Raw genomic sequence first — 57,671 nt, forward strand, 5'->3', positions numbered from 1 at the left:
GCGGGAGGCGTTTCTTTTACATTGGCTGCAATGGGTGAACTATTTACGAATGTACTCGATATCTCATTGTTGTATCCAGAGAATAAGCGCCATCCAATGATGGCCATGCTAAGTGGTACTATGACCAAAATCATAATCGATGTTAATGTGATGCCTGTGCCTGCACTTCAGCAACACTCTACGTTGAGTGAACCTGAGTTTCGTACCACTTTTCAAGATTGGCTAAATGCCATGTGGAAAAATAAAGATAGCCGTATCAAACGTCTTTTGGAGTCGTAATTGTGGAAGTAAGCTCAACTGTACGTGATAACTTCATGCATCTAGTGAAGGATTTTTTTCCATCACTGACCATGCACGACCCGCTATATAATGCGCTAGCGTTAGGCACCATATTAACGATAGCGATTGTTATTTACGTCTTTGCAAGATTGATTGTTCGCCCTGAAATAGCAAGATGGGTATCAAAAACCACCAACATTTGGGATAACGCATTGCAAGAGCATGGCTTCTTCCGCCGTCTTATGCATTTATTCCCTGCCCTGTTCATTTTCCTTGCTACCCCAGTGCTTATTGAAGAAGCCTCTGTGTTGTATGGCTTATTAATAAAAAGTGCGTTGTTGTACATGCTCTACAGTGGGCTGTTGGGTATTTACGCCATTTTGAGTACGGTGGAAGATGTTTACAACGCCTCTGCGCTGTCTAAACGTGCACCTATTACTGGCTTTATTCAAGTCACCAAACTCGGTTTTGCCATTCTTACCATTTTGTTCAGCATCTCGTTAATTGTTGATAAAAGCCCCTTACTCTTGGTGTCTGGCTTAACCGCTATTGCCGCAGTTCTGTTACTCATTTTCCGCGATACCATATTAGGTTTTGTGGCAGGTATTCAAATTGCTGCTAACCGCATGTTTAACACCGGTGATTGGATCACCATGCAGAAATACGAAGTAGATGGTGAAATTAAAGAAATAGGTTTAACCAACGTAAAAGTGCAGAACTGGGATAAAACTATTTCGACGCTGCCTACCTACAATTTAACCACCGAAGCGGTTAAAAACTGGCGAGGCATGCAAGAATCTGGAGGACGCAGGATAAAGCGCTCTGTGTATATCGATGTTCATTCTATTAAATTATGTGACAACGAGATGTTAGAGCGCTTCTCTAAAATTCGCTATATAAGTGAGTACATAGAGAAGAAGACAAATGAATTACGAGCATACAATAGAGACTACTCTATAGATGAGTCTGATTTATTAAATAGCCGCAAGCTAACCAACATTGGTACCTTCAGAGCTTATCTAGAATCCTATCTGCGCAAACACCCAAGTGTGAACCAAGAAATGACCTTGATGGTGCGCCAACTGCCCCCTAACGAAATTGGCCTGCCGCTGGAGCTATACTGTTTTAGTATTGAAAAAGACTGGGTGAAATATGAAAAGGTTCAAGCGGATATATTTGACCATGTCATGGCCATGCTGTCTTTGTTTGACCTAGTTGCTTACCAACGTGACGGCCATTTGGGGTATTTATCCAATGCTATGGAAATAAGCCAGAGTGAACAAGACTAGCGCTTGCTAGTGTAGCAACGAAATTTAAACGCTAGACATAAAAAAACCGGCCTAAGCCGGTTTTTTTATGGAAATCATTACTTAAGCTAACGCATAACCCATTAGCAAGCAAACCACTAGCCCAGACACACCAAAGAAACCATACTCGATTTTTTCTTGCATGCCTTTTGCGCCAGTTTCAGCTGTCATGAAACCCATTACGATGCTGCTAAGCCCCAGAGTGAAGGCAATTAGCGCAACACCAAATACAATTGCGTTAATCCAATCAGTCATTCTCTAAACCCTTTAATTTTTCTGACGTTATTATGCATGAAATCAATCTAGATGAACATGCCTCAAAAAGCATTAAATACGAGTAATGTGCTCTTTTTCTTACCACTTTGATCTTAGTCAAAAATGCCAAATAGTTAAGCTAAATGCTAAATTGTGGTAAATAGTTAGTGCCACCGCCTATCTGAAAAACCATAAGATACTGAAATTAAGAGAATTATTGAAATGGCACTGAGGTTGCAATACTTAGGTTACAACACCTAGGTTACAACTGAGCTTGTAATAGCAGGTTATAAAAACAGAGTGAGCGCATTGCGCTAAAGGGTCTTCGCGACAGCATCATGGTTAATAGGATTTCAAAAAATGAAAATTAAACAATTATTTCCACTTGCCTTAGTAACTTCATCTTTACTTAGCGTGCCAGCGTTTGCTTTTGAGACTAGCTGCGATATCGAATTGGATGGCCATCTTCAATATTACCAAGGCCTAATTACTGTCGACATGCAAAATGGTTCTACCATGTCGATTGATGACACTTACCATTTAGTGATTAACGGTGAGAGTGTGTCGTTGAACAACGAACAGCAACAATGGGTAAATACCTATTACGACCGTATCGATACTGCTATCCCCATGACCCTTAATATCGCAAGTGAAGGGTTAGAGATTGCGAGTGTCGCCGTTTCAGAAGTATTCGGTGAACTGCTTGGCGGCGATAATAAGCTTACTGAAGATTTTGATACGATGTTTACATCGCTTAACGAAAAGTTGGCAACGTCTTTTTATGATGACAGCGGCAATATCAAAGTGGATACGGCTAAGTTTGACGAGCCAGGCTTTTTCGACGAAAGCTGGGAAGACGAATTTGAAGCGCAATTCGAGTCGCTAATTAGTGAATCAATGGGCCGAATCCTCATTGCTGTTGGTACGCAAATGCTATGGAACGGTGGCGATATGGAAGCGTTCGAGGAAAAAATGGAGCGCTTTGGGGAAACTATTGAACACCGTGTTGAATCACAAGCTGCAGCACTTGAAGAAAAAGGCGATGCGCTATGTGAAGTGTTGCAAGAAGCTAATTATGCAGAAAACAAAATGCAAACCAGCATTCCTGGGTTAGGTGGCTTAGACTTAATCGATATGCGAAGTGGCGAAATGAAAATGTAATTGTGGCTTTATTGGTGTGGTAACTCCCCCACTGCATTCAAACCACGTTTAATTTACGTTTAATAACTTTAAAACGCTAGCTTTCCCGCTAGCGTTTCTTGTTTTTTAACTCATGCCATTGTAATCGTTTTTCTCCCTCATCAATTAGCACATCGGGCTTTGCACCTTATTCCTAGATAAGGTGTACCTAGCAACCAGCATTTGTGTGCTCGCATTTACTCCATAGAACCAATCCGTTTTGCGCCTTGCCGCGTATTTTTGATACTTTTACTCTCACGCCCCATTATCATGTAAGAAGACGTTATGAATAATAAGCTAGTTATATGCGGTTACGGTTGGCTTGGTCGCTACTTGGGTAAAGCCATGTCAGCTACCCATACTATTATTGCCACCACGCGAAGCGAAGAAAAAGCGTTGAAGATAAGCGACAAGCACATTAAAGGCTTGGTTTTTAGTTTGGGTGACGACACCACAACACTATGTGAAGCGCTTGGCAATGCAACGCTGGTACTAAACATTCCACCTGGCCGTCGTAATACCCAGTTAGATGATTTCACCGATAACATGCTTGCCCTTATTGATAATGCAGCGGCGGCCAGAGTAGCCCGCATTATTTTCATTAGTACCACCTCGGTATACGGCGAAAATAGAGCTGATGTGCTAAGTGAACACGCCAGCACTCAACCTGAAACCGCATCGGCAAAAGCACATGTAGCAATAGAGCAGCACTTGTTAGATTTAAAAGCGAATGCCAATGTAGACGTTAAGATAGTTCGCCTTGCTGGGTTAACAGGCACAGATCGCCACCCTGTAAATTCCTTAAGTGGAAGGACGCTAAATGCAGGTAACAAAAGAATTAACTTAGTGCATATTCATGATGTTGTTGCCGCGTTAAAGACACTGATTTTGGCAGATAGTAGTATGAACAACACTAGCAAAACCGATAGTACAGATTTATATCATCTGTGTAGTTTGCAGCACCCCAAAAGAGGCGATTACTATACTCAGGCGGCACAGAAAAAAGGGATAGCTGCTCCCACATTTAGTGAGTCAGATTTAGCCCCAACGGGCAAGGTGATTGATGCAAAAGCGAGTTGGGCTTTACTGGGAATACTTCCCGACTATGCCAACCCTGATGACATGATTTAGTGAAATTGGATGTTTTGAAGGACATTCATTTATAAAAAATGCCGTTTTATAAAAAGAGCAGGCACATAAATAAAGTACAGAGTCACAAATAGATAAGGCGCTCACATTTGAGCGCCTTATTGTTGGTATAGTTATTACAACAACTAGTTTTGTCAGTGACTCGTTTAGTCAGCAATTAACCAAACAGGCTGAAGCCGAAGTATTTAACTGCCACGGTATTGATGAAAATGACCAACAAGATGGCAGGGATAAACGTTTTAAGTGATACATCGACATACTTTTCAAACCATCCACCACGATAGCCCGAACTCCCCTCTTCAAGGGATGCGTTAAAGTTTGCACTCTTCCAACGATAGATAACGAAGATACAAATCAAGAAGCCGTTTAAGGGCAAAATAGTCTCGTAAAATACGTCAATAATAACGTCGAACAGCGACTTATCTACACCCGCGTAGCTGGCGAACTGCGTAAGTGCTTCAACCTTACCAAATGACAAGGTGCACAATATTGCTAACACCAGCATCACGCTACCAAGTGATGCTAACGCCCACTTTCTGCTTACCCCTTTCTCATCCATTAGCGCCGCTACTGGCACTTCAAAAATAGACACTAAAGACGTGATGGCAGCAAAGAACACTAATAAGAAGAACAAGCTTGCCACGATAGACGCACCCACATACCCAATAGAGCTTTGCAGCGCTAAAAATATGTTAGGTAAATAAGTAAAAATCATACTCACTGATGACTCACTAAGTTCATCAGGGTTTATATCAGGATTAAATGAGAATATCGCAGGTAGAATCATTAGGCCTGCTGTGAAGGCCACTGCGGTATCTGTTATTGCCACTAACTTTGCCGACGTAGGTACATCCGCTCTCTTGTCGATATAACTACCGTAGGTGATCAATATACCCATACCTAGCGAGAGGGAGAAAAACGCTTGTGCAAGCGCACTATTCACCACGGTTGCTGTCAGTTTTGTGAAATCAGGAACAATATAAAACTTCACGCCTGCCATGGCATTCTCGCGGGTGAGTACAAACGCCACTAAGCCAATTAACATAACGAAAAGGGCAGGCATCAGCAGCTTAGCTGCTTTTTCAATACCCTCTTTAACACCGCCTTGTAGAATGAGATAAACCACACCAACAACCACGGCCATATAAGCGAAAATAGACGATGAATTAATAAATAACCCAAAGGTATCTGGGTTAGCTAAGGTGTCTAAATTACCGCTGACGGTTTCAAAAAGATAACCGAAAATCCACACTGTGATCACCATATAGAACACCGCAATCATAAATGGCGTAGCAATGGCTAGCCAACCGGCGATTTTCCATTTTGCTGAATTGTCACTGATTGCGCTGTATGCGCCAAGTGGATCTTTTTTGGCATGACGCCCCACTGACATTTCCGCTAACATCACAGGTAAGCAAATAGCGAATACAAAAATGGCATACATTAATAAGAATGCACCACCGCCATTTTTTGCCGCGCCAACAGGAAAGCCCACTAGGTTACCAATACCTACTGCCGACCCTGCCGCTGCTAGAATAAAACCTATGCGCGATCCGAACTGTTCTCTGGCCCCGCTCATATCCCTTCCTCTTGTTGAGTTTATTTTTATGTTTTCTGGGATGGCGATAACTTATGATTATTTCATCGTGCTAATGGCGTCGACTACGTCGTATTGCTCGCCTTTTTTAAGCGAGTCAAAACACTGCACCATTCCCTAAAATGCATGGTAACAGCAGTGTAATAAAAAGTCTTGATATTGGGCTTACAGAAAGCGGCAATTGGCGTATCACCAAGTTACCACTTTACCGTCCCAGTCAATGAAGTGACAGCTTTCGTCATGGTTTGAATGGCGAGAAGCGCTTAGTGTCGACAAATGAGTAAGCAGTTGATTAGCGGTAAATTCCGGTGTGAACAGTTTTTTAGCTTTTACGTTTTTCTGAAACGGCGCTGATAAACCAGTATCGACAGTACCTGGGTGATAACACACTAAAAGTGGTTCTTTAAGCCGCCGTGTGTATTCTACCGCGGCTGTTTTTACCAACATATTAAGCGCGGCTTTTGAAGCGCGGTATCCATACCAGCCCCCCAGTTTGTTATCAGAAATGCTGCCCACCCGCGCACTAATACAGACAATTAACGGGTTTTCTTTCACCATCACAGTCACTAAGTACTTCATCCATAAAGCAGGCAGCGTACTGTTGACGGCAAAGTAAGTTGCTAACGCTTTTTCACTAATGTCTTCAAGCCGTTTTTCTGGGCGAAGCCCCAGCGTTTCATTGTGAAGTACGCCGGTCGCAACAATCGCTAACTTCACTCGTGTACCTTGCGCTTGAAGGTCTTTAACAAACGCCTCTATACTGCGTTCATTGTGTTCCGGCAAGCTAATTGCCGTCACATTATCGGTCCAAGTAGGGTCTTTAAAACCACTGCGGCTAAGGGCTATTACCTTTTTAGGATTCTCATCCTCACCGGTGTCAGCGCTTGACAATAAATGAACCAGTGCCCTCCCTATTCCGCCCGACGCCCCTATCACGAGAGACACCGTATTAGCGCTTTGCTCAGTTTTGGGGTTATCTGCCACTGTCGCCACCTTTGCCTTTTGTGTTTTCGATATTCGTAATATGTTCCGCCCCAGCGGTGCTTTTAGTAAGCGCAGCATTCGCATCACTGGGTGATGCTTGCTGAATATCACCAGGTACACATCGGTCACAAGTACGCTTTTTACCGGTCAATAAATACGAAATGGTATAACGGTGTTTAGCGAATTTGAGGTAACCCCAATCGGCAATAATACGAATACCAGGCCAGCGCAGGGGGGCGTATAGCCAACCTACACCCACAGCTTTCCACGCCTGATGGGTTACATCGAGTCCGGTAATAAGTGTGCCATCGGGTAATAACCCGTGAATTCTAGCATTGAGTGCATGCCAATCTAATTCAGGGTACTGCGCAGCAAACTCTGGTGTTTGAATATCAACAAGGGTTAATGCACCTTGCTTATCCCGTTTTTGTAAATGGCGCATTTCTGTTTTGCACAACGGGCAATAGCCATCGTAAAAAATTATCAATGTAGTCACCTCTGACCTAGCAGTAGCTTTCTGTGCTTTCTGTGTTCTGTCTTTCTGTGTTCTGGGCTTTTTATTTATTATGCTTTTATACGCTAAAAAAATGCACTTGGATGACTTGAGTTTAGGTACACTCACACCCACACTGATGTCATACGTTTTTTCTGAGGTAACACAATGGCAAATTTACAAGTAGCCACCCTAGCTGGCGGGTGTTTTTGGTGTATAGAGTCAGCATTTAATACTGTTGAAGGTGTTGAAAAAGCAGTATCTGGGTATGCGGGCGGCGAAGATGCCTCACCAACTTATGAATCAGTTTGTGGTGGCGGTACTGGTCACGCTGAAGTAGTTCAAGTTACCTATGATGCCGATAACATCAGTTATCGAGAGGTATTAGAGATTTTCTTTGCACTGCACGATCCTACGCAATTGAACCGTCAAGGTAATGATGTGGGCACACAATACCGTAGCGCGGTTTTCTATCATGACGATGCGCAAAAAGACGCTGCTGAAGCCATAATAAAGGAAATTACCACGGAAGAGATTTGGCCTGAGCCGGTTGTCACCGAAGTTGTGCCCATAGATAACTACCATCAGGCTGAAGACTACCATCAGGATTACTTTAAAAATAATCCGCAGAACCAATACTGTTCTATGGTAGTCGCACCTAAACTAGCGAAGTTTAAAAAGACATTTGCTTCACGTTTACGTAAGCAAGCATAAAAGCCTTAATTAAGGCTTGAAGACCCTAACAAAAAATGCGGTTGCAGCGTAATATCTGCAACCGCATTTTTTATTTCTGTAAATAGCCAGTGCTCTGAATCTCAGGGCTTTTGCCGTTTATGGCTACTGAAACCATGCGTCATTTAAAGGCACCGAGAACAACAAAGGTGCCATGGCTTCGTAACGTGGTGTCTCTGCTTCACATTTGATGTTCTTCAAGTAGTTTACTTTCCACGGATCGTTTATTAGCCACAAAGTATCTTCTACCACAACCAGTCCTTCAATTGAGGCGTTATCCATTACATATTCGCCGCACTCATTATCTGCACTCACATTAAACTGCATGGAGATACGCTTCGTTTCTACCTTACCAGCAACATCAATAACCCAAACCTCGTTATCATTTCGGGCTGCGGCCAATAAAAAACGATTACCGCTATCAGCAGCATTATAAAGTGCTAAGCCATTTATGGGGTGGCTACCCGTTTCAAACATAGGTAACGACAAATCAGGTTCATCTACCACAGCGAAATCCGCACTTTGCCAAAAGTCATCCGCTATGTTTAACGAGAAAATTCGCGGCTGCCCCGCTTTATCTTTTTCTAGGCCTAAGTATAAGGTGCCATCTTTTGCCATGGCCATGCCCTCAATACCGTCGTTAGGAAAGTTCCCTACTTCAAATTCGGTAAGAAACTGCAAAGGACGAACATGGGTCATTGTCACAGTGTTGTCTTCATTTCGCTCTAAACGAACCAATAAGGTGGGATAATCGGTAGAGCCCGTATTTTGATATTTCTTTTCACAGCGAGTAGAGAGCGTGCCTGTGCGGGTAGCATCTTCGGTTACAGTGTAAATCACATCCGCATTACGAGGATCGCTAGCAAGCGCTTCTAAATCTGGCGCATTGGTTAAATAGTCACTAAAACAACTTCGGCGCACGCGTGTAGCTAGCTTAAATGCATTACTTGATGTGGTCAGTATCGCCGTGTCTTTATCAATAAAGTGCAGTTTTCTTTGCTGCTCGAATGCGGCACTACCATCTGCTATGGTGACTAAGTGACCATTAATTTCAATTAGCCCTGAGGTTTGCGGGTCTTGCATTACGTCGCTGGTGTCGGTGGATATCCAGCGCCCAACAGAGGTTAAAACCGAACTTGTTGTGGCACTAGGTGCTTCTTCGCTAAATGCAGCATCTTTGTTATCGCTACAGCCTGTCGTAACACTACTTAATGCTACGACAATAAACGCGGCAACCGGCCAATTATTCAACATGTTTTTCATTTCCTTCAACGTTAAGATGCCCCTATCACTCACGCCTAGCAAAACCTGCAAGCACCAGCACGCTCATAAAAAACCGCTAGCAACAAATCAGCCCGACAACGTGTTCACAGCCTATAATTCTACTGGCTACCCCATCTACGATACCGCCTGCACTTTGACCTACATTTTGACCTGCTTTTTGACCTACATCGTAAATAGTCAGACAAAGGCAAATTTATGGGCGAAAACCGTCACGAGTAAAGCCCATTGGGGTAAAAAATGTAAGCGAGTATATCTACCATACCGTTTAAAGCCAAAAAAGAGTAAGGTACATTTTTCTTCTTGTTGCTTTTGGTAGGAGCATATTATTTCTGAGCAGTATATTCCTGCGGTGATTGCGGGCCCAATCGTTAGGCGAGTCACACAAAGTGCGTGTTATGTTTGGTTAGTAACATCTAAGGCTAATGCGCCAGCATTTGCACTAACACAACATGGTGCAACGCTTAAAGCAGAGGTGACAGGCACCTGCGTGCAAGTCGGTAAGCACGCCTTCATTCACTTATTATCTGCCACTGTTGATGAAAGCTTTACCGCCAATATACCCATTTATTACCAACTCACCTTTACAGCGACTGAATGCCAAGAAAAGTGGCAACATGAGCAAGCAGACTTACTTTATGCTAATCAAACTGCATTAAGCTTTTGCTGGACAAATAAACCAGAAACCCTATTACATGGCTCATGTCGAAAGCCTCATTTTGATGGTGATGATGCCCTTGCTCAAGTTGATAATCTACTCGATAGCGCTATTACATCAAACAGCTCTCGCCCTGATGTGCTTATGATGACAGGCGATCAGGTATACACCGATGATGTAGCCGGCCCTACTTTGCAAGCCATTCACCAAATCATTGCATTACTTGGGCTTTTTGAAGAGCCCCTAAATGGCGCGGTATTAGACAACTCGGCAGAGCTCCCTACTCACCCCCATGGTTTTTATGAACGTGAGCAATTACTGCCACAAACTGAAACGAATACCGCTCTTTCGTCACTCTTCTTTGGTGCCAAAAGAAAACCTATTTTCACCTCGGTGAATGCGCAAAACCACTTAATAAGCTGCGCCGAAGTGATGGCCATGTATTTCTTAGTGTGGTCGCCCGCACTGTGGCGAAACGTGACTTTTCATATCAATGATATTGACGAACCACACAAAGACACCTTTGAAAAAGAACAAAATGCCATTGAAGGGTTTGTTAATACGTTGCCGAAAGTCCGCCGTGCACTGGCGCATATTCCCGTTTACATGATTTTTGACGATCACGATGTCACCGACGACTGGAACTTAACCCGCGGTTGGGAACAAGAAGTTTATGGAAACCCTTTTTCTAAACGTATGATTGGTAACGCCCTAACCGGTTACTTACTTTGCCAAGGATGGGGCAATGCGCCGCAAAAATGCGCGCAGCTAATGGCTAAAGCCAGTGAAACCTTCACCGAAAATGGCATGGTCAAGCAAGATGAACTCATTGACCAATTGTTAGACTTTGAACATTGGAATTACCGCTTAGACACCACGCCCCCTATTGAGGTACTCGATACCCGAACGCGACGTTGGCGCTCAGAATCGAGTATGAAAAAGCCGTCAGGCTTGATGGACTGGGAAGCCTTATGCGACTTTCAGCATAACATTATTGGAAAGGAAGCGGTGATAGTGGTGTCGGCCGCCCCTATTTACGGGGTGAAGTTTATTGAAGCCATCCAAAAGACTTTCACCTTCTTTGGCAAAGCACTTACTGTGGATGCCGAGAACTGGATGGCGCATAAAGGCACGGCGAATGTTATGTTGAATATTTTTCGACATTACAAAACGCCCCCTGAATTTATTATTCTGTCAGGTGATGTTCACTACTCGTTTGTATACGATGTACGATTACGTTTTCAGCGCAATAGCCCTCACATCACCCAATTTACCTGTAGCGGATTAAAGAACGCGTTTCCCGAAGGCTTAATTCGCTGGTTAGATAGGCTTAACCGTGTTTTCTACGGGCCAAAATCTGTGCTTAACGTGTTCACAAGGCGCAGAAATATGTCGGTTACCGCCAGAGAACCATCATCAGGTTACGGTGAGCTCTATAACGGCTGCGCCATCGGTATATTACAAATTTCACAAAATAGTACAGTTGTTGGCTGCAAAGCTTTGTTGAGCAACGGTAAAGAGGTAGAATTCCCGCCCATAAAAGATGATTAGTGTGTACGGAAAGAGGTTTTCATGAGTGATAATGCCCTGTCGATTGGCTTATTCTACGGTTCAACAACCTGTTATACGGAAATGGCAGCGGAAAAAATTCAGGCACAATTAAATAGCTTGTTCGATGAAAACATTGTAGATGTTCACAACATTAAAGATGTGAGCTTAGGCAGAACCGCCGACTACGACGTCATTATCTTCGGAATTTCTACCTGGGACTTTGGTGAACTGCAAGAAGACTGGGAATCTCATTGGGAAGAAGCTCACCAGCTTAATTTGGAAGGTAAAACCGTAGCCTTGTATGGCATGGGCGACCAACTTGGTTACGCTGATTGGTTTCAAGATGCCTTGGGTATGCTGCACGATGCTATCGCCCCTTCCAACTGCACTATCATTGGTTATTGGCCCAATGAGGGTTATGAGTTCACAGCGTCTAAAGCGTTAACTGAAGACAAGTCACACTTTTTAGGGCTCTCACTAGACGACGAAAACCAGTACGACAAATCAGAAGAACGTATTGCTGCATGGTGTGAACAACTGCTTATATCGTTAGCGGGTTAGCTGTGACCCAAGGGCGCATACATCAAGACTTCTATCGCAATGGACCTAGCCATAGGGATGGTGCCGATGTCACTTTTCAAGATATTCGCAAACTGTTTAATTTTTCGAGTATCACCATTGGAAAATGGGTAACGGCTGATGAACAACAAATAGCGGCTAACCTTTTCTTCGACGCCTTGTATGATCTAGCCACCATTTTAAACGTTAACGAACAAGTGCTGTCCTTAAACGGCACATTGTCGTTAGCCTTTGGTAGTGGCGGTCAAAAAGGCGCTAGCGCCCATTATAATAGTGCACGAAGACAGCTCGCACTGGCTAAGAATGCCGGTGCAGGCGCATTAGCTCATGAGTGGTTTCATGCGTTTGATCATTATATTGCGCCCAAAATGTTTGCCGACGTGGGCCCTGGCAGCTTCGCTTCGCAAGCTTGGCTAGATAATGTTCCACTAAATCCCCATCCGCTCAATGAAAAACTGAGTAATTGCTTCTCTTCGTTGTTTTTAGACAACAATAATCGGCCTAACGATTATTTTGTACGATCTGTAGAGGCGGATCGCGCATTAAAAATCTATTACTATGCGATGCCCCAAGAAATGGCCGCCAGAGCCTTTGAGGCCTGCGTTCAAGACCATACGATCAAAAACGCATTCTTAGTTCAAGGAACAAAAAGATCAACAGAGGCTAGACTTGGCATTTATCCTCATGGTAATTTGCGTATAGCGCTCAATGAGTCGTTGATGTTGTATTTTTACCAATTAGGCGTCGCCATTTCCCACAAACAATCATAAGTTTGTTGTTTTACGATGGAAACTGAGCAATTTTTCAGCAACAAGTGTTAACGAGCACGCTGTTTTGTACAAAACCCTGTTTATTTTTGTTACAGGCAGTATACTAATGTGCTCGAACGTAACAGAAAAAAGAAGACGAGATGAAAAGAAAAAAGCATACCTCGGCCGAAGACGAGGCTCAGATTGATATGACCCCCATGTTGGACATCGTGTTCATCATGTTGATTTTCTTCATCGTAACGACCTCGTTCGTGAAAGAAAAAGGGTTAGATACAAACCGCCCAGAAGACAATCAGTCTAAAAATGATCAGCCTTCTAAAGCCCTATCTATTCGTATAGCTGCTGATGGCACTATCATGATGGGTGGCCGTGAAGTTGATATCCGCCGTGTTGTTGCAAACACGCAAACTTATTTAGCGGAAAACAACACTGATTCAGCAGCTATCCAAGCTGATGAAGATACTGAACACGGTACAGTGGTAGAAGTAATGAACCAGGTTAAAGTAGCTGGTATCGCTAAAGTGTCGGTACTGGTTAAGAAAGGCTAGTTCTTTCGAAAGTTTTAAAAAGCCGCCTCTAGGGCGGCTTTTTCGTATCTATCCCTATACGAAAGTATCTCTTGTGGTAATGCGCACATTTTGTTCTGATCGTACCATTCGGTGTGCCTGGAAATCCATGTTGAAAATTGATTCCAGTTGCTGATTTCACTGGAGCAAAAATATGTCAACTATGCGTAAACACACAATTTCAACGAAACTCGCCAGTTCCCTAGGCGCGCTAACCCTGGCGGTTAGTGCACAAGGTATTGTTCATGCCACTCAAATTACCTTAAGTGAAGCCTTCGACTACAATGCATTCATCTTCGAAGACTATACTGGTTACTACTCCGATGTAGAGGGTAGCCTTGCTGTTGGCGGTAACCTAGTTGTAAACGATTTTGATGTAGGCCTGCAACTTTCCACAGATTTAACCACAAGCTCATTGTTTGTGGGTGGCGATATCGCCTATACGAACGGAAAAATTCGTAACGGCCAAACCACCGTTAGCGGCAATATTGTGGCTAACAGTGTTGAGTTTGAAGGCACCGTTAATGCAGCTGACAACGCCACTATTACCGAAAGTACGGTATTAAGCGGCGATGTTAATGTGGGGGGTGTTTTTACCTCAGCTAATGCACAAATCAATGACGGCGATATCAATGCAGGCAGTGTACAGCTAACCAATACTAGCGTAGAAAACGGTGATATTCGTTCGGTTGATAGTGTTGCACTAGTTAGCTCTGAAGTGACCGATGGCAGCATTTCCGCCGGTGGCACGGTTGTCCTTGATATGCACTCTACAGCAAGCGACGGCATCATTGCAGACGCTGTCACATCTTCGGCGATAGATAATATCGACTTTGACGCTATAGAATCTGAAATCAAAGCACAGTCGTTAGCATTCGCTGACATGACTGTAAACGGCAGTACAACTTTTTATTGCCAAGGCGATACAAGCTGTGCAGATAGCACTAACGTAGACGGTATCGTGTTCTCTGGTGATGACAGCATCAATATTTACGACATCGATGCCGACTGGTTATCTGTGGCGAACAAGAGTATTACGTACGACTTCTCAACCACTAGCTATAACATCATTAACGTAACAGGTGATGCGGTTGACTTGTTTAATACCGGCTTTTTCAATATTGCGTTTGCTGGGCAGTATCAAGATAACGACCAAAATGCGAATTACCGTCACGACGGTACTTACACCAATAACATTCTATTTAACTTTGTTGACGCCACCAGCGTGACTATTCAGTCCATAGGGGTTAAGGGAAGCATATTAGCGCCTTATGCCGATATTGCTTTTTACAACGGCCATGTTGACGGGAACCTTATTGCGAGTAGCGTGTTTACCCCAGAGGTTTATCTAACCAATGATGATGGCGTTGAATATTTAGCACCCACAGGGCAAGTAAACAATTATAGTTTCGGCGTAACGCAAGTATCTGCACCGGGCTCAATACTGCTTATGCTTCCTGCTTTCGCGGTAGTGTTCATTCGCAATAAGCTAAAGCGCAAAACCTGATAACCGTGGTGACGAGCGCATTAGCTCGTCACTGGTTACGCCCTCGCCTTTTCCTGGTCGCCAACGTATTTGCATCCCCGCTTCAAAAGCCTGATATTCCACCGCAAAGGCTTTACCTACGTAGCCTGCTACTATCCAATGGTTAGACAATCTATATTGGCCTTCAAACATCATATTACCACTTAAGCCAGTACTACGATTATAAGGCAGATGTAAGCTTGATAGCGGGTTGCTGCTATCATTCGCTGTTAATAGGGGAAACCGAGGATCGCTAGGCTCTGCTAATCTAGACAGTCCTAATGAGGTACTTAACTTAAATTGCCAACGGTGCGCTTCCATCGTCAGTAGTTCAGAATAACCGCCAATACTTACCATATAATTTGGGCTGAAATACCCACCATGCCCGTAAGTAAAACCGCTTAGATTTTCATCGTACCCTAAATAACTGAAAAAAGGTCCTACGCGCCAGTAATCCAACCTAGGCGATATTTGTGGCGCAAGGTTATAGTTTACATCCGTACGAAGAGATAAATATTTATTATCGGCAACCCCATCGCCGCTTAAACTGGCCCACGTCAATGTACCCGCTATCGACCACTGCGGTTTGAAGCTGTGTGCAGCTAACACCGAAACGCCGTCGGCTATAACATAGCCCCAACGTTCGGTCTGTTCGCTATTGAAGGTACCGGACTGGCTCAATAGGCTATCGGTTTTAGGTAAATGAAATAGCGTTGTCGCCAACGTCACTTCAGGTAAAAACCACGTTGCTGAAATTTGCCCTGTTAGTTCTGCGTCAACAGGCTGGTCGAATAATTCATACTCTAGGTTAGCGTAAAAATTAAAAGCGCTTTGTTGATACATGACTTCAGCGCGCAGCCCTTTATCTTCAAAACCAGAAATGCCTGCAAAATCATCTGAAGCTTGCCCATCAGCAAACCAACTGTTTGTTGCGGGCTTACCGCTATACAATTGTTGATAATCTAGTGCAACTTGCCATTGCCAACTGTCTACCATGCCGCCAACGCCAATATAGCTAGTGAATACATCAAAATTGCCCAGCCCTTCATCACCGCTTCGAGATCGCGTCGTCAAACCCGCCACCACGGTATAAGCATCTTTAGTTTGCGCTGTTGTCGCTCTAGCATCATCAAGATTATAAGATAAGATAAATTGCTTTCTTGGCCATGCACTGGCGGCGCCTTGTTGCTTTAGAATGAGTGCAACCGAAGGGTATTTTTTAGCTAACGCAGCTTGTTCCTTCGTGTTTGCTAACCCAATAAGCGCATTGGCGATATCTAAGTTACTCGCCTCACTCGCACTACTTTGCAATGCAAGCGTTGCGGAAAAAGCATCTCTGGCAATTTGCGCATTTTCATCGTTAAGACGATTGCTTGCTTGCAACGCACTCCACCCCAACAGTGCTTGTTCATCACCGCTTAAACGCCGAATATTTCGTAATGCTAATCCAGCATCCACACTTCGCTGAAATTGCTCGTTGTTGTAATGTTCTGCCTGTTCGGAAGCTAAAAAGTCAGCACAGCGGGTGAGGAATTTTTGCGAGCTTGCTTGTTCACATGCGTAAGAGCCCGCCTGGGCATTTTTCCCCTGCCCTCGCAGACTCAGCCACACCCCTTCATGATTTTCTAACAGTTCAAATAAATCATAAGCAGCGTGATAGCGCTCGGCGTCATAGCGTTTCCAAGCCTCTCCCAATAGCGTTTCACTCACCTGCTCAGCATCTCCCCCTAACAACATCGACTTGAGCTGCGCTGCGCTTTTTTTGGTAATGCTGTCTTTGGTAATGCTGTCATCTTTATTGTTGGTATTAGCGCTGTTGCTCAAGAGTTGCTGAATTCGCGCATTCACAATGGCACGCTTACCATCAACTACGCCTTTTTTCTGCAGTACGGTTTCATGTAAGGCTTCTGCGCGCTCGAAATGATGCTGAGCATCGCTAAGCATGCCTTTGTCTAGAGCAGCCCACCCCAATAACATGTGATAATCGTAACGTGCTAGGCTGTCAGCTAACATTGATAACTGGTTAAGCTCACGTGCGCTAATAAGCACACGTTGCGCTGATGTTTTTTGCGCAAATTTTTGAAGTGGGGCGTCTTTCGTCACCGTGTTTTGCGAAGGCGCATTTGATGTTGCCGGATTCGACGCAGCCTGATTTGAAGCAGCCCGATTTGAAGCAGACTGTTCTAAAGCTTTCTGATTTGTAACAACATCAGAGGACTTGGAAGGATTGTTTAATTGATACAATGCTATTTCAATGTCGCTAGGTACTACCCATTGCGGAAACGCACTTTTAAGCCTTCCTAATTCTCGGTTTGCCAGTTGTGTTTGCTTTTGGTTGATGTGATACCACAACCCCGTAACATCAGGTTTGCCATATTCGGCTACTTGTAGCGGTTTATCTTGCTGCTCTTTATACGTAGTAGAGGCTTCTGCGCTAACTTGGGCGCTGACTTGGGCGCTGACTTGGGCGCCGCCTAACAACGAGCCCACAATACCGGCCGATAGCACCGCTAAAAAAAATGTTGTGGGGCGCTTTTTGCAATAAAATTGTGATGACATTAAGACTTGGCATCCATAACAGCAACCATAGAGAGCAAGGTTAAACTCGCCGAATAATAATCCATATTTCTGTCAATCGCTGGAAGTGACAGTGGACTACCATCAATAATATGTTTTACCGCAGACTCAACGGCTTTCATCCCTGGTGTCATCGCATATTCAGCTATTTCATTTGTGAGTAAATTGACGGTAGCCGGTGTATTTTCTATGTCCCACCAGCGTTCAAAATCAGAATAAAATGCGGCATCATCTATTCCTGCCCACGCAAGGTGAAGGGGTATACGACAGGCATTAAAACCATATTCCTGAGACACAGTATTGGTTAAAGACAAGGCTCCTTCGTTCACTCTTAACCAGTCTGGGGGCAGTTTGTGTTTAGAAAAACGTGCTTTGTAAATAAGCGCAGTGCCACTGCGGTGTAATGCTTTCCAGCGTAGTGCCCGAGACGAAACCTCAGTAATCGCATCAATGGCGGGAAACACCCAATAAGACAAATTAAGTTGTATGCCCTCATCATTACTCTCATCACTCTTAAAACCGAACTCTCCTGGCAACAGCACTAGGAACGCTTCGGTTTCAATAAACAACTTTTCTTCGATAGCCGTTATGATGACTTGAGCATCATGCCGATAGCTTTTGTCTCCCCACTTATCAGCAGCACGCAGAAGTGCCCAAGCAATAAGTAGGTCGCCATCTGAGGCGTTATTTGGGTCGTCTATACATTGCTTATTTTTACTTTCACAGGGGCGGTAGCGCCAATGAAATAGCTTATCGTCCCGCTGAAGTACAGTGTGAGTCCACAACCATATACTATCAAAAGCGGTTCTGTCGTTAGCAGCAACCGCGAACAATAGACCGTACCCTTGCCCCTCACTATGAGATACATCGCCATTACCCGTATCGATGACACGACCATTGTCGATAAACAAGGCTTTATAGGCTTGAAACGCTTCTTGTATTTCACGCTCTTCAGGGTTGCTACATGACGCCAATATACCTAGCAGCCCAAACAGGCCGACGAGTCGAATGAACCGCCAGCCCCTACCGCCGTCTACCATGAATCTTGTGCTCTTTTGTTTCGGCGTCGCAGCAACAAGTAAATCAATAAGCTTACGAAGAATACTAATACCATGAAGGTGACTAACCAATACCAAGGGTTGTTAGACAGCCACAAGCGAAGAGTGAGTAAAACATCATCCGGTTCACCCATTTCATATTTATCGTTAACCTGCATAACCAACAAGGGTGATTCGTTGTCATTCCAAACAAAGAAGTCGCCTGCCATTTGTCCCCATAGAGATAAACTAATCAGGTCATCCACTCTCGCGGCCAATTTTTCAGGTGTTTGTGCAACCAATAAAAATAGGGTGTCGGAATTCGTGCCATTGGGGTGGCGCTGCGCGACAAACACCGCATTATCGCCCAAATCACTTTCCTGTACTGTAGTGCCTTCGGTAAGCATTTGGCGGTAAGATTTATCGTTGCTGAAATCTCTCACACGGTTGTACAACATATTTTGTGCGCGGTAGGGCCAACGCTTGGTATTCCCAATGGCAGTAACAAAACTATCTTGTTCAAGATTATTTAGTGTTTCAGGGCTTCCTAATACAATTAATGATCCCTTATCTTCATATGCGTCTTTAGTGATTGATAGATTCAGCAGAGGAATTTTTGCAACTTGAGCAAGCTTGCCAGCTAGGGTCAATGCACTGTTTAAATAGTCGTTAGACGGTATAAATATTTGGCTTTTAGGCGCTGAATTAAAACGTGCTAACGGATAGCCAGTATCACCAAATAAACCTAGATCAGGCTGAACGGCTACATGGCCTGCTTGAGGAAGGTGAATGCTAGAGCTGTTGTTAAATTGGAACAATAAATGAGAGCTTTGCACATCGTTACACGCAAGCCCTGCAACAGGCGGGCGCATAGTAATGATAAAGCTAACACTGTTCGTTCCACCTTTAAAAAATCGTGCTGGGATCTTCAGCTGATAATCCCTAAAAGATTCACCATTCACGTCACCAAGATACAAGCCGTGAACGAGTTCACCGTTCACATTTACGTTCATTGAAGAGCCCGGCCCAATGCCCGCCCCATAGCCAAAATCGAGAAGGAATTCTACGCTGGCATTTTCAGGTACAAAGAAATCAGCGGGTAGCGTTAATGATACATTTTTCTCAAAGCGCCCTTCATCCACAAATTGATCGCTAGATACCCCAATATCGCTAAAGGTGTAACTTTCACCGGGTTGCAATGCAGCAGTCTGTTGCAACGCTACTGCATCCATTTGCGTTTGAGAGCGCACGATAGTACGAGCACCAGGGTTGAGCGCATCGTCCATTACCGACAAGGCTTTTGCTGCATCAAAAACCTCATCGTTATTATTTCCGCTAACAATAAGTCGGTATGATGCTGGCACCCAAGTTTTATCGACAGCGACAAATGCTTCGGTGCGTTGCACTTTTAAGAAGGGGCCGTTAATTTCATTGACAACCGCATCAGATAATACCGGAGACAATGCCTGCTTATTCCCAACCAGAACATGGACCTCCCGCGTTTTGTCTTCAGCTAAATACCATGCCGTTTTTTCATACGCGCCTATTCTATTTTCACTCCAAAACTCCTCATCTTGTTGAGTAACTTTAGGTAAAACATACCCCTGTGGAATGGGCGTATGCATGATGCTAAGAGGTTGATATTGGTTTCTAAGGGCCAGCGCCTGTGCCACTAACGGCAACGTTTTTTCGATAATCTCGCTATCGGCATCCTCAGCAGTAAGTAATTGAACACTGCGTTGCCCGCCTATACCTGCACTAAAAAATCCCGATAAATCTTTAATACCAAAATTATCCACGTCAATATCAGCATCTACTGTAAGCGAAGAAGTATAAAGGTTGACCTCGCTCCATAATTCCGGAGCGCTACCGTTTACGCATTGCATGGCGTAGTGCTGGCTAACTGCCAAGGTTAAATTATTAAATCCTTCGCGCCAAAGCTGAGAAGGAATATCAATGGTTGAGATAATAGTGGGTTGGTTTGGGGAGTAAGCTATTTGCCCAATGGTGGCATTGTTAAATCGCACATACATTTGTGAACGTTTCTCAACGAGCGCCTGTGAACTCACAATTTCTATTCTAAGAGAGGCTTTCGATATATCACTAATAGCACTTAGCGGTATTGCGATATCCACGCTACTAGATTTCCCTTCTAATCGCGCAATACTGTCACCAGCATAAAAATCACTAAGTCGAAAAGTTTGAGTTTCAGCCATGATGCTTACAGAGAAAAACAAGCTAAACATCAGTAAGAAGTAAGGTTTTATCATTATTATTCCTTCAATACCCCAGAACGCATTTTAATTCGTAGAAGCAGCTTTTTTAGTAAAAAAAACAAATGAGCAAATATAGGGCCTAGTCCTACATTTAGAACATGTCGCATACCAAACCAATATGAAATCGGGCGAGTTCGGCGTCGTTGAAACGATTGCCAGCGTCTACTGTCACATAAACAATAGGCCACAACGTTATTTCGTTCCACATCACTTTGTGGATTGAAGGTTGCACGTAACGTCTTCTTATCGCTATCAAATTCGACGACTTTCATATTTAAATCTACATTAGATTTTAGCGCTTCTGCCCAAGAAGTTAATACCACATTAGATGGAATTATCGATAAATCCCCCCTAATTTGTACCTTTACCCCGCTAGAAGACAAGTCGTTTAGCTCTCCTACCCAAGCTTGCCCTTCGTGCGTTCTAATCACCACGTTATCGGTGGCGGGTAGTCGTGATTGGCTTCTCAGTTGTTTACGCTCAAGCAATACACTCATAGCGCTGAACAAAAGTAATAAATTGAAACCATTCCATAGCAGCACAACTAGCGTGAGCTCTCGGGTAAGCGGTTCATTAATGAATTTATAAATGCCGATGATCATGGCAAACGAAAGCAATGCGGTTATCCAGTAGAACACGTTAGAAAGTGGCGAAACAAAGTTCTTATCTAAACTCTCCCCTTTCGGGGTAACCACAAATGAGGGCGCGCGAGGTTTTAAAAATACCTTGATGAGCGCCATCAGTGTGAATGCGCACTGTAAAATTTCGTATAACTCAGAAACCAGCGGCCATCGGGTTCGCCCAAATAGCATGGTGGAAATCATGTATGTTGCGATAACATGGGGCATGGTGAACGCCAGAATTTCCATCATCGAGGCATGGTAAACCTGTAGCCCAAACACCAAATAACCAAGCGGCATTAGCAGAAAGACAACCCGTGCGAAGGGAAACAGCCAAAACATTATAGAGCTCATGTAGCCAACGCGTTGATACCAAGACAATCCCTTTGCGTTATAGGGTTTTTTCAGCAATAGAATTTGGGTCATTCCCTGTGCCCAGCGCATCCGTTGCTGTATAAAAGCATCAAAGGTTTCTGGCGCTAATCCGCTTACCATCGGGCGGTCAACATACACTGATTCATAGCCCATTTTATGTAAGTCTAAGGCGGTTTCTGCATCCTCGGTAATAGACTCTCCCGAGATCCCCCCGACTAACTCTAAATGTGCCCTGCGCATTAACGCAGCCGACCCACAAAAAAACGAACTAGACCAGTAATCTAAGCCTTTTTGAATAGTGCCGTAAAACATGTCGTTTTCAGAAGGCATACGGGTAAACGCCGAGAAATAGTTTCGCTCAACGGGGTCTGGGTTCGCCATAAAGTGAGGGGTTTGTACCAAAAACACTTTTTCTTTCTTAACCATCCAAGGCACAGTTCGGCTTAAAAAGTCGCTAGTGGGCACGTGGTCTGCATCTAAAATAACAATGAGCTCACCCGAAGTATTATTAATGGCGCTGTTAACGTTACCTGCTTTTGCGTAAAGGTTCTGCGCTCGTGTATGGTAGGTTACACCCAGCCTTTCACAAAGCGCCTTCAGCTCTGCGCGGCGCTCCACGGCTAGTTGCGCTTTCTTTGCATCTGCTTGATTTATTTTTTCGTCGGTACCGCCGTCATCCAACAGGTGAATACTGACTTTGTCAGCAGGATAATCCATCACTTTGGCTGCTCGAATAGTGATTTCTAAAATATCTTGTGATTCGTTGTACGTGGGGATCATGACATCTACAGTGGGCAACTGCGTTCTATCTATATCATCAAGAGAAAGCTGGGGGCGACTAAGTGGGAACACATTGACAATACACCCCAGAATTGAAGTAATTCCAGCATAAATTTCAGCTAAAAAAAGAAGCCATATGGCAATAAATGAAAATACATCAGTGGCAGAAAGAGTATATAAGCCCCGCCAGAATAAATAGCGCAAGGTTATAGCGACGCCGAGTACCAGTGCGAGTGTTCTAAAGAAATATTGAAACCGTTGTGCGAAATTGGCTTCACGGCTACATATTGAGATGATAACCAAAATAATGGAAGAAGAGACCAGTTGACCTGCTGCGTCCATAGGGGCTAGAAGCAATAATCCTAGGAGCGTGGATGCAATAAGCAGGGCAATTAAAAGATAACGAGTGTGGTGTTTGTTAGTTAACGAATTGCCCAAGGTTACTATCCATAATATTAACGTGAGTCACGTTAGCATAGCTCGCTCTATTGATTAACGTAACCTTACCGTCTGCAATTTCGAGCTCGTGGTTACTCTGGTAAAACATTCGAGAAATGCTGTCGCGCGTTTTCTGGCTACTACGACCCAATAAGAACCAAGCAGGGTACGTTGCCACGCCCAAAGCCATTACCACTACCATACTGAAAAACACGAACGGGGTAAGAATAGGAGCCATGTACAAAGAGAAAAATAATGCTCCCATACAGGCTAAGGTAATAACCCCTGTCACTTTACGCAGTCGTTTAATTTTTAACAACTTTTTTTCTGCGCTAACATATAAGTTAAGACGCTTTTTCCACAGCTGTTCAGTCTCTTCTTTAGACTGACCACCAATCAGCTTCGCACAGGGCTCGGCTGCTTCATCAATATGACTATCGGCAAGCGATGTCACTCGATGAGCGTGCAAGTTCACTACATTCATAAAATACACCACTTCTCAGACTACGGAAGAGTTTACAAATACTCTTGCAAGGTAAAAATCTGAGGCCTGATACCCTCAGATGATTCTTTATACCCATTGAAGTGGTGTGATTAAATTCAACTTTGGCTTATTAGCATAAAGTAGAAAGCATAAAGCAATGTTTTAAAAGGCTTTTTAAAAACCTCGCTCAGCCACTTTAGACTAATGGTTTACCTTCTTTTTATCACTAATCATCTTTGTCACAATACTAAATAAGTTACTGATATTAAAAACGGTACCAAAAATACTACCTACTGAGAGGGCGTACATAAGCCCTAGTGTTTCTGCGAGCAAAAAATATCGTCTTATTTTGTCTGTTTCCTTTAAGACAATTGAGCCTATCGTAAAAATGAGGGATGACGCATAGGCGATAAAAATGTTCCAGTCATGGTGCAGAATAAACCACTCATACAGCATGAATAGGATATTGGCGGCCACGAAAATAAACAGAACCCATCGACTACGATTTTTAATAGCAATGAAATTACGTAACCCCGCTAAGCATGTACCCACGCCGGCAGCCATGGCATCAAGCATAAAGAAGTGCACGCTTAAGCTCAGCAAAGCAAAGGCAGAGATAAACAAATAGCGCTCAACTCTATTTTGTCTATAACCTATAAAATTGAGTACGACGGCAATAGCACCGAACGCTTCAGCTACAATCAACATGTCTTGCTACCTGCGTTAAAAACGTAAATAAAAATCGCGGCAAAGCGCTTTGAAAGGGCTTGAGTAATCTCCGGTTTCATCTCTAACTACCAGATTCTCAATAACGCTCTTTTTGTGTTGTTTACTCATACAAAATACCGTCACGTAAGGGGGGCGTTGGTCATTGTGCTGCACTCTTAATATACGATTTGTGACTAAACCTATTTCAGCAGCTAAGTCTGTAATTTCGCTCTCCCGAGTAAAAGGATAAAGGCAATAGAACTCACCCGTACTGGTAAGGTGCTCAATAACAAATGAAAATAGATGCGCTGGAGTAAGTGAAACCGTTTGCCTAGCCTGTTCTCTAGTGTCACTTTGCGAGTTGTAGGCATGACTATGGCCTTTTACCTGATCGAAATAGGGCGGATTAGACACGATAAAATCGAAAGTGTTATCCGCTGCTAAGTCGGACAACTTGGTGTGCTGCACCGCTATTTTTGTTGGCCAAGGCGAAGCCTCTACGTTTGCGCTTGCTTGCAGTGCTGCGCCTTCGTCAATATCGATAGCGGTGATTTTTGCCGATGCTAAAGACTGCTGCGCCATCATTAGCGCGAGAATACCCGTGCCAGTGCCTATATCAAGAATATGCGCACTTTGATTAGGCTTAGCCCAACTACCTAAAATCATACTGTCGGTATTTACCTTCATGGCACAATTGGTTTGATTAACAACAAATTGCTTGCAGCGAAACATGGTGGTTCTCTTTGTGTTTTTGTTTGTGTTTTATAGGGCATAGTGCTCTGGCGCTACCACTTTTGCCTTGTCATCATGTTTCTTGCTACATCGACAGCATGCACTGGGCGGTATTTTTTTAACGGCCCTTGCATCAGTATTTTCCAAGCAGGTGCAGTTTTTTGTGCTACATCTTCAAGAGTGCGAGATTCGCTTCGCGCACCTAATAAAAGTGAAGGACGTACTGCTGCCGCATGTGGAAGCTGAGGCATGCGCATTATCGCGTTTTCTAACTCGCCTTTCACCCGTAAATAAAAGTTACTACTTTTTGCATCTGCCCCAACCGACGAGATCCATACAAAACTGCCGGTTCGCTGTGCTCGGGTCAGTTGAGCGGCAATATGCACGTATTCAAAATCAACCCGTCTAAACGCCGATTTCGAGCCGGCTTGCTTAAGTGTGGTACCTAAACAGCAATACACGTGATCGACACCAAAATACCCTTGGTAGTCTTGTAGGTTATCAAAATCGATAACCACGGGTTTCAACCTTTTATACGGATCGCCGAATTGATTAGACTGCAGCGGCTTTCTTACCAAACAGGTCACTTCGCTATAGCGACGGTCCTGTAAAAGTATATTTACCAACGTTCGTCCCACTAATCCGGTCGCTCCTAGCACCATTGCGGTTTTCATACTTAGTACCTTGTATCCTAAGACAGTTTCTCTACAATCAACTATTCGACAGTTAAAAATATGCAGATAAAAATGAAAAAAGCCCTTTTAATAGGAGCCGCTATGCTCTCTACCGCTGTACAGGCCGAACCGCTCGATATTGAGCGTATTTTCGCTTCTCCTTCCCTTGATGGCAATGCGCCTCGTGCACTTAAAGTTTCTCCTGATGGAGAAAGAGTTACGTTTCTAAAAGGAAAACAGACCGATTATGAACGTCTCGATTTATGGGAATACCATATAGACAGTGGCGAAACCCGCCTTCTATTCGACTCTAATGACCTTCAAAGTGGCGAAGAAGTGTTAAGCGACGAAGAAAAAGCCCGTCGCGAACGTATGCGTTTATCTGGCTCGGGCATTGTAAGCTATCAGTGGTCTGCAGACGGAAAAGCGCTTCTTTTCCCGCTAGGTGGCGACGTGTATTACCACAAGCTCGGCGAAAAAGGGGCAAAGCAACTTCTTGATACCGACGTATTCGAGACTGATATTAAGCTTTCTCCTAAAGGAAATTACATTTCTTTCATTCGCGACCAAAACTTGTTTGTAAAACATATTGAGTCGGGCAAAGAAACCGCCATCACAAAAGAAGGCGGCGGTAACATTAAATTTGGTATGGCCGAATTCGTTGCTCAAGAAGAAATGGGCAGAATGACTGGTTACTGGTGGTCACCTGATGAAAGCTTTATTGCATTTACCAAAGTAGATGAAAGCCCTGTAGATGTCATTTCTCGTTCAGAAATTTATGCCGACGACATTAAAACCATTGAACAAAAATACCCAAAAGCAGGCACCAACAATGTACTTGTTGAGCTTGCTATTCAAAACATCAATAACGGTGCACGTAGATGGGTAGACTTAGGCGAAGACAAAGACATATACCTTGCCCGCGGTAAATGGATGCCTAACAGTGAAACCTTTACCTACCAATGGCAAACTCGCGACCAACAGACTCTTGAGCTGCGAGCGTATAACGTTCCAACAGAAAAGCAGGAAGTGTTGTTAAGTGAAACCAGTAATACATGGGTTAACTTACATAACGATTTATACTTTTTGTCTGACTCAGACCAGTTTATTTGGGCTTCTGAGCGAGATGGCTTCAAGCACCTTTACCTTTACGAGAACAACGGCAAGTTAGTACGTCAGTTAACTCAAGGCGATTGGGTAGTTGATAACATTGAAGCGGTTGATGCCAAGAGCAATCGAATTTACTTCGCGGGCCGTAAAGATACACCGCTTGAAAGCCACGCCTATTCGGTATCCTTAAACGGTGGTGATATTTCACGTATTACCAACGAAGGCGCTTATCACAGTGTGTCATTCAGTAAAGATGCCTCCATCTTTATCGACCGTTTCTCTACCATTAACTCACCTGCCCAAGTGAGTTTAAATGATGCTTCTGGCAAGCGTATTACATGGCTTGAAGAAAATAAGGTTGAAGAAGGCCACCCGCTATATCCCTACATGGACACGTGGACTAAACCTGAATTTGGCGACATCACCACCAAAGACGGCGCCACCTTAAAGTACCGTATTTACAAACCTGAAAACCTTGAGAAGAAACACCCTGTTATTGTGTATCTTTACGGTGGCCCACACGCGCAAGTTGTGACGAATAGCTGGGCAGGTAATCGTGGGTTACTGATGCAGCATTGGGTAGATAAAGGCTATGTGGTGTTTACCCTTGATAACAGAGGCTCTAACTACCGTGGAAAGGCATTTGAAGATCCTATCTACAAGAAAATGGGCTTTGTCGAAGTTGACGACCAAGTGGCTGGTGTTGAGTTCTTGCGAACCCTACCTTATGTCGATGCTAAGCGTATTGGTGTTCATGGCCACAGTTATGGCGGTTACATGACGCTAATGACCATGTTTAAAGCGGGCGACTACTTCCAAGCGGGTGTGTCTGGTGCTCCAGTTACCGACTGGCGCTTGTACGATACGCATTACACCGAACGCTATATGGGCAACCCTAAAACCGATGATGATGCATACACAGCCTCTTCCGTCTTCCCTTACGCGAAAGACTTAAAAGGTGACTTGCTTATTTATCATGGAATGGCTGATGATAACGTGTTGTTTACTCACTCTACGATGCTATACAAACACCTTCAAGATTTGGCAATTCCATTTGAAACCATGGATTACCCAGGTAAGAAGCACAGCATTCGTGGTAAGCAAACGGGTATTCACTTGTACAAAACCATTACTAACTTCTTCGACAGAAATTTAACGCCTGAGCAATAAGGTGTTTAATTTTAGGCGTTGAGAAAAACGGTAAATAAAAAAACGGCGGGGCTTTTAAAAGCCCCGCCGTTTTTATTTATACTTCACTTTAACTATTTCAAACCGCCGTGAAACACCAGCCGTTCATAAATATAGAATTAAGCAAACATCTGATTGGCAAGATTCTTTTGTACATCTTGCGCAGATGCTTTACTTAACTCAATTTCAATAGCGTCACTTTTACCTGATAACCATATTTTTAGTTCTGCATCGGTATCGAAGTGACCTGCCGTTTCTACCACAAACTGGGTAATCGACTTATAAGGAATAGAATGGTAGTTAACCTTTCTGCCCGTTAGCCCTTGCTTATCAATAAGAATTAGACGCTTATTGGTAAATACGCTTAAATCTCTTACTAGTTTAAATGCTGCGGTGACGGTTTCATTTTCAGCCAATATGGGGGAAAGTTCTTCATTTACCGCTTCAGCACTGGTTTCACTAGCGTTACCTAGCAAGGTGTCAAATAAGCCCATTTTATTCTCCTAAACAGACACGAGTTTTGTAAGCCACTGTACGCGATTAGCAAGGGGCTTAGGCTTGTCTAAGGCAAAACCTTGACCATAGTCTACCTGTAATGCCTTTAGTACATTCGCCGTTGCGGTATCTACCACAAACTCCGCCACCGTTTGCTTACCCATACTGTGAGCAATGTTATTTATCGCGGTAACTGTAGCATGATCAATCGGATCGTGAACAATATTTCGAACGAAGGACCCGTCAATCTTGACGTAATCAACATCCAAGTTTTTGAGGTAAGTGAACGACGACATACCCGCACCAAAATCGTCAAGCGCAAAGCTACATCCTATTTCCCGAAGAGTAGAAATAAAGTGTTTAGCCGCACTTAAGTTAGTCACTGCTGTGGTTTCTGTGATTTCAAAGCAAATTTTTTCTAACGGTACTGAGGTGCCTTGAAGCCGCTGGGTAATTTTCATTAAGGTGATTTCATCACCAAGGGTAATTCCTGACAAATTTATCGCCACTTTAGCCACATTGTCTACATGCAGCGGATTAGCCTCTAATGTCTTTAATGTATTGTCTACTACCCAGTAGTCTACTTTGTTCATCAAGCCATGACGCTCGGCAAGGGGAATAAATAAACCTGGGCTAATAAGTGTGCCATCACTTCCGGTTAACCGTAGCAAAATTTCATAGTGTTCAAGGCCGCGGTTATCGTCTTCAGTTATGCCATTAAGAGGCATAATGGCTTGGCTATATAATTCAAATCCATCGAACTGCAGCGCTTTGTGCAGGGTGTGTAATACGTCATTTTCGCTGCTATCCATGCCTAGCTGAGCATCTTGAGCGTGATAAACAAAGTATCTATTTCTTCCTAAATGCTTGGCCTTATAGCACGCATTATCAGCAGCCTTTATAAGTTCTGCCGCATTATGCTCTTGAGGATTTATTTCAATGACACCAATGCTCGCTCCAACGAAAAATAACTTATCTTCATACATAAACCGGTATGTAGAGATAGCCTTTAACAGCTTATCGAGCTTAATCTTTACCTTATCGAGAGGCTGTTCGTGATAAATAATACAAAACTCATCGCCCCCTATTCGGGCAAGTAAATCTTTGTCGCTAATGTGCTGCCGAAATATAGTAGACACTTCTTGAAGTAACTTATCGCCAGCAGGGTGACCACAGCTGTCGTTCACTAACTTAAACCTGTCCATGTCAATAAAGCACATTACGCCAGGGTTAGTGGTATTAGCCGAGATGAGTGAGGGGTATATGGTAGTGACGTTATCTCGGTCTATTTCTGCGTTAATAGCAGGTATATTAACCGCATTGGCCTCTAAAATTTCGCGTAGTTGCTTATCGAAAGCATAGCGGTTGAGTAGACCCGTTAATTGGTCGTGGTTAGCTTGATACGCCACTTCCGCTTGTAACTCTTGCTCTTTTGTCACATCCCTAGCTATACCTTCTACCGCAATAAGCGCACCAGATTCATCTAATATTGGGGTATCTGAAAACTCTAGCACCAACTCTGTACCATCAGAACTGCAGTAGTGAACCAAATAAGGCGCTGGTTTTACCCCCTGCCCCGACTTCATTCGTATATCGAAAGTCTCATCAGGTATTTTCCTTACTAGTCGAGACTCTTTTTCGATGAAATAATCTGGGGTAAACCCTAAAATAGTGCTAATTCCAGCACTCACATAAATAAACTTATGCTCAGCGGTTTTGGTATAAACGAAGTGTCTATGCATGCCATCGACAAGCCTACGATAGCGCTCTTCACTCTGCTTGAGCGCTTGCTGAGCTTTGAATCTTTCTGTGACATCTCTTGCGGTTAAAGCAATGTTATCCCCTGCTTTAACCACTTGTACCTTCAGCCATTCAGGCGCAACCTTGCTTCCCTCGATAGATATATACTCTTCAAAGGGCGTGTTGTTTGTTGCCACCTCATTGATACAATGGAACAGATCGGCTTTACCTAAAAACGCCAACTGCTCTTTGAGTGTTTTAATACTTAACTCTGAACATGCTCCACGAAATAGAAAACGGCTGTAGCGATTCGCTTCCACTAGCTCGTAATCGCTGCCGGTAGGCCGATAAATAACTAATGCATCTAACGAGGCCTCACTTGCCGTAAGGTAGCGCTTTTGACTGACCGATAGACGCACCGCTCCTTTCATTTGCTTATGAAAAATCCAGCTGGCCAACGCCGACATGAAAAGCCCTATTACCGCAACTAATACACCAGCACTATAACGCCCCACTTCGGTCTGCATAGACAGCGAAAACTGACGACCTATAAATGAAAAAGGCTCAGTAGTAATAACGGTTCCATCATCAACCAACTCACCATTGCTAAACAGGGTGTGCCCCGAGTCTCGAAGCGCAAAATTAAACTGAGGGCCTTCTAGCTCGCCTAGCATAACGCCTAAAATAGTTTGCGCATCAAAGCCCGCCAACAAATACCCGTGATTGAGTTCTTGAGGGCTAATAGTTCGGCCAACAACGATATGGTAATGACCCGTTACCACCGAATTAACCAATGTACTCGCCAACGAATCAGCAGATGAAGGAATAGTCAGCCCTACCGATGCGAGTGGCTGACCGATAAGTTCGTTCGATAAGCGGGTTTTCATTCCATGGGAGGGCGTAGCAACCCATTGAATAACGCCGTTTTGATCAGCAAACGTTAGCGAACTATAACCCCGCTGCATCCCCATCAACGACATTGCTTGCGCATTAAACCAATCAACCTGATTGGGCGCAAAGGTTGGCCAGTTTCGCATTAAATTGTGAACGGCTTGAATGCGTTCGGTAGAGAATACTTCTAAGCTAATTTTGACTTGTTCGGCAATGGATTGGGCTTTCGAAATCCGCACCCGCTTATCTTCATTATCTAGGTAGACACCCGCTGCGACAAAAAGCAGGGATAGAAAAGCGAACAGCACCAGGGGAAGCCAGTATATTCGGTGGGTAACTCTTGATTGCATTACGATTACCTCTCATTCGAGAGGCTGGGACTATAAACCTCAAATATGAATATTTTATGAATTAGCCTTTTTGTATTTAAATGGTAGGGTATACCTTTACTTATTGATGACTACGTTTAAATAAACGTGTTTCTAATGCAGATACAAGGCGTTACTCATGCACCCTAGTGAAACGGAACTGTCCTACTCGGCCATAACTCAAGCGTATGACAGAATTAAAAATCACGTAAAGCGCACACCCATTATGGAGTCGAGCCTGTTAAATAAGTGGATGGGACATCGCATTCTGTTTAAAGCCGAATGCTTGCAAACTATAGGGGCGTTTAAGCTGCGTGGTGCAATGAATTTCTTATCGCACTTAGATGAACGTGGTGAACTGCCTAAAAAAGTGGTGGCAAATAGTTCAGGCAATCACGCCCAAGCTGTGTCTTATGCGGCCGCAAAATATGGCATTCCTGCGACTATTTTTGCTAGTGAAACCATTTCTCCTATTAAAGCAGCGGCCACTGAAAGTTATGGGGCAACACTTAAGTTGTTCCCCACCCGCCAAGAAGCAGATATCGCCGTGGCCAATGCAGCCGAAGAAGAAGGGACTGTGTGGATCCCACCTTTCAACCATCCAGACATAGTAGCAGGTCAAGGCACCGCGGCCATGGAAGCGTTAGAAGATACAGGAAAGGTAGATGCTATCTTTGCCCCTTGTGGCGGTGGTGGCCTGTTATCGGGCACGTTGCTTGCGGCCCGTGCGTTACAACCCGATGCGTTAGTGATTGGAGCTGAACCACTGGCTGCCAACGATGCATCGCAGTCATTGCAGCAAGGCGAAATAGTTGCGCTTGATGCTCCGCCGGTAACCCTTGCCGACGGCGCAGCAACGCCCTCAGTTGGCAATGTGACCTTTCCGCTATTACAAGCGCTTGATGATTTTTACGAAGTAGACGAATTACAAATAGCTTATTGGACGCAATGGCTACAGCACCTATTAAAACTTCATATAGAGCCCACCTGTGCCATGAGTATGGCAGCAGTTGCGGCATGGGCTGCTAACACGCCACCAGGGCAGACCGCTTTGGTTATGCTATCTGGCGGCAATATAAGCCAAGCCTCTATGGCCGAAATTTGGCAGCGCGACTTTTTACTACAACCCCCTATTATTAACATGGAAGAATAAGCATGCTAAAAATGCACGTTAATACGACAGAAAGAGTAAGTGGAATTACCCCTAATCAAAGTAACAACCGCGCCATAAAACGTTTCATTCTTAAATTCAGTGGCGCGCTTGCTATAGCCACACTATCGGGTGTCGCGTGTGCAGCAACACTTTTTACCAACGTAAAAGGTTACACGCTGAATGATGATGCTAAGTTAGTATCGTTCACATCGATTCTTATCGACGAAGGCAAAGTGCTTTCTCTCGATATAAAAGCAGATGAGACCACTGCTCAAACGTTAAATATTACCCACACCATTGATGGTAAAGGCCGCGTAATGTTGCCGGGGCTTATAGATGCGCACGGGCATTTATTGGGCTTAGGTGCCAACCTACTTGAAGTTGATTTACGTGAAAGTACCAGTGCTGCCAATGCCGCTGATAACGTAGCAGAATATGCATTAGCCAATAGCACGCAACCATGGATTACTGGCCGAGGGTGGAACCAAGAATTATGGTCTGATAGAGCCTTTCCAACCAGTGCTGATTTAGATAAAAAAGTGTCCGACCGGCCGGTATGGCTAACTCGTGTAGATGGCCATGCGGGTTGGGCTAATACCAAAACCCTCACCTTGGCGGGTATTACCAAAGACACCCCCACGCCAGTTGGCGGTGAAATTGTAAAAGATGCCAACGGCGAGCCGACTGGGGTATTGATTGACAATGCCATGGCATTAGTCGAACCCTATTTGCCGACGCAAAGCAATGCGGTATACAAACGCCAACTCGACGCTGCAGGTAAGCACTTACTATCAAATGGTATCACCTCAATGCATGATGCAGGTATCGGCCGTGATGTGTACGACTTCTATATTAAACAAGCAGTTCAAGCTGAATTACCTATTCGAATTTACGCCATGGTGAGTGCCACCGATCCCGACTTAAGCCAACTTTTAGGAAAAGGGCCGGTACGTGATGCCAACGATTATTTGTATATTCGTTCAGTCAAAGCCTACGGTGACGGTGCCCTTGGCAGTAGAGGCGCAGCTTTATTAGCTCCCTACTCTGACGCCCCCCACCAGCATGGTTTATTACTCACTCAGCCTGAGGACATGACGCCACTATTTACGTCGGTCATTGGTGCTGGGTTTCAATTGAATTACCACGCTATTGGCGACAAAGCGAATCATGTTGCGCTTAATGAATTTGAAAAAACATTTGCTGCTATTGGCGGTAGTGATTTACGTAACCGAATAGAACATGCGCAAGTTATCGCGCCTGAAGATCTCGCTCGCTTTGCCCAGTTAGATGTATTGCCATCCATGCAACCTACACATGCCACCAGCGATAAAAATATGGCTGAAGATCGCATTGGAAAAGACAGAATGGAAGGCGCTTATGCGTGGCAAACGTTACTTGAATCAGGAATTCCTTTGCCATTAGGTTCAGATTTTCCTGTTGAACTGGCAAACCCATTTTATGGCCTGCACGCTGCGGTAACCCGTCAAGACAGAGAAAACCAACCGGTTAAAGGCTGGTATGCACACGAGGCGCTTACTATTGAGCAAGCCTTTAAAGGCTTTACGTTAGATGCAGCTTACGCGGGACATATGGAAGATACACTTGGCACCCTTACGCCGGGCAAGTGGGCTGACTTTATATTGGTTGATCGAGATATTTTCACCATTGATAAAAAAGATATTTGGAAAACCCAAGTGCAGGCTACCTACATAGCAGGCGAGAAAGTGTTTTCAAAATAGCCCTTGTTGGGAGGAAGTACATTGGAAATTGCAATTATACCGGTGACGCCATTTGCTCAAAACTGTTCGCTTATTTGGGACGCAGTGAGCAAGCAAGGAGCATTTGTTGACCCTGGCGGAGATATACAGAAACTTATCGGCGCGGCGTCGGATAATCAGGTAACTATTGAAAAAATCATTCTTACCCATGGTCATTTAGACCATGTAGGTGGCACCGTCGAACTGGCTAAACATTACGGTGTGCCGATAATAGGGCCACATCTCGGGGACAAGTTTTGGCTAGATGCCCTTATGCAGCAAAGCCAAATGTTTGGCTTTCCACCTGCCACGCCCTTTGTGCCTGACCAGTGGTTGAATGACAAAGATACCATTTCAGTAGGAGAGCTAACGCTTGAGGTGTTGCACTGTCCGGGGCATACCCCTGGCCATGTGGTTCTGGTGGAGCGAACGAGTAACAAGGTTATTGTAGGTGATGTGATTTTTGCAGGCTCGATTGGGCGCACTGATTTCCCCCAGGGAAATCATCAACAGCTAATCGATTCAATAAACGCGAATATTTTAACGCTGCCTGACGATATGGTGATTTATCCTGGTCATGGCCCCACTACCACGGTAGCAAAAGAAAAAGCCACGAACCCTTATGTTGCGGGGCAATGGGGTTAGGTGCTACTAGAAGTGCCAATAGGGTAGCTTTCCTGCCCATTAAAAAAGGCGAGTGATACACTCGCCTTTACCTATTGTGCTTTTTTATCTATTGCCTTCTTTACCTATTGATAGGCACCGCTGGCGTAATGAAGTTCATAGCTGTGGCTATAAATTTCTAAAATGTTGCCAAACGGGTCTTCCATGTAAATCATGCGGTAAGGCTTTTCGCCCGGGTAGTAGTAACGCGGGGCTTTCATGCGCTTTTTACCACCGGCTTCTACAATCTTTTCTGCCAAGCCTTCAACATCAGGGTCTTGAACACAGAAATGGAACACGCCCGTTTTCCAGTATTCGAAGTTATTTTCAGGGTTTTCCTGATTTTTAAACTCGAAAATTTCTACACCCACACGGTCGCCCGTTGAAAGGTGAGCAATACGGAATTTATCCCAACCTGCACCAAATACGTCGGTACACATCTCGCCAATGGCTGAATCATCTTCAACAATCTCAGTGGGCTTCATAATTAAGTACCAGCCTAGTACTTCAGTGTAAAATTTAACTGCGGCATCAAGGTCTGGAACCGAAATACCAATGTGTGAAAACGTACGTGGATAAGGGGTGTTAACTGCTTCAGTCATCTTTATCTCCTCGATGTAAAGTATGCACGTATATTAACTAGACAAAGCAAACACTAGAAATTATGATTAATTCTTAAATCCATAATTTAAATTTATACCATGCTAAATCCACAGTGGCTTGATACGTTCAAAGTGCTAGTAGAAACGGGGAATTTTACTCGTACCGCAGAACAACGATTTATGACGCAGCCCGGTGTGAGCCAACACATAAAAAAGTTGGAAGTAGCCTGTGGCTGTGAGTTGCTCATTCGCTTGGGTAAAGGTGTAGAGTTAACTGAACAAGGGCAACGGGTTTACGCATATGCGCAAAGCTTGAGTAAGCATGAGCAGGCACTCATAGAAAGCTTAAAGTTTGATGCGCCCTACGAAGGGCAGTGTGTAATTGGTTGCTCGGGTGCGTTGGCTCAGCGTTTGTACCCTGTACTTGTTGAGTTACAGGTTGCCCACCCGAGTTTAAGTATACATTTAGAAGTTGCGCCCAACCGAACCATCCTCAATAGCATTCACGAGTCTACCCTAGAATTAGGCATAGTCACCCAACAACCTGATGAAGAGATGTTTTCGTCTGAGAAGATCGGTAGCGAGTCTTTGGGGCTTATATTGCCCAAAGGTGCTCTTGGTAATTTAAGTACGAATAGTGCTGATGATAGTGCTGATAATGCTAGAAGTCGCGAAGAGAAAGACATTGCCGATACCCTGCTATCGCTTGGGTTAATTAACCACCCCGATGCCATGCACTACCTAAAACTTTACTTTAGCCACTCGGGCGAGCAAGCGCTAATGCAATTAGATCCTAGCCGGTTGCCAAAGCGTGGTTACATTAATCAGCTGTCTCAAATTTTATTGCCCGTAAGCAAAGGGCTGGGCTTTACCGTACTGCCCATTAAAGTACTAGATAGCTTTGCCAACGCCACTGAAAGTTTAACGATATACCCTGCCACAAACGATGTAGCTGAACCTCTTTACTTTGTGAAAACGCCCCACCGTTCGTTGCCACTACGCTATCAAAAAATTCAGTCGTTGATTGTACAAGCGCTTGGAAGCAGTTAAATCAGCGAAAAGCGATGTTAGCTCAACTTGCTTGTTACGCGCTCAATTCAGGGCTCGGGCTTGTCATGGCCACTTCAGATTTGTGTACAGGAACATCCACTTTACCGCTGGCAATCACCTCGCCCTGCTGCCATAGCTTCCATTCACCACGCTCGTAAATATCCCACTGTTCATCATGGGTTAGTGGTGCTGTGGCAATAATACTCACCACATCGTTGGGCGTGGTTTCGGCGGCAAAATCAATCTCTACTTCCACATCGCTGAGGCAGGCTGGGCCAAACGGGGCGCGGCGGGTAATGCTCGCCATTTTGGTGCTGCAAAATGAAAACAACCAGTCGCCATTGCTTAATAAACAGTTGAATACGCCCTGCTCTGCGTAGCCTTTTGCGATATTCACCAGCGTATCAGCTAATTGTTGCGGCATCGCATCACGAGGCAAGTTCTCGCGCACCTGATTCATTAAATCGCAGAACATGGCTTCGCTGTCGGTATCTCCTACCGCTTCATACATGCCTTCACGGGGTACAAAATTAGGCAGCTGCCCATTGTGGGCAAACACCCAATACTTACCCCACATTTCACGGGTGAAAGGGTGGGTGTTAGCAAGGTTTATATTGCCTACATTAGCTTGGCGAATATGACAAATAGCCGTTTCGCTTTTAATCGGCAGGTGAGATACAAACTCTGCAATTTGAGATGTGGCACAGGGCTCTGGATCGTGAAAAAGGCGAATGCCCTTGCCTTCATAAAATGCCATGCCCCAGCCATCTTTGTGCGGGCCTGTCTCGCCACCACGTCGGGTGAGACCAGTAAAGCTAAAACACAAATCAGTTGGCGTATTGGCACTCATGCCAAGCAGTTCACACACGATGCACCCTTTTTTAAAACGTTAATAGTAGCAGGCATTGAGCATAAACAAGCTTGGCGCGCTAAGCAACGCGCAATACGTCTAATTTACACCTATTTATTGTGCCTGTTTTGCAAGCTAGCTGGGCGATAAGGCGCATCTACACCAACATACGCTGGACCAAAGGTAGCTAAGCCCTTTGGGGTTAAAAACGCATCAGGCGCAGGCAAGATAATAACCACTAACGATTGGCCAATTTCATAATGCGGATTGGTCACTGGGTCACCCGTATTCTCATCAATTACACAAATGAGATCTGGAATAGTCACATCCACTTTACCATCGTAGTAGCTGACCAGGTTTTCGTTCTTAACCCCTAACTGATAGGTATGTCCTGCGTCATTCCCTTCATCATCGTCTGCGCCAGCTAAATCAACGGTTCCGACAGAAAAGCCACCTATGGTATCAAATTCAAAGGCTGTCACTTTGCCTCTAAAGCCAACAAAGCCATTGCCAACGTCAGCAATCACTTTGGCGATATCCGCACCTTCCTCTTTGGCTGCCGATACTGCTTTACCTAGCGCCCACGCTTTTGAAATCGTTCCACCAATAAGGGCATGACGGATGTCTTTTACAGGCATAGCGTGGTCGATAGCCGCAATGTCGTTGGCGCTAACTTGGCAAAGTGCACGCATAACGTGCTCGGCTCTTTGGTCATCATGCAACCCTTCACACACGAAGGTTTCGCAAAAACTATTGGCGGCAATAACAGGCGCGGCATCCAGTCCGTTTAGATAATAGGTTGAATGAGTAATTTCAGGTACAGCACGCCCTACCAGCGCGGTAACCGTACCAAAGAAAGCTAAAATTAAGCCACCTACCAGAAAAGCAGCAAGACTTTCCCAAAAGCCCAAAGCTTCGCCTATTTCTATCCCCGTGATCAGCCCAGGAACCGCAAAGGCCAACGCCCCATTAATCATACCTACGGCAATACCGCTACTCTGTGCACTTTCAGGCACAGGCTCTAGGGCGTAGTCATTAGTATCTGTTGTATTTTCAGACGTCATATTTTTGTTATCCCTGTTAAGGTCGACAAATCGCGAAATGACTAACGCATTCCAGCAATTATCGTTTGAATTTATTCACTGACGTAAAAATAACGCATACATTTAGCGTGATAAAAGTCGCTATACACGCCCAATTTTAATTCCCAATACTATTGTGCAAACTTTCCACAAAATAATATTTTGTTAATTAATTAATTTTGATAGTCTGACTAGCGAATCTAACGCTTATTGCGAACTTATTGGCATTTTAAAAAATATTATTTCACGCAAGCAAGATACTTTATCTTCTACCTGACTCCTATGAAGACCTTAGTAGAAAAGCTTTTCAGCGCGAAAGACAGGTCTATATTTAGCAACTTGTGTGTTTAAGCCAACAGAAGCCACCTTATGAAAAAGATTATTCATTTAGACAACTACAACCAAAAGATATTGGCCATATTGCATTTGCAAGCAGACCTCACCAACGTGGAATTAGCGGGCCGAGTTAACCTTTCCCCTAGTGCCTGCTTTCAGCGAGTAAAAGCATTAAAAGAAGCTGGCTACTTTCGCACCTTTCACGCTGACGTGAATATTGAAGCCATGTGCGAACATGTTTTCGCGTATGTTGAATTTACCTTGCATGACAATAGTGCTCCCTATAAGCGACGATTCATTTCCGCTATTCGGGAGATACCTGAATTTATGGATTGCATGCAAATTACAGGAAAAGTGGATTATGTGTCGTTCAGCTGTTTTGCGAATATCGCTAAACTTAACGAAGCTTGTACATCGTTAAGTGACAGAGAAGACCTTGGTATTAAGCGCATTGAAAATCGAATAGTGCTATCGCGAGAAAAGTTTTTTTTAGGCTATCCACTGGCGCAATTAAAATGGTTAGATAAAGCAGAATTTTCTATGCTTACCGATAACTAAAAAAGGAGCTGCTACTTAGCTGCTCCTCTTGTTTTTAAAAGTGGCTCTACGTGCTTCGACTAAGCGCCTTTGTATAAAGTTGCAATCCACTTCTCTTCAGAAATGAAGCTCCATGCCCACTTGTCCCATTTACTATCGAGCCCTGCTTCAGTAATTGCTTCAAGGCTCATGCCTTTTGCTTTCTGCGCTTTTACAAAGGCAAAAGTTTCTTCAATCATGGCAAGAAAGGTAGTGTACTCAGCTTTGTTGCTAAGTTCACCATGACCAGGAATGAGCACAGTATCGTCATCTATTTTCGCCAACACTTGCTTTACTGAATCAATGTAACCTTCAACACTGCCACCAGAATTTAAATCAATAAATGGAAATAACCCACTAAAGTACAAGTCACCTGTGTGCAAAACATCCGGTTGTTCAAACCACACTATGCTATCGCCGTCGGTGTGCCCTGATTCAAGATGCATAATGTGAATGGTTTCACCGTTGAAATGTAACTTAATGCCGTTTTCATAAGTGATAGCGGGAAGCGCATCTGGCGATACTTTTTCATCGTTGGCTAATCGAACGCGCACGTTATCGTGGGCGAGAATAGTCGCGCCTTTGTGGCTGTGGAAGAACGCGTTCGAGCCTGTATGGTCGCCGTGGTAATGGGTGTTAATCACATACTTTGGTTTATCGCTACCAAGCTCGCCGAGTGCCGTCGCAATTTTTTCAGCTAAAGGGGCGAATTGATCGTCAATAATTAGAATGCCATCGTCACCGGCAGAAACGCCGATATTGCCACCCATCCCCGTTAACATATGCACAGAACCTTTTAGTGCTGTTGCCTCTATTTCAACCTTTTCGAAGCGGTCTTGCGAAAAAGCGGCTGGAATGAAGGTAGTCGAGACTAAACTTGCAGCAAGTAGAAAAGTTCGGGTAAATTTGTGCGTCATTAGGGTTCCCTTAAAGAGTGCTTATTATTGAATAGATTTAAATACACTATGACCTAGTTTGCGGTTCAGATCATTTTTTCATCGTTTGGGATCTCACCAATATAAGCAAATCGAGGGACAGACTTACCTTCTACCACCACCTCTTCTTCAAACATACTTAATGGGCGCACCCACAGGGCTTTTTCGCCATAACATGGGCGATATACCACTAAGGAAGACTCGTCTTCTGAATGTGTCGCTACTTCATAAACGTCGTAATCACTGCCTTTATAATGGCGGTAGCGACCTGGGGTTTTGAGCTCTTGGGTTTTAGGTTTTGGGGTAGTCATGATGGCTCCTGCTTTTTACTTTTTGTTAATTTGAATACGGTAGAATTCGGGCTCTGTTCATAAAGCGTCTGATAAGGTTGCTAAATTTTGAAGTTATTCACTAATCTACTCGGCTATCTACTCATCTAGGTACTCACCTATCTCGCACTTTACTACTCACCCTCTAGGGGTAAAGGGAGTTGATGTATGGTTTGTGCCTCACCAAGACCAATGTGCAGACCAACTAAGCGTATACCACGGCCTTTAGCACGCTCGTAAGCTTCTTGTAGTAGGGTATCAAAGTAATGCGCATTTAACGAAGGGCATCGATGCTCAACCGTGGTTAGCTGGAAGTCTTGAAATTTAAGTTTCACCCCTTGAGTGCGAATACGAATAGGTTTGCCGGTGCGCTTTTCATGCGCCTGTATGCGTTCCTGAAGCTTTTCTAGTAAATGAGGCATAAAGTCGCGACATTCTTCCAATGAGTGAATATCGTTGCTTAGCGTGCGCTCTACGCCTATAGACTTACGCTCTCTTGATACTGACAGTTCTCGATCATCAATACCATGTGCACGCTCCCATAATACCGCGCCAAATTTACCTAATTCTTTTTGTATGCGCTCAAACGGGTAACTGCGCACATCGTTACAGGTGGCTAAGCCTAATCGTTGTAGTTTTTGCATTGTTACCTTACCTACCCCGGGAATTTTTTTAAGAGGCATGGCCCTTACAAAACTATCTAATTTATCCGGGGTAATGACACAAATACCATTAGGCTTATTCTCATCACTGGCCACTTTTGCTACGAACTTACAGGGTGCAACGCCCGCCGAGGCGGTTAACCCCAGCTCTGACTCAATTCGACTTCTAATTTCTTCAGCTATTAACGTGGCACTGCCACCGCAATATTGGCTATTGGTCACATCGAGGTAGGCTTCGTCTAACGAAAGTGGTTCGATTAAATCGGTATAGTCGGCAAATATTTCGCGAATTCGTTGGGACTCTTTTACATACGCCTCCATACGCCCTTTCACTAAGGTAAGATTTGGGCAAAGCTTGAATGCGTAAGCGGTAGCCATGGCGGAACGAACGCCATATTTACGGGCAGGGTAATTACAGGTAGAAATAACCCCTCGATGCTGAGAGCTTCCACCAATGGCAATAGGGATATTACGTAACGCGGGATTGTCACGCATTTCAACCGCAGCATAAAAGCAATCCATATCTACATGGATGATTTTTCGCATGCCGTATTGCCCCCTAAACTGCCAAACGAATTGAACAGCTCCACAAAAAACTGTATAGAAAGACAGTATTCTAAAGCATATCAATTCGCCTTACCAGCGAACAGGATGAATAGTGAGCGAATACTTATTGCACAAATAGTAAATCAAAGATAAAAAAAGCGCGGTAAGTTTTAACTTACCGCGCATCTGAATTTATACATTGTGGCGCTTTTGCGTATTTTTTATGACTTAACAAAAAGCGACAAGATCAGATTAAAGGATCTGATTCTGTTTCCATTCATTCAATTTCTTTTCTCTCGCTTCTTCTTTTTCCATACGAGATTTTTTGCGATCGCAAGGCTCTGGGCAATCACAGGCTTTCGCGATTCCTAATGCGCCTAGTCCACCGCAACTACCTGAGATAGTTTTGCGCTGCACCAAGTAGCCAACAGCCATGGCGAGTACCATAGTGAGGAAGAAACCGAATGCTAAAATAAACGTAGACATAGCCTACTCCTTAGTTATTTACTGTTACCAGTTTATCAAATTCTGGCGTGGCATACTCTTCAAATCCATCTGCTGTGCGACGAATGAGGAATACAGCAAGTTGTTCTTGCTCTGCAAGGTTAATTGCTCGTTCCCACCCCATTACATTAAACGCTGTGGCTAAACCATCAGCAATCATTGAAGATGGATTGACTACCGTAACCGACACTAAATCATGGGTTATCGGCGAGCCGGTATTCGGGTCAATTAAGTGAGAGTAGCGTTTCCCATCTTCTTCGTAATAGTTACGATAATCACCCGATGTCGCTATGGCATTAGTCCCTATAGATACCACTTTTTGTACCGCGCGTTCTGTCGTTACCGGCTTTTCAATCGCAATTAGCCATTCACTGCCATCGCCGCGTTCGCCTTTAACCCGCATTTCACCACCAATTTCTACAAGGTAATGCTGCAAGTTATGAGCATCTAAAATGGCTGCGACTTCATCAACACCATAACCCTTTGCAATTGTTGATAAATCAACGTAAAGCATAGGGTTTGCCTTCATAAGACCGGTTGGCGTAGTAGATAATTTCTCATAGCCTACATAATCTCGTACAGCATCGATATCGGCTTGGGTTGGCACTTTTTCAGGCCGTTTATTAGGTCCAAAACCCCACAAATTGACCAAAGGCCCAACCGTAACATCTAGCACGCCGTCACTCAAACGAGCCAACCGCAGAGCTTCGTTAACTACCGTTAATGTCTCTTTAGACACCTCGAAGTTATCAGAATAACGATATTGGTTAAATCGAGATAACTCAGACGTAGTGTCATAGGTAGACATTAATTTATTAATATTAACGAGCTCTGCATCAATCTCTTCCTGCAAGCCTTCAACTTCTTTTTCACCTTCCGCAAGCACATACTTAACATTATAAGTCGTGCCCATGGTCTGGCCTTGCAGATGCGCTACTGCAAGCGGTTTGTCGCTGCAACTTGCTATCATTAGAATACTGATAGCGATAATAGCTAACGCTATACGTGCAAAAAATCGAATCACGTTTATGGTCCTTTAACTAAACAAAAAGGGGGCTCTCGCCCCCTTTCTTACTTAATTGATTTCGGATTAACCACCGAAGTCATCAAGCATTATATTTTCGTCTTCAACACCTAGTTCTTTCAACATGTTGATAACGGCTGCGTTCATCATAGGTGGTCCACACATGTAGAACTCACAATCTTCTGGCGCAGGGTGGTCTTTCAAATAGTTCTCAAGAAGAACTTGGTGAATGAACCCAGTGTAACCTTCCCAGTTGTCCTCAGGTTGAGGATCTGAAAGGGCAACATGCCATTTGAAGTTGTCATTTTCTGCAGCTAACTCATCAAAGTCTTCTGTATAGAACATTTCACGAAGTGAACGTGCACCGTACCAGAAGCTCATCTTACGATCTGATTTTAAGCGACGAAGTTGGTCGAAGATATGTGAGCGCATTGGTGCCATACCAGCTCCACCACCGACGAATACCATTTCGTTCTCGGTTTCTTTAGCAAAGAACTCACCAAATGGACCAGAGATTGTCGCTTTGTCGCCTTCTTTAAGGCTCCAGATGTACGATGACATTTTACCAGCAGGTAGACTTAGGTTATTAGGTGGCGGCGTAGCGATACGCACGTTCAACATAATAATACCTTCTTCTTCCGGGTAGTTAGCCATTGAGTAAGCACGAATAGTTTCTTCATCTACCTTAGATTCGATATCGAAGAAGCCAAAGCGTTCCCAATCACCACGATACTCATCTGGGATTTCAAACTCTTTGTACTTAACATGGTGCGCAGGGGCTTCAATTTGAATATAACCACCAGCACGGAAAGGTACGCTTTCACCGTTAGGAATCTGAAGCTTAAGTTCTTTGATGAAAGTGGCTTTGTTATCGTTAGAAATAACTTCACAATCCCACTTTTTAACACCAAATACTGACTCTTCAAGTTCGATTTCCATGTCTTGCTTAATCGCAACCTGACATGACAAACGACAGCCTTCACGAGCTTCACCTTTAGTGATGTGATCAAGTTCAGTTGGAAGAATTTCACCACCACCTGAATGTACGTCTACACGACACTGACCACATGAACCACCGCCACCACATGCTGAAGATACGAAGTACCCTGCATCGGCTAGTGCACCAAGAAGCTTGCCGCCTGGCTCAGTTTTAATTGCTTTGTCTGGGTCGCCATTAATGGTGATAGTTACATCACCGCTTGGTACCAGCTTCGACTTAGCAAACATGATGATAAATACTAGCGCCAATACAATGGCAATAAACATGCCGACGCCTAGGAAAATTTCTACTTGATTCATTTATATGCTCCCGAGCTCGATTACAGCTGAATACCAGTGAATGACTGGAAGCCAAGTGCCATAAGACCCGCAATCATGAACACAGAGCCCAGACCACGAATACCATCAGGCATATCGGCATATTTAAGCTTTTCACGTACAGCGGCCAAAAGCACAATTGCGATTGCCCAACCCATACCACTTCCTACGCCGTAAACAACACTTTCGGTCAAGTTGTATTCACGTTGTACCGCGAATGCCACACCACCGAAGATAGCGCAGTTAACCGTAATTAGCGGAAGGAAGATACCAAGCGCGTTATAAAGCGCAGGGAAAAACTTGTCTAAGCTCATTTCCAAAATTTGAACCAATGCCGCGATAACGCCGATAAAGGTTAAGAAATTCAGGAAGCTTAAATCTGCATCAGGGAAACCAGCCCAAGCTAGTGCACCTGGTGCAAGAATGTTCACATAAATGATTTGGTTAACCGGTACAGAAATACCCAGCACTACGATTACCGCAACACCAAGACCCATAGCAGTTTTAACTTTCTTCGATACCGCCAAGAAGGTACACATACCTAAGAAAAGTGATAACGCCATGTTCTCAACAAAAATTGAGCGAACAAATAACGACAAATAATGTTCCATGACTTACTCCTTAGGCTCTACTTGCTCGGAACGAAGGGTACGGATAACCCAAATCATACCGCCGATTAAGAAGAATGAGCTAAATGGTAGGATTAACAAACCATTACCCTGATACCAACCACCGTTTTGAACTAAAGGAAGAATTTCGAAACCTAAAATAGTACCGAAACCAAATAGCTCTTTAATTGTACCAATAACAATCAATACGAATGAGTAACCCAAACCGTTACCAATACCATCTAAAAAGCTCATCAGAGGTGGGCTCTTCATTGCATAGGCTTCAGCACGACCCATTACGATACAGTTAGTAATAATCAAACCAACGAATACCGACAACTGCTTCGAAATTTCGTACGAATAAGCCTTCAATATTTGGTCAACTACGATTACCAACGACGCAATGATAGTCATTTGGATGATGATACGAACGCTTGATGGTATCTGGTTACGAATCATTGAAATAAACAAGTTCGAGAACGCGACAACCGTAGTTAGCGCTAAAGACATTACCAAGGCTGTTTCTAGCTTAGTGGTAATAGCCAGTGCTGAACAAATACCCAGAACCTGTAAGGCGATAGGGTTGTTGTCCATAATTGGCCCAAAGAGGGCCTTTTTCATTTCTTTAGTATCTGCCATGAGACTCCCCTTATGAACGCCATGCCTGAGTCTTCAGGAACTGGCCGAAGCCTTGCTCGCCTACCCAGTATTGAATAGTGTTTTCAACACCTTTACTGGTTAGGGTAGCACCTGAAAGCGCATCAATAGTGTGTGGATTGCTTGGGTTTGCATTTTTAACTACGCGGATAGCCACTTCGCCATCTTCAAATAGTTTCTTTCCATCCCATTTGTCCTGCCACGCTGGGTTTTGCACTTCGCCACCTAGTCCAGGTGTTTCTTTTTGTTGATAGTAAATCAACTCACGAACTGTTTCGCCATCGGCGTCAAGGGCAAGAAAACCGTACATAAGATCCCATAGACCACTACCGTGCACAGGCAAGATAATGCGAGATACATCGCCAGCTTCGTCACGTACCAAATAAACACTGGCAACATTAGGGCGACGTTGGAAGCCAACGTTGCTGCTAGTCACTTTTGTGCTGTACTCAGTTTGCTTGGCTGCTTTATACATATCGTAATCTGGCTCTGGTGCTTCAACAAACTCACCGCTTTCCAAATCAACATAGCGAGATTCAATCTTTTCGCTATATGTACTTTCGATTGCTTTACCCGTCATGCCTGTTTCGTAAAGCCCTGCTGCGTTCAAGATGTTGCTCTTTTTATCAAGCGACGCATTAGTTTGTTGTAACGAGCGCAAGCCTACAGCGGCGCCAGATACAACAATTGAACACACAAGACAAACGGCAACTACAACGCCAATCGTTTTTCCTAAAGATTCTTTTTTAGCCGACACGAGCTACCCTCCGCTTGATATTACTTTGTGCGACGAAATAGTCGAACAGTGGCGCCCAAAGGTTGGCAAAAAGAATGGCCAACATTACACCTTCTGGGAAGGCTGGGTTTAGCACACGTACAAGTACTGTCATAAAGCCGATGAAAATACCGTATGCCCACTTACCTTGGTTGGTAAACGATGCAGACACAGGGTCTGTCGCCATAAAGAACATACCAAAGGCAAGACCACCAATAACAAAGTGCCAATATGCAGGCATAGCAAACATGTAGTTGGTATCGCTACCAATCATATTCAGCAAGGTGGCAAACACGGCTACCCCGATTGCTACACCAGCAACAATTCGCCAGCTTGCAATACGCATGTACATAATGAACAAGCCACCAATTAAGATAGCTAATGCCGAAACTTCACCCGCAGAACCTGCGATAGTTCCGAAAAAGCTATCAAACCAAAGGTCCATATTGGCGTAATCAAGCGCGCCTGAAGCCGCTTGGCTTAATGATGTTGCACCTGAGTACCCATCAGCAGCAACCCAAACTTGGTCACCAGAGATTTGTGCAGGATAGGCGAAGTATAAGAACGCACGACCAGACAATGCAGGGTTAAGGAAGTTACGGCCAGTTCCACCGAAGACTTCTTTCGCGATAACCACACCAAAGGTAATACCTAATGCAACCTGCCAAAGCGGAATAGTTGCCGGTAATGTTAATGCGAAAAGTACCGAGGTAACGAAGAAACCTTCGTTAACTTCGTGCTTACGTACCGAAGCAAATAGTACTTCCCAGAAGCCACCAACAATAAAGGTAACTGCATAGATAGGTAACCAGAAACAGGCACCGTAGAAGAACATGCCTAGCAAACCAGAATTCGCTAAGTCTCCGCCTAAGGCAGTGAATAATCCTGCTTGCCATGTATCAGGCAGTGTACCGGCACCAGCAGCAATAGCTTCTTGCGCTTGGAAACCAATGTTGTACATACCGAAGAACATTGCTGGAAATGTTGCTAACCACACCAAAATCATGATGCGTTTAAGGTCAATGCTGTCACGCACGTGCGTGTTAGCTTTGTTTACTTTACCAGGAGTATAGAAAATAGTTGCCGCTGCTTCATACAGTGCATACCATTTTTCGTGCTTTCCACCTGGCTCAAAGTTCGGTTCAATCTTTTCTAAATACGCTTTTAAACCCATGACTAACCCTCTTTCTCAATCGTGGTCAAACAGTCGCGTAAAATCGGGCCGTAGTTGTATTTGCCAGGGCATACATAGGTACACAATGCCAAATCTTCTTCGTCCAACTCTAAACAACCCAATGTCTGAGCACTGTCACAATCACCAGAAATCAGATCTCTAAGCAAAAGCGTAGGGATGATATCTAGGGGCATAACGCGTTCGTAATTACCAATTGGCACCATCGAGCGCTCAGAGCCATTGGTTGTTGTTGTCATATCAAACTTCTTGCTGCCACCTAAGTGACCAAGATAAGCGCGCGTGACGGAATGCTTGTCTGAACCAGGCGTGATCCAACCAAGGAATTTCTTCTCGCGACCTTCTTTAAGCAGTGATACTTGGGTGTGGAAACGACCTAGGAAGCCGTGAACACCTTGTGCGGTTACGCCGTTTAATACGGAACCTGAAACCACACGTACGTCACCGTCTTGTTGTTCGTTTGCTAGCAACTCTTCTAAATCAGCACCGATAGTGGTACGAACTAGGCGAGGGTTTTTAGCAGATGGTCCACCAATAGCAATAACACGACGGGCATCTAGCTCACCAGTGGTAAGCAATGCGCCAAAGGCCATTACATCTTGGTAGCTAATGTGCCAAACCGTTTTATTCAAACCAGCAGAATCCAAATAATGGATATGTGTGCCTGCTAAGCCAGCTGGGTGTGGTCCACCGAATTCTTCTACGTCTACTGCGGCATCGCCAGTGGCTACTGATGAGCCTGCAGCTTTACAAACGTAAACTTTGCCGCCACTTAACTGCGTTAACGCTTTTAAGCCGTTTAAGAAGTCATCGTTGCGCTCAGCAATAATCACCGCTGGGTCCGCGGCTAGCGGATTGGTGTCCATTGCTGTAACAAAGATTGAATTTGGTACCGAGTCAAGGGCTGGAGATTTGCTAAATGGACGCGTACGTAACGCTGTCCACATACCTGACTCAACAAGGATTGATTGGAGTTGCTCCCGCTCAGTACTTGCGATTTTGTCTGCAGCAATTTTATCAAAGCTAACAGCATCACTGCCATTAACCTTAACGACTACTGATTGCAAAACACGCCTTGCACCACGGTTTACCTCTACCACTTCGCCCGCAGCTGGAGCAGTGAACTTAACGCCAGGATTCTTTTTGTCTTCAAAAAGCATCTGGCCTTTTTTCACTACATCGCCAACTTGGACGTGCATGGTAGGACGCATACCCACATATTCTTCTCCCAGAATGGCAACGCGTGAAACAGCAGACCCTTCAGCGATCTCCTGCTTCGGCGCTCCCTCTATTGGGAGGTCGAGACCTTTCTTGATTTTTATCATATGTAATCGCACTACTCTAATAGAAATACTCTTTTGCATGACCGCAGACAATCCTGCTTATCAGCATGCAAAAGCGTACTATTGTTAAGGTGTAGAACACCTTTAATATTTAGATTGACGGAATTTACTTACTGTTACGGTCAGCCTGTTATGAAGCCGTAACTTACATTCCAAATGTATAAGCGACGTTATACGTCTTTTCTTTTATAGACCAACAGTGAAAATTTACACTTATTTTTGTTGTTGTATTACTGCAATTAACGCTGTTGTTGAGTAGAAGCAGAATAGACCCCTACTTAATTTCGGGATTTTAGCATTAACCGAGCGGTTTGTGCCACGCAAATCATAGATAAAGAGCAACTTTTCTATAATTTAATGTAAACCCCATTTACGTTTAAGTGGTAAGTAAACAACGAAAAAGCCGTCTATTCGACGGCTCTACTCAATATTAGGCTTATTTAAGTATAGTAAACCTTTACCATTTCACGAGCGGGTCAATATCCTGTTCGTAATCAACACCTTCAAGATCAAAACCAAACAGTTTTAAGAATTCGTGGTGATAACCAGCGTAATCGCTTAGTTCATGAAAGTTCTCTTGGGTCACTTTGTCCCACAAAGCTTGAATTTTAGCTTGCGTAACGTCATTGGTTTCAATGCCGTCCATGCGATAGCGGTTTGCCTCATCTAATGTGGGTGTATCACCAAATAGGCAAGTTGAGAACAAACCATGTATTTGTTCAATACAGCCTTCATGGGTGCCATCGCGCTTCATCACTTCCTGCATTAACGAGATATAAAGCGGCATAACCGGAATAGCAGAACTGGCTTGTGTGACCAAGGCTTTCAACGAACTTACATTCGCTTCAACAAGTAATTCGGTATTTTTACCAATGATAGCCGCGGCAGCTCTGTCTAAGTCTTCTTTTGCTTTTCCGATGGTCGCTTGACCATAGATAGGCCAGGTTAGGGCTTTGCCGATATAAGTATACGCTGTGGTTTTGCAACCTTCAGCAAGTACGCCAGCTTCGCCAAGTTGATCCATCCAACGCTCCCAATCTTCTCCGCCCATCACTTTAATGGTGTTTAAGATTTCGTCGTCGTTTGCCGCTTCTAGCGTAACATCATGCACTTTATCTTTGTCGGTATCGTACGTTTTGGTGGTGTACTCACGCCCCACAGGTTTAAGCGTAGATTTATAGACCACGCCCGTATCTGGATCGGTTCTACGCGGTGACGCCAAGCTATAAATCACAAGGTCGACCTTGCCCATATTGGCTTTAATCTTATCGATTGTTTGCGCTTTAATTTCGTCAGAAAACGCATCACCGTTGATAGTTTCAGCGTAAAGCCCTTTTTTAGCAGCCTGCTGATGGAAGGCGGCAGTATTGTACCAACCTGCAGTGCCAGTTTTGCGTTCTGAAGGCGCTTTTTCGAAGCAAACGCCAAGGGTTTTTGCACCATAACCAAATGCAGAAGTAATACGCGATGCCAATCCGTAACCGGTTGAGCTACCAATCACTAGCACGTTTTTAGGGCCATCACCTAAGTTGCCTTTTTCTTCAATATAGGCAATTTGTTGTTCTACTGACTTTGCACAACCCACAGGATGTGCGTTTGTGCAGATGAAGCCTCTCACTTTAGGCTTGATAACCATAATCATTTTCCTTTTTTATGCGTGCGCCTATTGTAAACGTGCAAAGGCTTATAACAACTCGGAGCAGATGATATCGATATAAGCGCCGAACACCTTATCCATCAGAAAGATACACATGTACAAACGGGTAGCTTAGTTCGAAAACTGTTTTTAACGTCTATACCGAAAGAATATCTTGGAACGCTATGTGATGTATACGAAAACAAAAGTGAATAACGAGTATTACGCTAGAAGTTAATGTAAAAGCGAGGGTAAAGCGACGTTAAGAACTGAAAATAACGTAGGTAGAGACGAGACAAGTTAATTGTGAATTATGAAGTGTTACGTTGAATGAGCAATGAATAAAAGGCGAGCCCCCACAAGAGCTCACCTTCTTGAGTGAATTAACCTAAGATATCAAGTAATTCAACATCAAAAATTAACGTGCTGTAAGGTGCGATTGCTGCACCAGCACCTTGCTCACCGTACGCAAGATCGTGTGGTACGTATAAACGCAGCTTAGCACCAACTTTCATAAGCTGTAGTGCTTCAGTCCAGCCTCTGATCACGCCGCCAACTGGGAATTCAGCCGGTTGACCACGATCGTAAGAGCTGTCAAAAACGTCACCTGAAGTAAGTGTGCCGTGGTAATGAACACGAACCGTGCTATCTGCAGTTGGCGTTTCGCCATCGCCTTCAGCCAATACTTCGTATTGTAGGCCAGACTCAGTCACTTGAACTTCTTCACGCTTTGCGTTCTCTTCAAGGAACTTAACGCCTTCTTCGATAACCGCTTTGCTTGCTTCTTCTTTCTCAGCTTGCATACGCTTATGGATTTCGCCGAATGCATCACGTAGTGCGTCGTTATCAACCTGCGGAGCTTGACCCGCGAAAGCATCTTTTAAACCTGCCACTACTGCGTCAATCGCCATACCTTCGAAAGGATTAGATTGCAATTGTTGACCCATTTGAAAACCAATGCCGTAACTTGCTTGGGTTTCTACTGTGTTGAATGTATCAGTCACAAGAACTCCTGAAATTAAATTACAAATGCAGTACAAATTTCAAACAAACCGCGTTTCACGAATATGTTTCTGCATTTTCCGGTGCCAGAGTGTAGCACACCAGAATTTATCTTGCTTTGAGCATTAAATAGATAGGTGCAAATGGAACGATTTATTGTAAATTATAACGCAAAGTGGTTTTACAACTTGTTAAGTACTTAGTATGGTGAAGGCCATATAATTGGGAGGATAGCATGCACACTCATTACGATGCTGAACTAAAAGATACAGTTAGATACCTTGGCAAAACGCTAGGTGAAACCATCAAAAACCAATTAGGCCAAGAATGGCTTGATCGCATTGAGAAGATTCGAAAAGACGGCCGAGCGTCTTATCAGGGCGACACGAATTGCAGTGACGAACTGAAAGAAACTTTCAAAACGATGACCGACAGCGACTTGCTGACGGTGGGTCGTGCTTTCGCACAGTTTCTAAATCTAGGAAATATTGCTGAGCAGGAATATAACAGCGCAATGAACGTTGACGCGTCTATTGATGCACTGTTTAAGCATCTAGACAAAGCCGAACTCACGGCTGATAAAGTGCAAGAAGCTGTGGGCAAGTTAAACATCGATTTAGTGTTAACGGCCCACCCGACTGAAGTAACCCGTCGTACTCTTATTCATAAACACAAAGAACTAGCTGACTGCTTACAAGAGGTTCATCAAGAATCGCTAACTGGCGCAGACAGAAGTAAAGTTGAAACCCGCGTTGCTGATTTAATTAGTCAGGCTTGGCATACAGAAGAAATTCGCTCTGTACGCCCTACCCCTGTAGATGAAGCTCGCTGGGGATTTTCAGTTATTGAAAACTCACTGTGGGAAGCCGTTCCTGATTTCTTGCGCGAGCTAGATGGCCGCCTACAGGAAGATTACAGTGTGTCGCTTCCGCTAGATGCTTCACCGGTACAATTTAGTTCTTGGATGGGCGGTGACCGCGACGGTAACCCATTTGTAACCTCAAAAGTTACCGAGCAAGTACTATTGTTAGCGCGTAAACGTGCCGCGAAACTTTTCGCATTAGATTTAGACCGCTTGCAAGTTGAGTTGTCTATGTACGACTGCAATGACGCATTGCGCGAAAAAGTAGGTGATGCGAACGAACCTTACCGCGCTCTACTTCGCCCATTGCTTGACCGTTTTATCGCTACCCGAGATGGTATTGCTAGTTATTTAGCAGGTAAAAACCCAGATACGTCTAACTGGATTGAAAGCAACGACGAACTGTTAGAAGCACTATTGCTTTGCCACCAGTCACTTATAGACTGCGGTATGGACGTAGTCGCTAAAGGCTTATTGCTAGATTCCATTCGCCGTGCACATGTGTTCGGTATCCACTTACTTCGCTTAGATGTGCGCCAAGATTCAGAACGTCACGCCGATGTATTTAGCGAACTGACCCGCTACCTTGGCCTGGGTGATTACTCTCAGTGGAGCGAAGAAGATAAACAAGCCTTCTTGCTACGTGAACTTGGCTCGAAACGCCCCCTATTCCCTGCACAATGGGGCGCATCTGACGATGTGAAGGAAGTACTTGAGACATGCAAAGTCATTGCTAAACATAGTAAACACGGCTTTGGTATTTACATTATTTCGATGGCAAGTGAGCCATCAGACGTACTTGCGGTTCAATTGCTGCTTAAAGAAAGCGGTGTTGATTGGCCGATGCCTGTAGCACCTTTATTTGAAACGCTAGACGATTTAAACAACTCGCCAAGTGTTATGCGCAAATTGCTTTCTATCGACTGGTATCGTGGCTATGTGAAAGGCCGTCAGTTCGTGATGATTGGTTATTCAGATTCAGCCAAAGATGCCGGCGCACTAGCGGCAGGTTGGGCTCAGTATCAATCTCAAGAAGCACTAGTAGCTATTGCCGAAGAATTTAATTGTTCGCTTACTTTATTCCACGGTCGTGGCGGTACAATTGGCCGAGGCGGCTTACCTGCCCACGCAGCGATTTACTCGCAGCCTCCTGGCTCATTGGAAGGTGGATTCCGCGTTACTGAACAGGGCGAAACTATTCGTTATAAGTTTGGTATGCCTAAACTGGCTAAACGTAGCTTGGGCATTTATGCCAGCGCGATAATTGAAGCTATGTTGTTCCCACCCCCAGCACCAAAGGAAGAGTGGCGAGAGTTGATCTCTACTATGGCGGGTCAAGGGCGTGACAACTACCGTGCTACTGTGCGTCATGACGAAGATTTTGTACCCTACTTCCGCGTAGCTACACCTGAACAAGAGCTTGGTAAGTTACCGCTAGGCAGCCGACCTTCTAAGCGTAAACCACAAGGTGGTATTGAAAGCCTTCGTGCAATCCCTTGGATATTTGCATGGGCGCAAACTCGTCTAGTCTTGCCGTCATGGTTGGGTGTAATGCGCGCTATCGATAGCGTGAAGAATGCCGAAAATGAAAAAGTCGTGAATGAAATGTTCGCTGAATGGCCTTTCTATCGTTCACGTCTTTCGATGCTGGACATGGTATTCCATAAAGCGGATCCTCGTATTAGTGAAGCCTACGATGAGCGCTTGGTACCAGAAGAGCTTAAACATTTTGGTGCAGCCCTTCGTGAAGAACTCAAAGAGAGTATTGCTTCATTGCTTGAACTCACTGGCGAAAACGACATCATGAAAGCTGATCCACTCGGAAAAGAGTCGATGGAAATTCGTGCCGCGTATTTGCAGCCGCTACATTACCTACAAATCGAATTGCTAGATAGAATTCGTAAAGCAGGTGATGATGCACAAAATACCGCACTAGAGCGTGCCATGATGGTTACCATCACAGGTATTGCTACGGGTATGCGAAATACTGGTTAATACCTATCTTGACAGGTAAATAATCACGCTATTTGATTAAATAGCACAAATAAAAAAGCCCGCTTAAAGCGGGCTTTTTAATGAGATTACATTACAAACTAATTATTAAGCCTGTAATTCAAAGCGATCGGCATTCATCACTTTAGTCCAAGCACTAACAAAGTCTTTAACGAACTTCTCTTTATTATCGTCTTGCGCATAAACCTCAGCGTAAGAACGTAATATAGAGTTCGAACCGAAGACCAAGTCAACACGAGTGGCTGAATAAACTTGCTCACCGGACACTCTATCTACAATGCCGTAAGTGCTTTTACTAGTGGGCTTCCACGTGTATTGCATGTCGGTAATAGTCGTGAAAAAGTCATTCGTTAGTGAGCCAGCACTACCTGTAAACACGCCATGTGCAGTGCTTTGGTAATTCGTGCCCATTACACGCATTCCACCTACTAACACCGTCATCTCTGCAGCCGTTAACCCAAGTAACTGAGCTTTGTCTAACAACAGTTCCTCTGGTTTAACCACGTAGTCTTTCGGCAAGTAGTTCCTGAAACCATCGGCCTGCGGCTCTAACGGTGCAAAAGAATCAGCATCCGTCATATCATCAGTAGCATCACCACGACCTGCTGCAAACGGAACATCAACGCTGAACCCTGCCGCTTCTATAGCCTTCTCTACACCCACATTTCCTGCTAACACAATGGTGTCAGCTAGACTGGCACCAGCTGCTTCTGCAAGCGGTTTCAACACCGACAATACCTTAGCTAGCTTTTCCGGTTCATTAGCTTCCCAGTCTTTCTGAGGCGCTAATTGAATGCGTGCACCATTAGCACCACCACGTAAGTCAGAACCACGGAAGGTTCTAGCACTGTCCCATGCAGTCGATACCATTTCACTTACGGTAAGGTCTGACGCAGCGATACTGGCTTTCAATGCATCTACATCGTAGGACGTACTACCTGCAGGTACAGGATCTTGCCAAATAAGTGTTTCTTGTGGCACTTCAGGACCGATATAACGTACTTTTGGCCCCAAATCACGGTGAGTCAGTTTAAACCATGCTTTAGCAAATACTTCACTGAAGTAGTCTGGGTTGTTGTAAAACTTCTCAGAAATTTCACGGTAGATTGGGTCCATTTTCATGGCCATATCTGCATCAGTCATAATAGGGTTATAACGTTTTGACGGGTCTTCAACATCAACAGGTTTGTCTTCCTCTTTAATGTTAATAGGCTCCCATTGCTCTGCGCCCGCTGGTGATTTTTTCAACTCCCAGTCGTAGTTAAGTAACAATTCAAAGTAACCGTTATCCCATTGAGTAGGGTTAGTCGTCCAAGCCCCTTCAATACCACTTGATACGGTATCGCGACCTATTCCACGTGATTCGTGGTTCATCCAGCCTAACCCCTGCTCGGCAATATCAGCGCCTTCTGGATCAGGACCTAAGTTTTCCGCACGTCCGTTACCATGGCATTTACCCACGGTGTGACCACCTGCGGTAAGCGCAACGGTTTCTTCATCGTTCATCGCCATACGGGCAAAGGTTTCACGAACATGTAAGGCAGTTTTAAGCGGATCAGGTTTGCCATTCACCCCTTCAGGGTTAACGTAAATTAGCCCCATTTGAACCGCTGCTAATGGATTTTCCATTGTTTCTGGCGTTTCAACGTCGTCGTAACGCTCATCACTAGGTGCTAGCCATTCTTTCTCAGCGCCCCAGTAAGTGTCCTTTTCAGGATGCCAAATGTCTTCCCGACCAAACGCAAAGCCATAAGTTTTAAGCCCCATGCTTTCATAAGCAACGGTACCAGCAAATACTAGAAGATCGGCCCAGCTAAGCTTGTTGCCGTATTTCTTCTTAATTGGCCACAATAAGCGGCGTGCTTTATCAAGGTTAACGTTATCCGGCCATGAGTTTAGTGGCGCAAAACGTTGGTTTCCGGTAGATGCTCCACCACGACCATCAGCAATACGATACGAACCGGCAGCGTGCCACGACATTCTGATCATTAGGCCACCATAATGACCCCAATCAGCCGGCCACCAAGACTGAGAGTCAGTCATCAGCGCTATCATGTCTTTTTTCAATTCATCGAAATCAAGTGACTTTACGGCTTCGCGATAATCAAAGTCGTCGCCCATCGGATTTGTTTTGGTATCGTGCTGATGCAAAATATCTAGATTTAGTGCTTCAGGCCACCAATCCATATTAGTGCTGCCGGTCGCTGTAAGGCCACCGTGCATAACGGGACACTTTCTTTCAGACTCATTTACATCGCCAAGCTTAGCGTTACTCATATTTGTTACCTCTTGCTGTTCGACAAAGGATTTCATCAATTCTATCTATTGATTAGTATTATTTAATTCTAGTTATTAGATGATAGTTATTACAGTGAGTTTTTTCGATGCTGATGAATAGGTTTAACGATTAGAGTCAACTTAACCTAGTCAAATTGGACCAATTAATTGCAGCCTCTATTCACCAACATTACTGCTTAAACCACCTAGAAACAGCCTAGTCAAAATTCACAATTTTTCTGTAACTTTTTTCTCATTTTTTAAAATATGTAGCTGCAATAAACAAAAGGCAGGATTAGTAAGCTCGCAACAAACTGTCAGCAGCATGGATGCTGTCTTACAAAAAGAATTTTTTATTGAGTGCGATGAGTAGGTGTTGGTAGGTATACGGTTTGAAATTAAATAGTAGCCCCTCCTTTGCCAAGGATGCGGTGGCGGAGCCTACATGGATGTAGTTACGGCTGGTTATTATCCAGCAAGGCTATTTAGTGCTTGGCCATTATGCAAACGCCACAAACAAAA

48 protein-coding genes and 1 pseudogene (1 of these 49 cut by a window edge) are annotated in these 57,671 nt (G+C 44.2%); 17 read left to right on the forward strand and 32 right to left on the reverse strand.

Translation table 11 applies throughout. The features are described from left to right. Positions 1–279, forward strand: the 3' portion of a protein-coding gene (locus ALT761_RS17090; protein ID WP_129740107.1) for an acyltransferase. The gene continues 615 nt to the left of window position 1, outside the view; only the last 279 of its 894 coding nucleotides appear in the window; the start codon falls outside the window, past its left edge; its stop codon occupies positions 277–279. Positions 280–281: 2 nt separating this feature from the next. Then, positions 282–1,568, forward strand: a complete 1,287-nt coding sequence (locus ALT761_RS17095; protein ID WP_129740108.1) for a mechanosensitive ion channel family protein — start codon at positions 282–284, stop codon at positions 1,566–1,568. A gap of 81 nt (positions 1,569–1,649) precedes the next feature. On the opposite strand, the gene ALT761_RS17100 is transcribed toward ALT761_RS17095, so the two are convergent. After that, the gene (locus tag ALT761_RS17100; RefSeq protein ID WP_013782633.1) at positions 1,650–1,841 is read right to left on the reverse strand and encodes a hypothetical protein; all 192 of its coding nucleotides are present in this window, start codon (positions 1,839–1,841) and stop codon (positions 1,650–1,652) included. Between the two features lie 360 nt (positions 1,842–2,201). Between ALT761_RS17100 and ALT761_RS17105 the strand changes: the two genes are divergently transcribed. Both ALT761_RS17105 and ALT761_RS17110 read left to right on the forward strand, forming a co-directional pair. Then, a complete protein-coding gene (locus tag ALT761_RS17105) occupies positions 2,202–3,002 on the forward strand; it encodes a DUF2884 family protein (protein ID WP_013782632.1) in 801 nt (266 codons plus the stop codon). 303 nt (positions 3,003–3,305) lie between these two features. Next, positions 3,306–4,151 carry an NAD-dependent epimerase/dehydratase family protein gene (locus tag ALT761_RS17110; RefSeq protein ID WP_129740109.1) on the forward strand — a complete coding sequence of 282 codons (846 nt, stop codon included), beginning with the start codon at positions 3,306–3,308 and terminating at the stop codon, positions 4,149–4,151. Positions 4,152–4,326: 175 nt separating this feature from the next. Here ALT761_RS17110 and ALT761_RS17115 read toward each other — a convergent pair whose 3' ends face one another. The 3 genes and pseudogenes from ALT761_RS17115 to ALT761_RS17125 form a co-directional block, all read right to left on the reverse strand. Continuing rightward, complete coding sequence (locus tag ALT761_RS17115; RefSeq protein WP_129740110.1) at positions 4,327–5,748, reverse strand: sodium-dependent transporter; 1,422 nt, start codon at positions 5,746–5,748, stop codon at positions 4,327–4,329. Between the two features lie 207 nt (positions 5,749–5,955). Beyond that, positions 5,956–6,750, reverse strand: a complete 795-nt coding sequence (locus ALT761_RS17120; protein WP_129740111.1) for an SDR family NAD(P)-dependent oxidoreductase — start codon at positions 6,748–6,750, stop codon at positions 5,956–5,958. A 106-nt stretch (positions 6,751–6,856) separates the two neighbouring features. Continuing rightward, a pseudogene (locus tag ALT761_RS17125) lies at positions 6,857–7,237 on the reverse strand (thiol-disulfide oxidoreductase DCC family protein); the annotation flags it as partial. Between the two features lie 174 nt (positions 7,238–7,411). Between ALT761_RS17125 and msrA the strand changes: the two are divergent. After that, complete coding sequence (msrA, locus tag ALT761_RS17130; RefSeq protein WP_129740113.1) at positions 7,412–7,957, forward strand: peptide-methionine (S)-S-oxide reductase MsrA; 546 nt, start codon at positions 7,412–7,414, stop codon at positions 7,955–7,957. Positions 7,958–8,080: 123 nt separating this feature from the next. On the opposite strand, the gene ALT761_RS17135 is transcribed toward msrA, so the two are convergent. Then, a complete protein-coding gene (locus ALT761_RS17135) occupies positions 8,081–9,229 on the reverse strand; it encodes a hypothetical protein (protein WP_129740114.1) in 1,149 nt (382 codons plus the stop codon). Positions 9,230–9,599: 370 nt separating this feature from the next. Between ALT761_RS17135 and ALT761_RS17140 the strand changes: the two genes are divergently transcribed. The 5 genes from ALT761_RS17140 to ALT761_RS17160 all read left to right on the forward strand — a co-directional run bounded on the left by ALT761_RS17140 (position 9,600) and on the right by ALT761_RS17160 (position 14,887). Next, a complete protein-coding gene (locus ALT761_RS17140; RefSeq protein WP_129740115.1) occupies positions 9,600–11,465 on the forward strand; it encodes an alkaline phosphatase family protein in 1,866 nt (621 codons plus the stop codon). Between the two features lie 21 nt (positions 11,466–11,486). Further along, positions 11,487–12,026, forward strand: a complete 540-nt coding sequence (gene fldB, locus ALT761_RS17145) for a flavodoxin FldB (protein ID WP_013782623.1) — start codon at positions 11,487–11,489, stop codon at positions 12,024–12,026. A gap of 2 nt (positions 12,027–12,028) precedes the next feature. Beyond that, positions 12,029–12,814: a CLCA_X family protein gene (locus tag ALT761_RS17150; RefSeq protein WP_126872828.1), complete on the forward strand. Its 786-nt coding sequence runs from the start codon at positions 12,029–12,031 to the stop codon at positions 12,812–12,814. Between the two features lie 140 nt (positions 12,815–12,954). Then, entirely contained in the window at positions 12,955–13,362 is a 408-nt protein-coding gene (locus tag ALT761_RS17155; protein ID WP_057789357.1) for an ExbD/TolR family protein, read from the forward strand. Between the two features lie 172 nt (positions 13,363–13,534). Next, positions 13,535–14,887: a choice-of-anchor A family protein gene (locus tag ALT761_RS17160; protein ID WP_232043486.1), complete on the forward strand. Its 1,353-nt coding sequence runs from the start codon at positions 13,535–13,537 to the stop codon at positions 14,885–14,887. On the opposite strand, the gene ALT761_RS17165 is transcribed toward ALT761_RS17160, so the two are convergent. The 8 genes from ALT761_RS17165 to ALT761_RS17200 all read right to left on the reverse strand — a co-directional run bounded on the left by ALT761_RS17165 (position 14,870) and on the right by ALT761_RS17200 (position 25,606). Beyond that, positions 14,870–17,464 carry a cellulose synthase subunit BcsC-related outer membrane protein gene (locus tag ALT761_RS17165; protein ID WP_129740116.1) on the reverse strand — a complete coding sequence of 865 codons (2,595 nt, stop codon included), beginning with the start codon at positions 17,462–17,464 and terminating at the stop codon, positions 14,870–14,872. The genes ALT761_RS17160 and ALT761_RS17165 overlap by 18 nt on opposite strands. Then, entirely contained in the window at positions 17,464–18,522 is a 1,059-nt protein-coding gene (locus tag ALT761_RS17170) for a glycosyl hydrolase family 8 (protein ID WP_129740117.1), read from the reverse strand. The genes ALT761_RS17165 and ALT761_RS17170 overlap by 1 nt, the downstream gene beginning before the upstream one ends. Beyond that, positions 18,516–20,789, reverse strand: a complete 2,274-nt coding sequence (locus ALT761_RS17175; RefSeq protein ID WP_129740118.1) for a cellulose biosynthesis cyclic di-GMP-binding regulatory protein BcsB — start codon at positions 20,787–20,789, stop codon at positions 18,516–18,518. The genes ALT761_RS17170 and ALT761_RS17175 overlap by 7 nt, the downstream gene beginning before the upstream one ends. A 2-nt stretch (positions 20,790–20,791) precedes the next feature. Continuing rightward, on the reverse strand, positions 20,792–23,008 hold the full coding sequence (gene bcsA / locus ALT761_RS17180; protein WP_129740119.1) for a UDP-forming cellulose synthase catalytic subunit: 2,217 nt from the start codon (positions 23,006–23,008) through the stop codon (positions 20,792–20,794). Continuing rightward, positions 22,989–23,492 carry a hypothetical protein gene (locus ALT761_RS17185; protein ID WP_013782615.1) on the reverse strand — a complete coding sequence of 168 codons (504 nt, stop codon included), beginning with the start codon at positions 23,490–23,492 and terminating at the stop codon, positions 22,989–22,991. The genes bcsA and ALT761_RS17185 overlap by 20 nt, the downstream gene beginning before the upstream one ends. Before the next feature lie 201 nt (positions 23,493–23,693). Continuing rightward, entirely contained in the window at positions 23,694–24,200 is a 507-nt protein-coding gene (locus tag ALT761_RS17190) for a YgjV family protein (RefSeq protein ID WP_013782614.1), read from the reverse strand. Positions 24,201–24,215: 15 nt separating this feature from the next. Next, positions 24,216–24,932, reverse strand: a complete 717-nt coding sequence (locus tag ALT761_RS17195; RefSeq protein ID WP_129740120.1) for a tRNA1(Val) (adenine(37)-N6)-methyltransferase — start codon at positions 24,930–24,932, stop codon at positions 24,216–24,218. A 53-nt stretch (positions 24,933–24,985) separates the two neighbouring features. Next, a complete protein-coding gene (locus ALT761_RS17200) occupies positions 24,986–25,606 on the reverse strand; it encodes an NAD(P)H-binding protein (RefSeq protein WP_129740121.1) in 621 nt (206 codons plus the stop codon). Positions 25,607–25,678: 72 nt separating this feature from the next. Here ALT761_RS17200 and ALT761_RS17205 point away from each other — a divergent pair, with 72 nt between their 5' ends. Further along, the gene (locus ALT761_RS17205; protein WP_129740122.1) at positions 25,679–27,886 is read left to right on the forward strand and encodes a S9 family peptidase; all 2,208 of its coding nucleotides are present in this window, start codon (positions 25,679–25,681) and stop codon (positions 27,884–27,886) included. A 137-nt stretch (positions 27,887–28,023) separates the two neighbouring features. Here ALT761_RS17205 and ALT761_RS17210 read toward each other — a convergent pair whose 3' ends face one another. Beyond that, entirely contained in the window at positions 28,024–28,398 is a 375-nt protein-coding gene (locus tag ALT761_RS17210; RefSeq protein WP_013782610.1) for a PH domain-containing protein, read from the reverse strand. Between the two features lie 9 nt (positions 28,399–28,407). Next, on the reverse strand, positions 28,408–31,380 hold the full coding sequence (locus tag ALT761_RS17215) for a sensor domain-containing protein (protein WP_129740123.1): 2,973 nt from the start codon (positions 31,378–31,380) through the stop codon (positions 28,408–28,410). Between the two features lie 157 nt (positions 31,381–31,537). Between ALT761_RS17215 and ALT761_RS17220 the strand changes: the two genes are divergently transcribed. The 3 genes from ALT761_RS17220 to ALT761_RS17230 are packed head-to-tail and all read left to right on the forward strand — an operon-like array spanning position 31,538 to position 34,953. Beyond that, on the forward strand, positions 31,538–32,551 hold the full coding sequence (locus ALT761_RS17220; protein WP_126872839.1) for a serine/threonine dehydratase: 1,014 nt from the start codon (positions 31,538–31,540) through the stop codon (positions 32,549–32,551). Positions 32,552–32,553: 2 nt separating this feature from the next. Continuing rightward, positions 32,554–34,290, forward strand: a complete 1,737-nt coding sequence (locus tag ALT761_RS17225; RefSeq protein ID WP_129740124.1) for an amidohydrolase — start codon at positions 32,554–32,556, stop codon at positions 34,288–34,290. 21 nt (positions 34,291–34,311) lie between these two features. Further along, positions 34,312–34,953: an MBL fold metallo-hydrolase gene (locus ALT761_RS17230; RefSeq protein WP_129740125.1), complete on the forward strand. Its 642-nt coding sequence runs from the start codon at positions 34,312–34,314 to the stop codon at positions 34,951–34,953. Between the two features lie 104 nt (positions 34,954–35,057). On the opposite strand, the gene ALT761_RS17235 is transcribed toward ALT761_RS17230, so the two are convergent. Continuing rightward, the gene (locus ALT761_RS17235) at positions 35,058–35,573 is read right to left on the reverse strand and encodes a lactoylglutathione lyase family protein (protein ID WP_013782605.1); all 516 of its coding nucleotides are present in this window, start codon (positions 35,571–35,573) and stop codon (positions 35,058–35,060) included. Positions 35,574–35,672: 99 nt separating this feature from the next. On the opposite strand from ALT761_RS17235, the gene ALT761_RS17240 reads away from it, so the two are divergent. Beyond that, positions 35,673–36,623, forward strand: coding sequence for a LysR family transcriptional regulator (locus ALT761_RS17240; RefSeq protein ID WP_129740126.1), 951 nt, complete (start codon positions 35,673–35,675; stop codon positions 36,621–36,623). A gap of 34 nt (positions 36,624–36,657) precedes the next feature. Here ALT761_RS17240 and ALT761_RS17245 read toward each other — a convergent pair whose 3' ends face one another. After that, on the reverse strand, positions 36,658–37,491 hold the full coding sequence (locus ALT761_RS17245) for a class II glutamine amidotransferase (RefSeq protein ID WP_129740127.1): 834 nt from the start codon (positions 37,489–37,491) through the stop codon (positions 36,658–36,660). Between the two features lie 92 nt (positions 37,492–37,583). Further along, the gene (locus ALT761_RS17250; RefSeq protein ID WP_129740128.1) at positions 37,584–38,537 is read right to left on the reverse strand and encodes a DUF917 domain-containing protein; all 954 of its coding nucleotides are present in this window, start codon (positions 38,535–38,537) and stop codon (positions 37,584–37,586) included. 387 nt (positions 38,538–38,924) lie between these two features. Between ALT761_RS17250 and ALT761_RS17255 the strand changes: the two genes are divergently transcribed. Next, positions 38,925–39,449 carry an Lrp/AsnC family transcriptional regulator gene (locus ALT761_RS17255; protein WP_129740129.1) on the forward strand — a complete coding sequence of 175 codons (525 nt, stop codon included), beginning with the start codon at positions 38,925–38,927 and terminating at the stop codon, positions 39,447–39,449. A 59-nt stretch (positions 39,450–39,508) separates the two neighbouring features. Here the strand turns inward: ALT761_RS17255 and ALT761_RS17260 are convergent, their stop codons facing one another. The 13 genes from ALT761_RS17260 to ALT761_RS17320 form a co-directional block, all read right to left on the reverse strand. Then, positions 39,509–40,384 (reverse strand): MBL fold metallo-hydrolase, encoded by an 876-nt coding sequence (locus ALT761_RS17260; protein WP_129740130.1) that lies wholly within the window; start codon positions 40,382–40,384, stop codon positions 39,509–39,511. Between the two features lie 65 nt (positions 40,385–40,449). Then, positions 40,450–40,713 (reverse strand): DUF1653 domain-containing protein, encoded by a 264-nt coding sequence (locus ALT761_RS17265; protein WP_129740131.1) that lies wholly within the window; start codon positions 40,711–40,713, stop codon positions 40,450–40,452. Positions 40,714–40,865: 152 nt separating this feature from the next. Further along, entirely contained in the window at positions 40,866–41,939 is a 1,074-nt protein-coding gene (gene dinB / locus ALT761_RS17270) for a DNA polymerase IV (RefSeq protein ID WP_013782598.1), read from the reverse strand. Between the two features lie 252 nt (positions 41,940–42,191). Next, positions 42,192–42,425: a (Na+)-NQR maturation NqrM gene (gene nqrM / locus ALT761_RS17275; protein ID WP_013782597.1), complete on the reverse strand. Its 234-nt coding sequence runs from the start codon at positions 42,423–42,425 to the stop codon at positions 42,192–42,194. A 10-nt stretch (positions 42,426–42,435) separates the two neighbouring features. After that, positions 42,436–43,467 carry an FAD:protein FMN transferase gene (locus ALT761_RS17280; RefSeq protein ID WP_013782596.1) on the reverse strand — a complete coding sequence of 344 codons (1,032 nt, stop codon included), beginning with the start codon at positions 43,465–43,467 and terminating at the stop codon, positions 42,436–42,438. A 66-nt stretch (positions 43,468–43,533) separates the two neighbouring features. Next, positions 43,534–44,766, reverse strand: coding sequence for an NADH:ubiquinone reductase (Na(+)-transporting) subunit F (gene nqrF / locus ALT761_RS17285; RefSeq protein ID WP_013782595.1), 1,233 nt, complete (start codon positions 44,764–44,766; stop codon positions 43,534–43,536). 20 nt (positions 44,767–44,786) lie between these two features. Further along, positions 44,787–45,395 (reverse strand): NADH:ubiquinone reductase (Na(+)-transporting) subunit E, encoded by a 609-nt coding sequence (gene nqrE / locus ALT761_RS17290; protein ID WP_013782594.1) that lies wholly within the window; start codon positions 45,393–45,395, stop codon positions 44,787–44,789. A gap of 3 nt (positions 45,396–45,398) precedes the next feature. Further along, positions 45,399–46,031: an NADH:ubiquinone reductase (Na(+)-transporting) subunit D gene (locus ALT761_RS17295; protein ID WP_129740132.1), complete on the reverse strand. Its 633-nt coding sequence runs from the start codon at positions 46,029–46,031 to the stop codon at positions 45,399–45,401. Between the two features lie 10 nt (positions 46,032–46,041). Beyond that, the gene (locus ALT761_RS17300) at positions 46,042–46,806 is read right to left on the reverse strand and encodes a Na(+)-translocating NADH-quinone reductase subunit C (RefSeq protein ID WP_013782592.1); all 765 of its coding nucleotides are present in this window, start codon (positions 46,804–46,806) and stop codon (positions 46,042–46,044) included. Beyond that, positions 46,796–47,998 carry an NADH:ubiquinone reductase (Na(+)-transporting) subunit B gene (locus ALT761_RS17305; RefSeq protein ID WP_013782591.1) on the reverse strand — a complete coding sequence of 401 codons (1,203 nt, stop codon included), beginning with the start codon at positions 47,996–47,998 and terminating at the stop codon, positions 46,796–46,798. Before ALT761_RS17305 ends, ALT761_RS17300 begins: the two co-directional genes overlap by 11 nt. 2 nt (positions 47,999–48,000) lie before the next feature. Continuing rightward, the gene (locus ALT761_RS17310) at positions 48,001–49,341 is read right to left on the reverse strand and encodes a Na(+)-translocating NADH-quinone reductase subunit A (protein WP_129740690.1); all 1,341 of its coding nucleotides are present in this window, start codon (positions 49,339–49,341) and stop codon (positions 48,001–48,003) included. A gap of 475 nt (positions 49,342–49,816) precedes the next feature. Continuing rightward, entirely contained in the window at positions 49,817–50,995 is a 1,179-nt protein-coding gene (fabV, locus tag ALT761_RS17315; protein WP_129740133.1) for an enoyl-ACP reductase FabV, read from the reverse strand. Positions 50,996–51,378: 383 nt separating this feature from the next. Beyond that, entirely contained in the window at positions 51,379–51,999 is a 621-nt protein-coding gene (locus tag ALT761_RS17320) for an FKBP-type peptidyl-prolyl cis-trans isomerase (protein WP_013782588.1), read from the reverse strand. 233 nt (positions 52,000–52,232) lie between these two features. Between ALT761_RS17320 and ppc the strand changes: the two genes are divergently transcribed. After that, positions 52,233–54,854, forward strand: coding sequence for a phosphoenolpyruvate carboxylase (gene ppc, locus ALT761_RS17325; RefSeq protein ID WP_129740134.1), 2,622 nt, complete (start codon positions 52,233–52,235; stop codon positions 54,852–54,854). A gap of 105 nt (positions 54,855–54,959) precedes the next feature. On the opposite strand, the gene katG is transcribed toward ppc, so the two are convergent. Then, on the reverse strand, positions 54,960–57,149 hold the full coding sequence (gene katG / locus ALT761_RS17330) for a catalase/peroxidase HPI (protein ID WP_129740135.1): 2,190 nt from the start codon (positions 57,147–57,149) through the stop codon (positions 54,960–54,962). Positions 57,150–57,671 lie beyond the last annotated feature (522 nt).

The organism is Alteromonas sp. 76-1, from assembly GCF_900654235.1.
GTDB classification, from domain to species: domain Bacteria; phylum Pseudomonadota; class Gammaproteobacteria; order Enterobacterales; family Alteromonadaceae; genus Alteromonas; species Alteromonas naphthalenivorans.

Bases quoted from the DNA above. Each gene is read 5' to 3' on its own strand.
- ALT761_RS17100 (WP_013782633.1), bottom strand. From the start codon at position 1,841: ATGACTGATTGGATTAACGCAATTGTATTTGGTGTTGCGCTAATTGCC.
- ALT761_RS17105 (WP_013782632.1), top strand. From the start codon at position 2,202: ATGAAAATTAAACAATTATTTCCACTTGCCTTAGTAACTTCATCTTTA.
- ALT761_RS17110 (WP_129740109.1), top strand. From the start codon at position 3,306: ATGAATAATAAGCTAGTTATATGCGGTTACGGTTGGCTTGGTCGCTAC.
- ALT761_RS17115 (WP_129740110.1), bottom strand. From the start codon at position 5,748: ATGAGCGGGGCCAGAGAACAGTTCGGATCGCGCATAGGTTTTATTCTA.
- msrA (WP_129740113.1), top strand. From the start codon at position 7,412: ATGGCAAATTTACAAGTAGCCACCCTAGCTGGCGGGTGTTTTTGGTGT.
- ALT761_RS17135 (WP_129740114.1), bottom strand. From the start codon at position 9,229: ATGTTGAATAATTGGCCGGTTGCCGCGTTTATTGTCGTAGCATTAAGT.
- fldB (WP_013782623.1), top strand. From the start codon at position 11,487: ATGAGTGATAATGCCCTGTCGATTGGCTTATTCTACGGTTCAACAACC.
- ALT761_RS17155 (WP_057789357.1), top strand. From the start codon at position 12,955: ATGAAAAGAAAAAAGCATACCTCGGCCGAAGACGAGGCTCAGATTGAT.
- ALT761_RS17160 (WP_232043486.1), top strand. From the start codon at position 13,535: ATGTCAACTATGCGTAAACACACAATTTCAACGAAACTCGCCAGTTCC.
- ALT761_RS17165 (WP_129740116.1), bottom strand. From the start codon at position 17,464: ATGTCATCACAATTTTATTGCAAAAAGCGCCCCACAACATTTTTTTTA.
- ALT761_RS17170 (WP_129740117.1), bottom strand. From the start codon at position 18,522: ATGGTAGACGGCGGTAGGGGCTGGCGGTTCATTCGACTCGTCGGCCTG.
- ALT761_RS17175 (WP_129740118.1), bottom strand. From the start codon at position 20,789: ATGATAAAACCTTACTTCTTACTGATGTTTAGCTTGTTTTTCTCTGTA.
- ALT761_RS17185 (WP_013782615.1), bottom strand. From the start codon at position 23,492: ATGAATGTAGTGAACTTGCACGCTCATCGAGTGACATCGCTTGCCGAT.
- ALT761_RS17190 (WP_013782614.1), bottom strand. From the start codon at position 24,200: ATGTTGATTGTAGCTGAAGCGTTCGGTGCTATTGCCGTCGTACTCAAT.
- ALT761_RS17195 (WP_129740120.1), bottom strand. From the start codon at position 24,932: ATGTTTCGCTGCAAGCAATTTGTTGTTAATCAAACCAATTGTGCCATG.
- ALT761_RS17200 (WP_129740121.1), bottom strand. From the start codon at position 25,606: ATGAAAACCGCAATGGTGCTAGGAGCGACCGGATTAGTGGGACGAACG.
- ALT761_RS17205 (WP_129740122.1), top strand. From the start codon at position 25,679: ATGAAAAAAGCCCTTTTAATAGGAGCCGCTATGCTCTCTACCGCTGTA.
- ALT761_RS17210 (WP_013782610.1), bottom strand. From the start codon at position 28,398: ATGGGCTTATTTGACACCTTGCTAGGTAACGCTAGTGAAACCAGTGCT.
- ALT761_RS17215 (WP_129740123.1), bottom strand. From the start codon at position 31,380: ATGCAATCAAGAGTTACCCACCGAATATACTGGCTTCCCCTGGTGCTG.
- ALT761_RS17220 (WP_126872839.1), top strand. From the start codon at position 31,538: ATGCACCCTAGTGAAACGGAACTGTCCTACTCGGCCATAACTCAAGCG.
- ALT761_RS17225 (WP_129740124.1), top strand. From the start codon at position 32,554: ATGCTAAAAATGCACGTTAATACGACAGAAAGAGTAAGTGGAATTACC.
- ALT761_RS17235 (WP_013782605.1), bottom strand. From the start codon at position 35,573: ATGACTGAAGCAGTTAACACCCCTTATCCACGTACGTTTTCACACATT.
- ALT761_RS17240 (WP_129740126.1), top strand. From the start codon at position 35,673: ATGCTAAATCCACAGTGGCTTGATACGTTCAAAGTGCTAGTAGAAACG.
- ALT761_RS17250 (WP_129740128.1), bottom strand. From the start codon at position 38,537: ATGACGTCTGAAAATACAACAGATACTAATGACTACGCCCTAGAGCCT.
- ALT761_RS17255 (WP_129740129.1), top strand. From the start codon at position 38,925: ATGAAAAAGATTATTCATTTAGACAACTACAACCAAAAGATATTGGCC.
- ALT761_RS17260 (WP_129740130.1), bottom strand. From the start codon at position 40,384: ATGACGCACAAATTTACCCGAACTTTTCTACTTGCTGCAAGTTTAGTC.
- ALT761_RS17265 (WP_129740131.1), bottom strand. From the start codon at position 40,713: ATGACTACCCCAAAACCTAAAACCCAAGAGCTCAAAACCCCAGGTCGC.
- dinB (WP_013782598.1), bottom strand. From the start codon at position 41,939: ATGCGAAAAATCATCCATGTAGATATGGATTGCTTTTATGCTGCGGTT.
- nqrM (WP_013782597.1), bottom strand. From the start codon at position 42,425: ATGTCTACGTTTATTTTAGCATTCGGTTTCTTCCTCACTATGGTACTC.
- nqrF (WP_013782595.1), bottom strand. From the start codon at position 44,766: ATGAATCAAGTAGAAATTTTCCTAGGCGTCGGCATGTTTATTGCCATT.
- nqrE (WP_013782594.1), bottom strand. From the start codon at position 45,395: ATGGAACATTATTTGTCGTTATTTGTTCGCTCAATTTTTGTTGAGAAC.
- ALT761_RS17295 (WP_129740132.1), bottom strand. From the start codon at position 46,031: ATGGCAGATACTAAAGAAATGAAAAAGGCCCTCTTTGGGCCAATTATG.
- ALT761_RS17305 (WP_013782591.1), bottom strand. From the start codon at position 47,998: ATGGGTTTAAAAGCGTATTTAGAAAAGATTGAACCGAACTTTGAGCCA.
- ALT761_RS17310 (WP_129740690.1), bottom strand. From the start codon at position 49,341: ATGATAAAAATCAAGAAAGGTCTCGACCTCCCAATAGAGGGAGCGCCG.
- fabV (WP_129740133.1), bottom strand. From the start codon at position 50,995: ATGGTTATCAAGCCTAAAGTGAGAGGCTTCATCTGCACAAACGCACAT.
- ppc (WP_129740134.1), top strand. From the start codon at position 52,233: ATGCACACTCATTACGATGCTGAACTAAAAGATACAGTTAGATACCTT.
- katG (WP_129740135.1), bottom strand. From the start codon at position 57,149: ATGAGTAACGCTAAGCTTGGCGATGTAAATGAGTCTGAAAGAAAGTGT.